This is a genomic window from Exiguobacterium sp. s21 (genome assembly GCF_018617975.1).
GTDB lineage: Bacteria > Bacillota > Bacilli > Exiguobacteriales > Exiguobacteriaceae > Exiguobacterium > Exiguobacterium mexicanum_A.
On the sequence record NZ_JACSLF010000002.1, the window covers coordinates 171489 to 228104 of the forward strand.

The following is a 56616-nucleotide window of genomic DNA, read 5'->3' on the forward strand; positions in this document are numbered from 1 at the left end:
TCCGAGAACTCGACCGGCCGATCGTGCTCGGCCATTCATTCGGCGGCTACATCACGACAAACCTCGTCCGCCGTTATCCGACCGAGTTGTCGGGATTCGGTTTGATCCACTCGACGGCAGCGGCTGACCCGGAAGAAGCAAAAGCCAAACGCAATCAAGCAATCGAACGAGTGATGGAAGAAGGGGTCCATCCGTTCATCGATACGATGATTCCCGGCGTGTTTGCGGCTGATTCCGACACTAACTTGATTGAACGCGCGAAACAAATCGGGTATGAGATGTCGAAGGAAGGGGTCATGTCTGCCCAGCTCGCGATCCGCGATCGGGCCGACGAAACGGAGACCGTGCGTGAAACGAGATTGCCCGGACTATTCCTCTATGGGGACAAGGATCCGAACATGGACGCGGATCGTGCTTTTTTAGGCGCAGAACATCACACGAAACAAACCGTCCCAAGCAGCCATATGGGGATGATGGAGGAGCCTGAATTAGAAGCGCGACTCATCAACAATTGGCTTAAGGAGGTGCGACATGTCTAAATTCAAACTTGTCGCCGTGTCAGGGAGTCTTCGGAAAGCGTCGTTCAATACGGCGTTGCTCCACTCGATTATCGAGCTCGGCCGTGACCGCTTCGATGTCGAAATCGCTTCGATTGAGATGCCGCTCTATAACGACGACTTGATTGACCCGGATGAACCCGAAGTCGTGCGCGACTTCAAACGAGCTGTGCGTGAGGCGGACGGTCTGCTCGTCGTCACCCCGGAATATAACCACAGCATCCCGGGTGTGTTGAAGAATGCAATCGATTGGCTGTCGCTCGACCCAGGCACGCCGCTCCGTGAGAAACCGGTCATGATTGCCGGGGCGTCTCCGGGCATGCTCGGGACGGCGCGATGTCAAATTCATCTCCGTCAAGTATTTGCCACAAATCGTGCTAACGTTTTACCAGGAAATGAAATCTTTATCACGCATTGTAAAGAAAAGATTGATGATACTGGATTGCATGATGAAAAGTCGCGGCAACAAATCGACCGAGTATTATTGGAGTATTATAATTGGATTGAATTTTGGAAGCGTCAAGCAAAAAATTAACTTGAAGTCGCCCTGATTGTTTGATAGAAATGAATTGTGAAAACAAACACAAAGGGAGCGACAGCAAAAATGGAAACGTATATTGAACTGTACAATGACGGCGAGTTAGAGGACCGGGCAGTCATCAATGACGGGATGACGTTCGGCCGGGTCACGATTGTGGAATTATTCTATCAGACGGGCCATATTTTCGGATACGTGAAGGCCGATGGAGAGAAACGTTTCTTCCTCGAGCCGGTCGCCGGGGACGATACGTTCATCGTCGAAGGAGATCGTTATTCGCTCCAACAGTTCATCGCCCTATTTTGATGTTCACGACGCAAGCGACTCGCTTGCGTTTTTTTGTCGTTTTCGTCACGATTGAAGGTGAGGTGATGAGGATGAAACTAGTAGCAATTGAACCAACTCCAAGTCCAAATAACTTGAAGATTATCGTGGAGCCGGCTTTCACTGGCCGAGGCGTCACGTATGACAAGGCGAGCCGTGACATGCCTCCGATCATCGAGGACATCGTCGGGTTGCGAGGGGTCAAGTCGGTCTATGCCGTCTCCGACTTCCTCGCCGTCGAACGCCATCCAAAACATGATTGGCACGACGTTATGAACGAGATTCGTCGCGCGTTCGGGGAGGATGTCCCGGAAGTCGAGGCGAACCAGATGGCGGCGGACTATGAACCGGTCCACGTATCGGTCCAGTTCGTACTCGACGTCCCGATGCAGTTGAAACTCGTCAAAGGTGATACCGAAAAACGTGTCGGTCTGTCGAAGCGGTTCGTCGACGCGGCGCTCGACGTACAAGCACAAGTGAAAAACGTCATTCAAGACCGGCGTTGGGTCGAGCAAGCTCCGCGTTACGGAGAACTCGAGGACGTGAGCGTCGTCGCGCAAGAAGAACTCGAGGCGGCTTATCCCGAAGAACGGGTCGCACGCATCGTCGCCCGTGCGTTCGGCCGGGAAGCCGACTATGAAGCGAATGCGAACCAGTTGCAATCAGACGATTGGAAAGCGCGATTGGCGTTCTTGGACGAACTCGAGATTGTCCCGTACAACATGGTGTACTTCCGCCGTGCGCTCGAGGATAAAGTGATGGCGATCCGTCGACAAGCGGTCGTCATGATCGGCATGTTCGAAGAAAACCGCGAAGAGTACGTCACGTATATCGAACAGGCGCTCGTGGACTCGTCACCGATCGTCCGTCGTACGGCCGGCGATACGGTATCGGATTGGGCGTTGCCGCAGTCGCAGCCGTCGATGATCGAGGCGCTCAAAGACAAGAGCAAGCTTGTCCGTTGGCGGGCCGCCCGGTTCTTGTTCGATTGTGGAGATGAGCAAGCGGTGCCGGCATTGAAAATTGCCGAGGACGACCGCGAGTTCGAGGTTTCTCTTCAAGCCCGTCTCGCGAAAGAGCGAATCACGAGTGGAGAGACTGCGCTTGGGACGGTGTGGCAACAAATTTCGAATCGAACGAAGTAACAATCATTCGACAAACAAATATTTAATTTTTTTTACAGTTACAGGGAAGAGAGACGAATCCTCATGCGATTCGTCTCTCTTTTCTCGTATTCAATTTGATAATTCATCCAAATGACTAACAATCGATACCAGTTATTCGACAGTTGGGTAAACGGGTCTTTTGGCCTGTCGAACGATGGGACGTTTTTTCTTGCGAATCGTTGATACACTAAACGTATCTTATACCAACAAAGGAGCCATACTCATGATGCTTTTTGCAGAAACCCCAGAACTCGTAGCCTATAAGGAAGTCGTCGATGGTATGATCACGGTCATCTTTGAATCGATTCACAGTGAGACGTTCTCGATCTCTGCACAAGTTCGTTCCGACATCGACGTCGCCGACGCGTTGTTCATGACTGGTTGGCAACAGTACGTGGAAAACGTCCAAGTTTCATAATAAAGGTGAATAATATACGTAAACCCATTACAAACGTCTGCACGAACGTTTACACTAGTGCTATAGACGTTTTTTTATTTTTCAGAGGAGAGTGGGATACGTGAAGAAGACTTGGTTATTGGCCATCGTCACGGCGATGATATTGGTTGTGGCGGCGTGCAGCAAAGAAGAAGCGAACCCGAGCGATGTGGACGACACCGCGTCGACACCGCCTGCTTTATTGACGCTCGATACGGACGTGAGCTACGATGCCGAATCGAAACAACTGTCGACGACGGTGTCGATGACAAACCCGAACGAAGAACCGGTCAAGGTAACGTTCAACTCGTCTCAACGGTTTCAAATGACGGTGATGAACGGTGATACGACCGTCTTCGATTACGGCAGTGAATATATGTTCACGGAATCGATTATCGAAGAGACGTGGGAGCCAGGCGAGAAGAAAGTGTTCGATGAAGTGTTCCCGCTCACGCTTGAAGCCGGGGACTATACAGTCGATTTCGTCGGACTGGCCCAAGTCAACGGTGCACCTGAAATGGCGGTCACGGATCAACAGACTTTGACGGTCGAAGCGGCGGAGCCACCGGCAGAAGAGGGAACGAGCGAAGAACCGGCGGAAGAGCCGACGGAAGAGCCGAGCGATCAGCCGGCCCAAACGAACGGTGCGTTCCGCGATGTCGCCATCAAACTGAACGGTAACGCGATCGACGTGTCTGGCTACACGGACGTCGAAGAGTTTGAGTGGAGTGTGTCGGACGGTCATAACCTGTATGCCCAAGGCGCGGCAGAAGTGACGAGCGGCGGCTTTACGTTCGGCGTTCTATTGGACGAAGAACCTCCGGTCGGGAAAACGCTGTTCTTGGAGATGACACCGATTGGCGGAGACGTAGCCTCGTTCCGCATCCAATAAGCGAACGACGGAAACTGAGGTTTCCGTCGTTTTTTTTCGGGAATGAAACAAGTTGACGGCACCCCCAGATTGTCAGACAATTAGTCAAACCGATATCAGTTAGGGAGGAAGTTGAGTATGCAGCAACATATTATCGAATCGACACATGTCAAACCATCGATTAACCCGGCCGAAGAAATTCGTCTTCGGACCGATTTTTTAAAGGCTTATGTTAAACGGGCAGGGGCGAAAGGGCTCGTCCTTGGCATCTCGGGTGGACAGGACTCGACGCTCGCCGGTAAACTCTGTCAGCAGGCGATGGAAGAGTTGCGTCAAGAAACGGGCGCGGAGTACACGTTCTACGCCGTCCGTCTTCCGTATGGGGAACAACATGACGAAGCGGATGCGAAGCGCGCCCTCGAATTCATCCGTCCGGACAAGACGTTCACGGTCAACGTGAAGCCGGCCGTCGACGCCTCGGCTGAAGCATTCGCACAAGCGACCGGACTTGAGCTCGGTGACTTCCATAAAGGGAACACGAAAGCACGCGAGCGGATGAAAGTTCAATACGATATCGCCGCCACGTTCGGCGCGCTCGTCGTCGGTACGGATCATGCGGCTGAATATGTGACGGGCTTTTACACGAAGCATGGCGATGGGGCTGCCGACTTGACGCCGCTCACCGGACTCAACAAACGCCAAGGCAAGGCGTTGCTCCATGAACTTGAAGCGCATGAGAGTTTAATCTATAAAGTGCCGACGGCTGACTTAGAAGATGACAAGCCGGGACTCCCGGACGAGGTCGCTCTCGGGATGACGTATGATCAGCTCGATGACTACTTAGAAGGCAAAGAGATCGACCCGGCCATCGCCGAGCGGATCGAGACGATCTTCAAGCGGTCGCGCCATAAGCATCATATGCCAGCCTCGCTCTACGACGAGTGGTGGCAGTAATCAAAAAGAACCAGCCCCCGGGTTGGTTCTTTTTTGTATGATGAGCCAAGTTCTGTATTGCCTTTGCCGGCACCCTCCGTTCATGGGGCGATGCGGATGCCTCCGCAGCGCGAATCGCGCTTTACGGGGTCATCCTTGCATCGCTCTCCCCTAGGAGTTCGGGTGCCGGCCTTGGTACTGGACAGTCAGACCGTCGCGATGGGGCACCGTGATTGCCCGCGGAAAGCATGGGCGCCGAAAGGGACGCGCGATTTAATCACACAAAAGAACCGATCCTTAGACCGGTTCTTTTGTGTGTCACGTATTAGCGCTTCGAGCGTGTCGGCACGAATTGGATGAGCAAGATGAGCGTGAACGCGATCAAGCTGAGCAGCGGGATCGTGATGAATCCAAAGTAGTTCACCCAACGAATCAAACAGTCGTTACTGCAGAACGCGTCGCCGTTCGGGATGCGTTCGAGAACGACGTGATAGAGGGCAATCGCCCAACCCGCCCCGGCCATGAGACCGACGAACAATTTGTTCACAGCACGGTTTGAGACCATGACCGTCAAATAATAGATGGCGAGCGGATACATAAATATCCGTTGGAACCAGCATAACTTGCATGGCACGTACAGCATGATTTCCGAGAAATAAAGACTGCCGAGCGTCGCGATGGTGGCGACAATAAAGGCAAAATGATGACGTTGCATCTGATTTCCTCCTGACGATTCAAAACTAATCGACAAACATGATATGATACAGTGAAGCAATAACGTATCCAGTATACAATCTTTGAAACGATAGAGAAACAGGTGACGTCATGCAAGTATCAGAAGTGGAAGTGTTGATCGTCCTCGCCGAGGAGTTGAACATGCGCAAAGCAGCGGAGCGGTTATTCGTCTCCCAGCCCGCGCTCAGTCAACGTCTCGTCACGATCGAGCACCAATGGGGTAAAAAGATATTCGTCCGTTCGACGCGCGGGCTCGCGCTCACACCAGACGGAGAAAAGATCATCGACTTCGCAAAGAAGATGTACAGCGAAGAACAGGAGCTGCGTGGGGAGTTGACGGCGCAACAAGGTGAGGTGTACGGTACATTAAAAATCGCCGTAGCGTCCATCATGGGACAGTATTGGCTGCCCCGCGTCTTGAAACGATTCATGGAGCGGTATCCGTCGGTCCGGGTCAAACTCGTCACGGGCTGGTCAAGCGAGATGATGCGCTATATGCTAGAAGAAAATTTTCATATCGGTATCATCCGGGGGAACCCTGACTGGCGCGGCGAGAAGATGAAACTGTTCTCAGATTCGCTCCACTTGGTCGATATGCGGATGACCGATTTAAAGCAACTCAAAAACAACGAGCGCTCATTCATTCAATTTAAGAGCGACTCGACGTATTATCAAGAGATTCTCGAATGGTGGCAGGAACGGTTCTCGAGCCCGCCGCTGACGACGCTCGTCGTTGATCAGATTGAGACGTGCAAACAGATGGCGCTCCATGGAATCGGCTTCGCGATTTTGCCGGAGTCGACGATCCGCGATGTCGAGGCGATCAATAAGATTCCGCTCACCTCGTCGAACGGGACACCGCTCGTCCGAGATACGTGGATGTTGTCGACCGAATCGATGCTCGAGTTGGCGCAAGTGAAGGCATTTTGGGAAATCGTGAATGAAGTGACAAAGGAGAGTGTGGAATGAGTTGGGCAATTGAAGCAAGACGGCAGTTACATTTGATTCCAGAACGAGGTTATGAAGAGTTCAAGACACAGGCGACGCTTGAGGAATTGATCCGGTCCTTGAACTCGCCACGGGTGCATATCTCACATTGGCGCACCGGCCTGTTCGTCCGCATTGATGGTCTTGTCGGTGAGAAGACGATTGGGTACCGGGCCGACATGGACGGCTTGCCGATCACAGAAGAGACAGGACTCGAGTTCGCCTCGGTCCATGAGGGGATGATGCACGCCTGTGGTCACGACGTTCACATGGCGATCGCCCTTGGGTTAATCAAACGTGCCGTCGAGGAGCCGCTCGACCACGACCTCGTCATCTTTTTCCAACCGGCAGAGGAAGGTCCGGGCGGTGCCGAGCCGATGGCCGTGTCGGAACTGTTCTATCATTTCCGTCCCGATGCGATGTTCGGCCTTCATGTGGCTCCGGAATATCCGGTCGGCACGATCGCCTCGCGCCCGGGTGTCTTGTTCGCGAGTGCGCGTGAACTGCATCTGACGATTCACGGGAAAGGTGGTCACGGGGCCTTCCCGCATGCCGGGATTGACGCCGTGATCGTCCAAGCTGCCTTAATCATGCAACTTCAAACGGTCATCTCACGGAACATCGATCCGATGGGGAGTGCTGTCATCTCGATCGGTAAGGTTGCGGCCGGCACCAAAGAGAACATCATCGCCGACACGGCGAAACTCGACGGGACGATCCGGGCGCTGTCGGATAAGGAGATGGTCGTGCTCGAAGGGCGTATCCGTCAAATCATCGCCGGAGTGGAGATGACGTATAACGTTCAAATCGACCTAGAGTTCGGCAATCGCTATCACGAGGTCGTCAATGACGAACGTTATTTGTTCCAGTTTGAAGAAGTAGTCGAAGAAGTCGGGTATTCGTACAAGACGTGTGTCCCCGCCATGACCGGCGAAGATTTTGGTTACATGTTGAAGCAAGTACCGGGCTTCATGGTCTGGCTCGGCGTGAACGATATGGGTTCAGGGCTCCATCAATCAACGTTCAATCCGGACGAGCGGGCGATCGATGTCGCCATCGAGCTGTTCGATCATTTCTTTCGAACAGCGATCATTAAATGAAGGGAGCGGACACGACGGTGTCCGCTTTTTTGTGCGAAATGTGTTGAATTGTGCGTGAACGGTTAAAAATTCGGGAAATAAATAAGACTTGTAAAGCGTCGATATTGTTAATCATGCTCAAATGTGAACATTTTGCGAACTCAAGCATTGAGACATTACAGCGCTATATAAAATCATTATGATAAGGGTATCCAAGGGAAATCATCTGTGATGTTGCGCGATAGACATTGGTTTAAAGCGCTAGAGAGAGATAGGAGGTAATCAATAGATGTTTCAAGATCCTGTCCTGATGAGCCGGGCGTTAACGGCACTCACGTTGGGTTTCCACGTGATATTTGCCACAATCGGCGTCGGGGTTCCACTTTTAATTTTATTGGCAGAGTTTCTAGGCATTAAAAAGAAAGATCCGAAATATACCTTGATGGCCCGTCGTTGGTCACGGGGCTATGTTGTCACAGTAGCGGTCGGTGTTGTGACGGGTACGGCAATCGGGCTTCAGCTGTCCTTACTTTGGCCGAACTTGATGCGGGTAGCCGGTCAAACGATCGCACTCCCATTGTTCATGGAAACGTTCGCGTTCTTCTTTGAGGCGATCTTCCTCGGAATTTATTTGTACACGTGGGATCGATTTAAAAACCCGTGGCACCATATGCTTCTCGGGATTCCGGTCGCGGTCGGTGCCTTGTTCTCAGGTTTCTTCATTACGACCGTGAACAGCTTCATGAACCAACCGGTCGGGTTTGATATCGTCGACGGACGGCTTGCCAACGTGAGCCCGCTTGAAGCGATGTTCAGCCCAGCGATGCCAACGAAAATGGCGCACGTCTTGACGTCGGCTATCTTGACGTCGGCGTTCATCCTTGCGGCGATCGCGGCCGTCCAGTTGCTCCGTCAGCGACGGAACCAGCTCGACAAGTTGTCAATCGAGTATCACAAAAAAGGACTTCGCTTGACGATGACCGTCGCACTCATCTTCGCAATCGCGACTGCTCTTGTCGGGGACTTCTCAGGGAAATACTTGGCGAAGTACCAGCCGGATAAATTGGCGGCTGCGGAGTGGCACTTTGAAACCTCCTCGGAAGCTGAGCTTATCCTAGGCGGCTGGCTCGAGGAAGACGGGGAAGGCGGTTACGAAGTACGTGGCGCTTTGAAGATTCCATACGCCTTGTCCATCTTAGCTGGCGGCGTACCGAACTACGAGGTAACAGGTCTTGATGAATTCGCGAAAGAAGACCAGCCACCGCTATTCATCCACTATCTATTTGATGCGATGGTTGGGATCGGGATGCTCCTCGCACTGATTTCGTTCTTGTTCGTCCTCGGACGCTACATCAAGCGGTTACCGCAATTCAGTAAACCGATGCTCATCGCCATCGCAGCGGGTGGTCCGCTCGCGATGATGGCCATCGAGTTCGGCTGGTTCTTCGCCGAGTTCGGTCGTCAACCTTGGGCGCTTTATGATTTGATGCGCACGAGTGAAGCGGCCACGACATCAGCGAACGTCGGTTGGATGCTTATCGCCTTTGCGATCCTGTATGCAGTTCTTGGCGTAGTCACGGTGCTCGTCTTGACTCGTCTGTTCAAGGACAACCCAGTAGGGAAAGAACTAAAACAATCGGAGCATCGCGGTGAAGCGATGTTCGCGGATGAAGTGTGATCGGAGGGTATGACATGCAGATTCAAGAACTAGGGATTGCCGTACTATGGACGTTTTTGTACGGCTATCTCATCGTCGCATCGATTGATTTCGGTGCCGGCTTCTTCGCTTTCTATAGTAAGTACACGAAGCGTGACCACATGATCAACCGTCTGATTCAGCGGTACTTGTCACCGACGTGGGAAGTGACGAACGTCTTCTTCGTCTTCTTCTTCGTTGGAATCGTCGGGTTCTTCCCGGATACGGCCTACTATTACGGGACAGCACTTCTCGTTCCGGCTTCGGTCGTCTTGATTTTGTTGGCGATTCGCGGGAGCTTCTATGCGTTCGCCAACTACGGTTCAAAAGAGAGCACGTTTTACATGTTCTTGTACGGGGCAACCGGCCTCTTGATCCCAGCCTCGATGTCGACCGTCCTCACGGTCAGTCAAGGCGGGTTCATCAATGAGACCGAGTCCGGCGTCTTCTTTGACGGCATGAAGTTGTTCACCAACTTCTACTCATGGACCGTTGTCTTCTTGGCAATCGTGTCGGTGCTCTACATCAGTGCTATGTTCCTTTTATTCTACGCGGACAAAGCGCGTGACGTTCAAGCGGTCCCGCTCGTTCGGAAGTGGGCCTTGTTCTGGAGCGTGCCGACGATTATTGCCTCGGGCCTCGTCTTCTTCGGGTTGAAGTCGCAGGCGGCTTGGCATTATGAGAGCATTTTGGCAGGCAACTGGTGGTGGTTCGCCGCAAGTTTCATCTTCTTCGTCGTAGCGGTTTCATTCGTCTACTTGAAGCGGAACTACGGCCTCGCTTTCTTGATGGTCATGGGTCAATTCTTCATGGCTTGGTTCGGATATGGTTATACGCACTTGCCATATATCCTTTATCCGTACATCGACATCAACGGAAGCGTCGTCAACGAATCGATGGCGGTCGCACTCGTCGTCGTCTTCATCCTCGGATTGCTCCTCCTCGTACCGGCGCTGTATCTCTTACTTCGCCTGTTCTTGTTCGACAATGACTATGTACGCGGAAAGCGTTCGAGTGGTAAAGCATAAGACCGGATGATTCCGGTCTTTTTTTGTATAGTTTTTTTGGAGGGAATCGGTTACACTGTACGAAGAATCGGGAACAGAAACAGCGTAGGAAAGGGATGTATGAAATTATGACAGGTGAATTTGCAGTCATCGGATTAGGTCGATTTGGCGGCTCAATCGTTCGTGAATTGTCGGCGAACGGGTATGATGTGTTGGCCATCGATGCCGATGAAGAACGCGTCAACGAATTTATGGGACTGGCGACACATGCGGTCATCGCGGATACGACAGACGAGAACGTATTGAAGAGTCTCGGCATTCGTAACTTTGAGCACGTCATCGTGGCGATCGGAGAAAACATTCAAGCCTCGATTTTGACGACGCTCATTTTGAAAGAGCTTGGCGTTCAAATCATTACCGTGAAGGCGACGAACGATTATCACGAGAAAGTGTTGCGCCGCATCGGAGCCGATAACATCGTCCACCCGGAACGCGACATGGGTGTTCGGATCGCGAACGGGTTGATGAGTCAAAGCATCCTCGACTACCTCGAACTCTCGAACGAGCACTCGATCGTTGAAATCAAAGCGTCGGATAAGTTGTCGAACAAGTCGCTCATCGACTTGGACCTCCGTGCTAAATACGGCGTCAACATCGTCGCCGTTCGCCGCGACGACGACGTCATCATCTCCCCGCAAGCCGACGAGATGATTCTGCCAGAAGATATCTTGATTATTATCGGCAAAGATACAGACTTGGACCGACTCGAACGTACCCTTCGGTCTAGATAAAAACGAGAGGCGCGCGCCTCTCGTTTTTTTTAGATGAGCTTCATTTGTTTTAAGCCGTACTCGATGCCATCCTCGAGAATCGACTTTGTGACGAAGTCCGCAACTTCTTTCGCCTCGGTCCGGGCGTTGCCCATCGCGATACCGGTCCCGACGTATTCGAGCATTGCCAAGTCGTTCAAGGCGTCGCCGAACGCATACGTGTTTTCGAGTCTGTACCCGTTCGCCTCGATGAAGTGGCGAATGCCATCGGCCTTGCTCGCCCCGCGATTGATGACGTCCACGGCGTGGGGGTGCCAACGGATGAAATCAAATTCGCCGTACGCGTCCAAGTAATGATGCTCTTCTTCTGGTGTACAGTAAAGTAACGTCTGATAGACGGCTTGTTCGATATGGAAGTTCGGTTCGTAAGTCGGGATCGGCATATCGAGTTCTCCAAGCGACTGTTCGACGACATGGTCGTTTGTTTTCGTCGCTCCGCCCCGATCTTGGCCGAGGTAGACAAGCGTGTGGTCGTTCGAGCCCGCATGCGTTGTCAGACGGTGGAGAGCATCTGTCGGTAAGGCATTTCGGTAGACGACCTCACCTTGATGGACGACGATTTGTCCGTTGTAACAGACGAAACTCTCAATCCCGACTTGTGCGGGGATGTCCGACAACATCGCCGGACCGCGACCGGTCGCGATAAACGTCTCGACGCCGTTTGCGCGGAGTTGTTCGATGGCTTTGATTGTCGAAGGTGGAATGTACGACCCTTCGTGGAGCAACGTCCCATCGATATCAAAAAAGACTACTTTCTTATCTTCCATGTGGTTTCACCATGCTTTCTCTGTCTTTATGAAGTCAGTTTTATACTAAAAAGCATAACATGAAATTGAGAAACCGCCCTCAATCTAACGTCATTAGTGAAATATTGTCACAATATAAGCTATAATGAAGAAAGAATCTTACGGAGACATAATTTTTATAGCGAGAATCACTTATGTATCACATAGATGAACATCAACTACTTGTAGTAAGGAGAGATTAAATGAAGTTTGTAAAGAACCACCAAACAGCTGTGTTTGCCTTAGGCGGACTCGGAGAAATCGGGAAGAACACGTACGTCGTTCAATTCCAAGATGAGATTATCGTCATCGATGCGGGCATCATGTTCCCGGAGGATGACTTGCTTGGAATCGATTACGTGATCCCTGATTACTCGTACTTGATTAAAAACAAAGATAAAGTCAAAGGGGTGTTCATCACCCACGGTCACGAAGACCACATCGGTGGTATCCCGTTCCTGTTGAAACAAGTGAAATTGCCGATCTACGCGACGAAGCTCGCGCTCGGCTTGATTAAAGTGAAGTTAGAGGAGCATGGATTGCTCCGCGAAGCGGAACTTCACGAAATCGATGAGGATACGATCGTTAAATTCCGTAAGACGAGCATCTCGTTCTTCCGGACGACCCACTCGATCCCGAACTCACTCGGTGTCGTCGTCAAGACACCACAAGGAAATATCGTTCATACGGGTGACTTCAAATTTGACTTCACACCGGTCGGCGAACCGGCTGACATCGCGAAGATGGCAGACATCGGGAAAGAAGGCGTGCTCTGTCTCTTGTCTGATTCGACGAACGCAGAAGTCGAAGGCTTCACGATGAGTGAAAAAGTCGTCGGCGGGACGATCAGCGAGACGTTCCGGAAAGCGGAAGGCCGCATCATCTTCGCCACGTTCGCCTCGAACATTTATCGTCTGCAACAAGTCGTCGATGCTTGTGCCGAGACAGGCCGCCATTTGGCTATCTTCGGTCGATCGATGGACAAAGTCATGACGATCGGGCAAGAGCTCGGCTTCATCAACGTGCCAAAAGGCATGATCATCGAAGCGAATCAAATGCGGAACTATGAGCCGCATGAAGTGGCAATCCTTTGTACCGGTTCGCAAGGTGAGCCGATGGCAGCGCTCAGTCGCATCGCCAACGGGACGCACCGCCAAGTATCGGTTATTCCTGGAGATACGGTCATCTTCTCGTCGTCACCGATTCCGGGGAACGCCATCTCGGTCGGGAAGACAATCGACCAATTGTATAAAGCCGGCGCGGACGTCGTCTACGGCAAGTTGACGAACATCCACACGTCGGGCCACGGTTCGCAACAAGAGCAATTACTCATGATCCGTTTGCTGAACCCGAAATTCTTTATGCCGATTCACGGCGAGTACCGCATGTTGGTGAAACACGCTGAACTCGCAGAGTCGGTCGGCATCCCGAAAGAAAACAGCTTCATCATGGATAATGGAGAAGTGCTCGCGGTCGACGCCGACTCGGCGGCCATCACGGGTAAAATCTCGGCTAACGCGGTTTATGTGGACGGGAACGGCATCGGGGACATCGGCAATATCGTCTTACGCGATCGCCGCATCCTTTCAGAAGATGGGCTCGTCGTTGTCGTTATCAGCATCGACGGCAAGACACGCAAACTCGTCTCCGGTCCAGACATCATTTCACGCGGTTTCGTCTATATGCGTGAATCTGGTAGCTTGATCCGTGATGGGGAGCGCTTGCTCAAAAAGACGGTCGAACAAGGACTGTCGAACAAGCAGATGAAGTGGTCGGAAATGAAGCAACTCGTTTCGGACACGCTCACGCCATACTTGGCACAAAAAACACGAAGACACCCAATGGTTCTTCCGATCATCATGGAAGTATGACCGAGCGGGCTGTAGGTGACTACAGCCCGTTTTTTAGAGGACTACAATATAAGGAGATGGTGCCGGATGGAACGACCAAAACGGAAGAAGGGGTGGGTGAAATGGGGGCTTGCCGCGTTTGCTTTACTTTTCCTCATCACGATGATTTACCATCAAGTCAAACCGTTGCCGGACGGCGTGTCACGCGCGTCGGAACCGGTCACGATTTCGGATGACCAAATCGATTTTTTATATGATTTGACGTATCAAGGGAAAGACACAGAAGTGAACGAGCAAGAGATTTTTCAAGACGTCGAGCGGTCAATCCGCGAGGCACGGGAATATATCGTCATGGACTTTTTCTTATTCAACCCATATTCGAATGAAGACCGGCAATATCCGGACATCACGGCTAGCCTCTCGTCGGCCTTGTTAGAACAGATGAAAGCGTATCCGGACATGAACGTCGTCTTAATCACGGATGAGATCAATACGACGTATAACGGTCATGCGTCCGATCATTTAGACGTGTTGAAAGAAGCGGGCGCCGAGATCGTCTACACGAACCTCGATGCGCTCCGTGACCCGAATATCTTATACTCGACGCTGTATCGCATCGGGTTTCAATGGTTCGGGGACAGTCAGAACGGGTGGCTCCCGAACCCGATGGCCAAGTCGGCCCCGGACATCACGATCCGGTCGTATTTACGACTCTTGAACGTGAAAGCGAATCACCGCAAAGTGATGGTGACCGAGAATGACGGCTTCGTCTTATCGGCCAACCCGCATGATGCGAGCGGGTATCATTCAAACGTCGGGGTGCGGCTCGATGGCCCGATTTTAGCGGACATCCTCGAAGGGGAGGAAGCGATCGCGACGTTCTCGAAAGGGGATGCCGAACGTTTCCCGAGCGAGGAGAAACTCGCGAATCTGCGCGACGAGCCGTCGGAAGGCCCGATGCAAATCCGCTACGTCACGGAATCCAAGATTCAGGACGCCGTCATCAAGGCGATGGAAGAAGCGGAATCAGGTGAGACGATTTGGATCGGCATGTTCTACTTGGCCGACCGAAACATCATTCAAGCCATTCATGAGGCCGCCGAGCGCGGCGTCTTCGTCAAACTGATTCTTGACCCGAATACGAACGCGTTCGGGCGCGACAAGTCAGGATTGCCGAACTTGCCGGTCGCCGCGGAATTGAACACGGTGAACCCGGAGCAAATCGAGATTCGGTGGTACGAAGTCGGCGAAGAGCAGTACCACCCGAAGATGCTGTACGTGGAAGGGGACCGTCGAGTCGTCGTCATCGGGTCGGGCAACTATACGACCCGCAACATGAACGATTACAACTTGGAGGCGGATGTCGAAGTCGTCACGACCGAGGAGACAGCGTTCATCCGCGAGGTCGACGGGTACTTCAAGCGTCTCTGGAACAACGAGCAAGGAACGTATACGCTCGCCTATGATGAGATTCAGACCGATTTGCCAATCGGAAAGTATGTGATTTATTGGATCCAGAAACTCACTTGGACGATGACCTACTGACACAAGCCCGCCTTCCTGTGAAGGTGGGCTTTGTTGTGGACGGGCTACCATCGACATGACGACGAACAAAACCCGCTCTCACAAAGAGAGCGGGTTTTCATCATTTCGTTTCGACTGGATTGAATTCGTTCGTGAACTCGTACAGGAACCTGCCCGTGTCTCGCAGCACGTCTGTCTTCCGGTGGAGCGAGAAGTGATCGTATGGGACGGTTTCCGTCTCGATGTTGTTCGTGTATTCTTCGAGTAGGAGCGAGCTGGATGGCTCAATCAAGTTGAACTCGCCGCCGCGTCCCGAGAAGGAGAACACTTGGACAGAGCGTGGCCACGTCTCCAGTTTTTCTTGGAACGCCTGCAACCCGTCAGAACTCGGGGACAAATCCCGGATGGCAGGACTGCCGGTATTGATCCCGAAATTACTGGCGGACAGACCGAAGTTGGCAAGTCGTGTTCCGGCGAACGGACTATCATACGTCACGAACTTATCGACGATGTATTCGTCTTGATTCAAGATATAGTTCGCTGCCGCCACCCCGCCCATGCTGTGACCGATCAAATACATCCGGTCGAACGAACGGTTTCGTTCCTGTTTATAGCGTTCGATCGCCGCATTCAACCACTTCGTCTGGTTGTTGAGCGATGCCTCGGCATCCTCATATTCAATCCGGACAATCGGTCGGTTCGAGCTGTAGTCATTGATGACGCAATCGGCCGCGCCTTTCACCGTCACGGTACAGAGCGCCCCATCTTTGGCCAATCCGCGCTGTTCCATATACTGCGAGAAGCGGAGGAATGTGCGGTCGGTCCCGAGCAAGCCGTGAACGGCGAACGTCGGGATGAACTCGTCCGTCTGCGCCGCTTGGCGAATCGCCTCAGATTTCCGTTCCGTCGTCAACTCTTCTCGAATCGTCACGATAATCAACGCGAGGGTCAAGACGAGGATGAAGCCGCCGAAGATGCGAGAACGAATCGACGTCTTGTCCGGATTACCGACGTTTTGACGATATTTCCGCCAAACAAAGAAAGCGACTAGGCCAAGGACGACGATGATGACGCCTGTGATAATCCACGCCTTGACGTTCGGCACGTGGGCGACGAGCGTCATATTATTTTGACGGCCACCGTACACTTGCCACTCGACATGTTTCATCGACCGAACATCGAGTCCAGTACCGTCTTCGACGAACACCCCGGTCGGCACGGTCAGATTGAACCGGATATCGGCTTGACGAACGTAACGTTCGGCCAGTTGTTTCGGGGAGCCGCTTAAATTCAGACCTGGCAAATCGACGCGGTCGAGCCGCAGGTCGAGGTTCGTGTTCATGACGTATGAGTCAAACCAAATCCCATCTTCTTTGTCGACATCAAACTTCATATCAGGTGGGACGAGGATACCGGCCGGACCGGTCTTCCACTCCTCTTTAATGTTTTGGAGGTCATCGACGTTGTCGAACGTCTTCTTGAGCACCATGCCTTCATAGTCGTCTTGACTCGAGTAGTCACGTGTCGCATATCCGTTCTCATTCGCCTGTTGTTTCCATGTATCCCAATCGAGCCGCAAATTGAGCAGCTTCATGACCGGATGGTCGCGGAAAGCATACGTCGTCTCTAACGTGACCGATTGGTCGTAGTGGACGGTCGCATCATATTCGATTCGGACACATCCCCCGATTAAAAGAAACAGAAATGGGAATACTAACAACAGTGCCTTTTTCTTCAAGCTCGTCACCTCAAATCGGCTCACCGTAGGTCTCTAACGGGTTGGTCGTGTTGATGCGGTCGTAAAAGAGCACCCCATCTAAATGGTCGAGCTCATGTTGACAGACGATGGCGCGCATACCGCGGAGCCGCAATTTAATCGGGGCGCCGTCACGGTCGAACCCTTCAATCGTGATGCGTCGGTATCGGGGCACGTTGCCTTTGACGACACGGTCGACAGATAGACAGCCTTCACCGCCATTCAAGTACGTCTGTTCGACCGAGTGGCTCGTAATCTTCGGATTGAAGATGGATAGTTTGAACGTCTCTTCTTCTTCGTGGAGCAGGACCGTGAAAAAGCGGCGATTGACGCCGAGTTGTGGTGCGGCGATGCCGACACCGCCCCGAAGTTCATACTTCTCGCTCATCTCGGGATCCTGGCTATTGACGAGGAACGTCTCCATCTCGTCGAGTAGCGCGAGGTCTTCTGCCGTCGGTGGGACCGGCACTTCGATTGAGCGGGCGCGGAGCCGCTCGTCTCCTTCACGAATCACATCTTTCATCGTTAACATGCAAAACTTCCTTTCCCATTGCGATATGACCAATTATATCATATTTATTAGTCATTTCGCTTAGATGGTACAGAAGGTGAAATGAAAATGATACAGAGGCGAAATAAGGGAAAAGATGTGTTGATGTAAGCGTTTTTATAGAGTGAGCATATTTTTTGCGTTATTATAACAACCCGTTTTATACTGACTAGGAAACGGCAGGATAAGTGTAACTTTCCTGAATCACGTTAATACAGATTGCTTTTTTGGACAGATACACTTAAGATTTGAGGTAGTGTTTGATCACAAAAAAGACAATTGTCTCATAGTTGAAAGGATGAGGTGAAACGAATGAACAACGTTCAGGTACTTCAAAACGTGGAAGAAAACTTCCAAACGTTCCGTATTCTCGACGAGAAGGGCGAGGTCGTCAACCAAGACGCAATGCCAGATGTAACGGACGAGCAACTTCAGGAGCTTATGCGCCGCATGGTTTATACACGAATCTGGGACCAACGTGCCATCTCGCTCAACCGTCAAGGACGCCTAGGTTTCTACGCGCCAGTGGCTGGTCAAGAAGCAACGATGATCGGGACGCAATATGCGCTCGACAAACAAGACTGGATTCTTCCAGGCTACCGTGATATCCCGCAACTCGTATTCCACGGACTTCCGCTTTATCAAGCGTTCTTGTTCTCACGTGGTCACGTCGCAGGTAACCGTATTCCTGAAGACGTTAACGTCTTGATGCCACAAATCATCATCGGGGCACAAATCATCCAAACTGCGGGTGTGGCGATGGGCCTCAAACGCAACGGCAACACAAACGTCGCCATTACTTACACGGGTGACGGTGGTTCATCACAAGGTGACTTCTACGAAGGATTGAACTTCGCAGGTGCATTCAAATCACCAGCCATCTTCGTCGTTCAAAACAACCGCTTCGCTATCTCGACACCTGTTGAGAAGCAAACTGCAGCTAAAACGATCGCGCAAAAAGCTGTCGCAGCGGGAATCAACGGAATTCAAGTTGACGGAATGGACGTTCTTGCTGTCCTCGCCGCAACACAACAAGCGCGTAAAGACGCACTTGATGGAACTCCGACGCTCATCGAAGCACTCACATACCGTTACGGACCACATACGCTCGCTGGGGATGACCCAACACGTTACCGTACGAAAGAACTCGATACAGAGTACCAAGAGAAAGATCCGCTCGTACGTTTCCGCCTCTTCCTCGAAGGCAAGAAGCTTTGGAACGAAGACATGGAAAACGAAGTCATCGAGCAAGCGAAAGCAGACGTGAAAGAAGCGATCAGCCTCGCCGACAAAGAACCAAAACAAAAAGTTTCGGACTTCATCAACAACATGTTCGAAACACTTCCTTCAAACTTGAAAGAGCAGCTTGAAGAATATACAGCAAAGGAGTCGAAGTAAGTTATGGCTCAAATGACAATGATCCAAGCGATTACTGATGCGATGCGCGTAGAAATGAAGCGCGACGAGAAAGTACTTCTTTTCGGAGAAGACGTTGGTAAAAACGGTGGGGTTTTCCGTGCGACGGAAGGTCTCCAAGACGAGCTCGGCGAAGACCGTGTCTTCGACACGCCGCTTGCTGAGTCTGGTATCGGTGGTCTTGCAATCGGTCTTGGTCTCACAGGCTTCCGTCCAATCATGGAAGTTCAGTTCTTCGGATTCGTTTTCGAAGTCTTCGACTCGGTTGCTGCTCAAATGGCACGTATGCGTTACCGTTCAGGCGGCGCTTACAGCCAGCCAATCACAATCCGTTCACCATTCGGTGGCGGTGTTAAAACACCAGAACTTCACGCGGACAGCCTTGAAGGCTTGATGGCTCAGACACCTGGTCTTAAAGTCGTCATCCCGTCAACGCCTTACGATGCTAAAGGTCTTTTGATCGCATCGATCCGTGACAACGACCCAGTCGTATTCCTCGAGCACATGAAACTTTACCGTTCATTCCGTGGCGAAGTTCCTGAAGGCGACTACACGATCGAGCTTGGAAAAGCAGACGTGAAGCGCGAAGGAACTGACGTTTCGATCATCACTTACGGTGCAATGGTCCACACGTCACTCAAAGCGGCAGAAGAGCTTGAGAAAGAAGACATCAACGTCGAAGTCATCGACCTTATGACAGTTAGCCCGCTTGATATCGACACAATCGTAGAATCAGTCAAAAAGACTGGTCGCGCCATCGTCGTTCAAGAAGCACAACGTCAAGCAGGTATTGCGGCAAACGTCGTAACTGAAATTCAAGAACGCGCAATTCTTCACCTCGAGGCACCAGTGCTTCGTGTAACTGCACCAGACACGGTCTTCGCTTTCGCACAAGGGGAAGACGCATGGTTACCTGACCATAAAGATGTCGTTGCAAAAGTTAAGGAAGTTATCAACTTCTGATCGTGTTCAAGTAACGATGAGGGAGAATTGTCTCCCTCGTTGTGTTTACATGATGAATTGATGGGAGGAAAAACCAGTGGCAGTATTTGAATTTAAATTACCAGACATCGGTGAAGGAATTCACGAAGGTGAAATCGTCAAGTGGTTCGTAAAAGCAGGGGACACAGTAAAAGAAGATGACATTCTTCTTGAAGTTCAAAACGACAAAGCCGTCGTTGAAATCCCTGCTCCAGTTGATGGAACAGTTAAAGACGTTAAAGTCTCTGAAGGTACAGTTGCGGTCGTCGGTGACGTCCTCATCACGTTCGATATCGAAGGTGACGCGCCAGCAGGCGAAGAGGAAGCAGCTCCTGAACAGCCAAAAGCTGAAGAGAAGACGGAAGACGTGAAAGAAGACGTAAAAGAAGACGGCCCGCGTGAAGTACAACTTCACAAATCGGAGCGCGTCATCGCTATGCCTTCAATCCGCAAGTACGCTCGTGAAAAAGGCGTCGACATCCGTGAAGTCAAAGGTTCTGGCGACAACGGCCGCATCTTGAAAGAAGACATCGATGCATTCGTAAACGGTGAAGCACCAACAGCCGAAGCTACAACAGAGAAAACAGAATCTGTTGCTCCAGCAGCAGCTGCTAAAACGGAAATCAAGCCTTACGAGTCAGCGACGCCTGAACTCGAAACGCGTGAGAAAATCCGTGGAATCCGTAAAGCGATCTCGAAAGCAATGGTCAACTCGAAGCATACAGCTCCACACGTTACACTCATGGACGAAGTCGACGTCACGAAACTCGTCGCACTCCGTAAAGAGTTCAAACAAGTGGCTGCTGACCAAGGCGTGAAACTCACGTACTTGCCATTCGTCGTTAAAGCATTGACAGCTGCAGCGAAAGCTTACCCAGCCATCAACGCATCAATCGATGATGTCAACGAAGAGATCGTCTACAAAAACTACTACAACATCGGTATCGCTGCCGATACGGACAACGGTCTCGTTGTTCCTGTCGTCAAAGAAGCGGACCGTAAGTCAATCTACGCACTCGCTACAAACATCAATGAGCTTGCCGGTAAAGCACGTGAAGGCAAACTTGCTGGGGACGACATGAAAGGCGGATCGATCACAATCACGAACATCGGTTCTGCTGGCGGACAATGGTTCACACCTGTCATCAACCACCCAGAAGTTGCGATTCTCGGTATCGGCCGTATCGCTGAAAAAGCTGTCGTTAAAGACGGTGAGATCGTCGCGGCACCAGTCCTCGCCCTCTCATTCAGCTTTGACCACCGCCTCATCGACGGTGCGACTGCTCAAAACGCACTCAACATGGTGAAACGCTTGCTTCAAGATCCAGCACTTCTAATGATGGAGGGATAAGAACATGGTAGTAGGAGAATTCGCACAAGAAACTGATTTGCTTGTCATCGGCGCCGGTCCTGGTGGATACGTCGCAGCCATTCGTGGCGCACAACTTGGCCTCAAAGTCACAATCGTCGAAAAAGGTAACTTTGGTGGCGTTTGCTTGAACGTCGGTTGCATCCCATCAAAAGCGTTGATCACGGCTGGTCACAACTTCCAGCACGCAAAAGGTCACTCGTCAATGGGTATCACGTCTGACAACGTATCAGTCGACTTCACAAAAGTCCAAGACTGGAAACAGTCGGTCGTCAACAAATTGACTGGCGGCGTCAAAGGCCTTTTGAAAGGTAACAAGATTGACATCGTTCAAGGTGAGGCTTTCTTCGCATCTGAAGACACAGTTCGTGTTATCACAGAAGACAGCTCGACTCCTTACAAGTTCAAAAAAGCGATCATCGCGACTGGTTCGACACCAATCGAGATCCCATCGTTCAAATGGTCAAAACGCGTCCTTTCTTCAACTGGCGCATTGGCTCTTCCTGAAGTACCGAAGAAACTTGTCGTCATCGGCGGCGGTTACATCGGTATGGAGCTTGGCACAGCGTACGCGAACTTCGATACAGAAGTCGTTGTCGTTGAAGGCGCAAGCGACATCTTGTCTGGCTTCGAGCCGCAAATGACGCAAATCGTCAAGAAGAAACTCAAACAAAAAGGTAACGTCACGATTCACACGAACGCTCTTGCAAAAGGCGTCGAGGAAACAGAAGACGGCGTAACAGTTAAGTTTGAAGTGAACGGTGAAGAGCAGTCTGTTGAAGCGGACTACGTCCTCGTCACAGTCGGCCGTCGTCCAAACACTGGCGACATCGGTCTCGAAAACGCGGAAGTTAAAGTCAGCGACCGCGGCATCATCGAAATCGACGACCAGTGCAAGACGTCGAACGAAAACATCTACGCAATCGGCGACATCGTACCAGGACCACCGCTCGCGCACAAAGCTTCTTACGAAGCGAAAATTGCGGCGGAGGCAGCTGCCGGTAAGCCAGCATACCTCGACTACTCAGCAATCCCAGCGGTCGTCTTCACTGACCCTGAACTTGCAACAGTCGGTTACACAGAGCCACTCGCAAAAGAAGAAGGACTTGAGATCACTGTATCGAAATTCCCATTCGCAGCGAACGGCCGTGCCCTCGCTCTCGACGAGCCAGACGGCTTCATGAAGCTCATCACGCGTAAAGAGGACGGTCTCTTAATCGGTGCTCAAATCGCGGGTACAGGCGCTTCAGATATGATTGCCGAGCTTGGTCTCGCCATCGAAGCAGGCATGACTGCAGAAGATATCGCGCTTACAATCCACGCTCACCCATCACTCGGTGAGATGGCAATGGAAGCGGCAGAAATCGCAATGGGTATGCCAATCCACGTCGTTAAATAAGTCAAAAGCTCTCTCGCTTACTCGCGAGAGAGCTTTTTCACGTAATGAACGGTCCGTTCGACTTCTCGAAAGCCGATCCGTTCATGGAATTGTTGGCTGCCGACGTTTTCGATTTCCGTATCCGAAGCGAGCTCGTCGCATCCGTTCGACCGGGCGAACGCGGAGGGCGCTTCGACGAGGCGTGTCGCCACGTCCTGCTGCCGCGCGGCTTCGACGACGTAAATCCCTTCTATAAACGCGGTCGGGGAGGTGGAGGTGCCAGGGACATAGTCATGACGGAAGCTGAGCTGACAAAATCCGACCGGTTCATCCGTTTCCGCGATAAAATAGTGCATCTTGCCGGAGCGGATCCCGAGCCGGACCTCAGGGGTCAGTTCAGCAACGGGGGCGTCTGGCCATAGTTGTCGCATGAGAGCTACCAGGACAAGGCAATCTTGTTCATTCGCTTTTCGAATCTTCATCAGTCGTCCTCCTTATGTTTCGTACGTTCAGTATAAAGGAAAATAAAGAATGAAGTGAGAAAGGAGGGAATGATGATGGCGTTCGATGAAGAATTGTTATACACCGTCTCTGAGACGAGCCGCGTCCGATTCACGGGCATCGAGACAGAGACGTCACGTTATGATTTCGGTTTTGTGTACACACATCAATTTATGGGGAAAGTGCTCGTCGTCTGCATGCAGACCGGACAGTCTGCCCTTCTTGACGTCCATGCGCTCGAAGAACCGAGACAGCTCTATCCGATGCTCGGCATCGCCTTGCGAGACACCGGACACGTCGCCGAGTTTTTACGCCTTTGTCTAACTGAAAATGAGACTGAATCCAACCAAACTGAAAATTCACCCCTTGAAAAAATGTAAGCGTTTTCTTATAATGGAACGTAGGGGAAGCAATTCGATCATCATAAGCCACCTTTTCTTCTGATTACACAAAGCGAGCCGGTCCATTGGACCGGCTCGCTTTCGTCTTAGCGGATAGCTTTTGTTTGTTGGATGACTTTAATCATTTGGAGCGACTCGTCTTCTAGACCTTGGACCGGTAGACCGGCCTCGATGTTGGCCATAATATATTCGAGCGTCGATGTCGTGATGAGCTCTCCCGGAATAATGATTGGGATTCCTGGTGGATATACCATGATGAACTCGGCTGAGATGCGTCCGACGGCGTTCTCGAGTGGAATCGTCTCCGTTTCCTCGTAGAAGGCGTCACGCGGGCTGAGCGCGAGTGGCGGAATCTCAGGGAGCATGATTGACAATGAATCGTTTCCAGACTGGTCGTAGACCGATACGACGTCACGCATCCCGTCAATCAACGCTTGAATCGTCGACTCGTCGTCGGCGCTCGTCACGATGAACAAGACGTTCAACAGATCTGACATCTCGACTTCGATGCGGTGCGTCTCGCGCAAGTACTTCTCGACTTCAAAGCCGGTGATCCCGAGCTCGCGGACCGAGACGAGGATTTTCGTCTCGTCGAGCGCGTACGTCGACTCTGAATGAAGTTCGGCGTGACCGTAGACCGACAAGTGCGGCATGTTGTCGATGGCCGTACGAGCCGTACGTGCGAGCGTGAGGGCACGTTCGTTCATCGACTCTCCTTTCGTCGCCAATTGGCGACGGGCCGCATCGAGCGACGCGAGGAGAAGATAAGACGTCGATGTCGTCGTGATCATCGAGAGCATCGCGTGAATCCGTTCTGGTGAGACGAGTCCGCGGCGGACGTTCAAAATGGAACTCCCGGTCATCGAGCCGCCGAGTTTGTGCACACTCGTTGCCGCGACGTCCGCGCCGGCCTGCATCGCCGAGAGCGGGAGTTCGTCGTGGAACGGCAAGTGGACACCGTGTGCCTCATCGACGAGGACAGGTACGTCTTGGGCATGGGCGACGGAGACGATCCGTTCTAAATCACCAGCGATCCCGAAGTAAGTCGGGTTGATGACGAGGACGGCTTTCGTGTCAGGGTGCATCTCGAGGGCGCGTTCGACGGCACTTGCCGTGATTCCGTGGGCGATTCCGTATGTCTCATCATATTCAGGGTGAATGAAGACAGGGTGGGCCCCGGTCAAGACGAGCGCGGACATAACAGATTTATGGACGTTGCGCGGCACAATGATCTTCTCGTTCGGTCCGACGACGCCCATGATCATTGCCATGATGGCACTTGATGTCCCTTGAACTGAGAAGAACGTCTCGTCGGCATGGAACGCTTCGGCTGCGAGGCGCTCGGCCTCGGCAATCGCCGCTTTCGGATGATGAAGGTCATCGAGCGGGGCGATGTTGATCAGGTCGATCTTCAAAGCGTTCTCGCCGATGAAGTCGCGGAACTCAGGGTCCATTCCTTTCCCGCCTTTATGGCCTGGGATGTGGAATGCGATCGGATTCGTGTCCACGTGCGTGAGCAACGTGTCAAAGAGCGGTGTCTCGAGCTGTGTAGCACCTTTAAGTTTCAATAGTAAGTCCTCCTTGATAGCAGTGTGTATATGGGTTGTCGGTTTAGGTTCAATCTCATGTCATTTTAGACGTTTCGTTTTAAAAAACAATGCAACAAAAAAACTATAGTGATTTCTATCCCAACTTGCAATAGTTTTTTTTGTTGATACAATGGTTGTCGAGGTGAAGAATATGCAAATCAACTATCCGATTAATCCGGACTGGACGACTGATGAGCTCATAGAAGTCGTCGAGTTCTATAATCAAGTCGCCCTTGCCAATGAAGGCGGTGTCGACCGCGAAACGTTTTTGGATGCGTATCGGTCGTTCAAACAAATCGTGACATCGAAATCAGAAGAAAAACAACTGAGCGCCGTGCACGACGAACAGACCGGATACTCTACCTATCGTACGGTCCAAGCGGCCCTAAAATCAAATGCAAAGATTATAAAATTGTAACTGCTGGAAAGCATGGGAGAACAGAACAGTTTTCTCATGCTTTTTTGTTATTTGTCTTTTAAATAGGGTACATATTATTAACAGTTATTTCAGGTTTAGCGTCAGTTGAAATGGGAATATACTCACTAAGATAAAAAATTCAAAATAGTCAGACAATTATCTTTCCTTTTTGAATCTCATCTGATATACTCAATTCAACTCACTAAACCGTAACTTGTAGCCCAACTAAAGGAGTGTGGCATCTCATGAAACAAGTGATCGAGGCATTCAAAAGAAAAGACGCAGAAAAACGGATTCCGGTGCTGCGCTTAGAGATTGATTATGAATTGGCAACTCTCTTCGATGCGATGGCGTCACAAGACGATGCCACTGTCCAGGCTAGCAAGCATCGGTTAGAGAAATATCGCCAAGAACTTTTGCGTCTCGAAGCCTGACCCACAACCACTCATTCAACCAGTATTCCATGCGGATACTGGTTTTTGTTTGGTACAATACATAGTAGAGGTGATAAACATGTTGGAATGGTTCGCTATTGACTTGATTAAACAAGCAGGGGAATATATTCGGCAAAAAATCGATGAGAGCTATCGCATCGAACGAAAGACAGGTAAAGGGGATTTGGTCACAGAAATCGATCGAGCCGTCGAACAGTTGATTGTCGACCGTATCCGTGAAACGTACCCCGAGCATCACATTATCGGGGAAGAAGGGATCTCGACAGGGCCGGACGACTTGTCCGGAACGGTCTGGTTTGTCGATCCGATCGATGGGACGTTGAACTTCATCCATCAGAAGCGCATGTTCGCCATCTCAGTGGCCGTCATGATCGATGGGGTCGTCGAATACGGCTTCGTCTATGATGTGATGGCGGATGAGCTGTTCGTGGCGCGTCGCGGCGTTGGGACGACGCTGAACGGTCGTAAGCTTCCGGCCATCCAAGAACATCATGTCCGTGACGCCTTCCTGAGTATGAACGCGACTTGGGTCACGCCGAATCAGCAAATCGCTCCGGAAGTACTCGCTCCAATCGTGCGCGACTCGGTCGGCACGCGGGCCCATGGCGCCGCGTCGCTCGAACTCGCGTGGCTCGCCGCGGGTCGGGTCGATGGGTACATCACGATGCGGAATATGCCGTGGGATTATGCGGCTGGAAAACTGCTCGTCGAGGAAGTCGGAGGCAGAGTCGTCTCAATTTACGGGGAGCCGGTCCGTTATGACGGGAAGACGTCGGTCCTTGCCGGTAGCGAGACGTTCGTCAAAGATGTCGTCAAACACTATGTCATCGCCAAAGGGGCGGCGCCGGAAGTGAGACCTGATCTTCAGATTGAGATCAACGGCTCCTACGACCGTGTCCGGGACTTGCTCGTCTTGGCCAATCCGAACGAGGCGATGGTGCGTGAACAGTATGAAGCGGGGGAGACATATGAAGCGACGCTCGGCGGAGAACGCGTCGGAGCGTACATGTTGGTGCGGCGCAGTGAAACGCTGCTCGAGCTCGTCAATATCGCCGTCAAGCCGGAGCGGCAAAACCAGACGATCGGACAACGGCTGCTCCAAGACGCAATTCGTCGGGCCGAGCAAAGCGGTGCGAAGCAGATGCTCGTCTGTACGGGCAACTCGAGCATCGTCCAGTTGCGATTTTATCAACAAGCTGGCTTCCGCTTCGACTCGGTCGAGCGCGACTACTTCCCGAATCATGGTTATCCGCCAATCGAAGAGGACGGGCTCGCCTTGCGTGACCGCATCTGTCTGACACGCGACTTATAAGCGTGTCAGACAGAAGAACAAGCTCATAAACAAGGCCCGGGCGCTTCGCCCGGGCCTTCTGTTATGGACGTCGGTCAGAGAGGACGCGACGGCGTAAGTTGATACCGAAGAACGTGGCGATGCCGCTCAAGGCGAGACTGCCGATGATGATGGCGGCACTTCCTTCGGCCACCCCAATTCCGATGCCGACGAAACCGGCGACGACCGCGGTCGCGATTAAAACGAACATGAGTTGCATGGAGATTCCCCCTTTTTTCTCTAGTCTTCTTTATTGTAGTCAAAAATGATGCGTTTGGAAACGTTAACAGTTGATAACACTCGACAAAGGTGGTAGGACGTGTGCTATACTCTTAAAGTTGAATAAAAGATGAAACTTTTTTAAATAAGAGAGGACTAACTACATGAATGTAAGAACTAACCTTCGGAACGTAGCCATCATCGCCCACGTTGACCACGGTAAAACAACGCTTGTCGATGAATTATTGAAACAGTCTGGTACTTTCCGGACAAACGAAATGGTCGCAGAACGCGCCATGGACTCGAACGACATCGAACGTGAGCGCGGAATCACGATTCTCGCGAAAAACACGGCAATCGATTATAAAGATACACGCATCAACATCGTTGATACACCAGGTCACGCCGACTTCGGTGGTGAAGTTGAGCGGATCATGCGTATGGTTGACGGCGTTATCCTCGTCGTCGATGCACGTGAAGGCTGCATGCCACAAACGCGTTTCGTATTGAAGAAAGCACTCGACCAAGGTCTCCGTCCAATCGTTGTCGTTAACAAAATCGACAAGCCGATGGTACGCCCACTCGACGTTGTCGATGAAGTTGTCGATTTGTTGATCGACCTTGGAGCAGATGAAGATCAACTTGAATTCCCTGTCGTCTATACGTCTGCTGTCAGCGGTTCAAGTTCGTTCGATCCTGATCCAGAGAAGCAAGAAGATACAATCACATACGTGCTCGACACGATTCTTGAGAACACACCGGCACCAATCGATAACTCGGATGAGCCGCTTCAGTTCCAAGTCACGATGCTCGACTATGACAACTACCTTGGCCGGATCGGTGTCGGTCGCGTCTTCCGTGGGAAAATCAAAGTTGGCGAGTCAGTCTCACTTTGCAAAACAGACGGATCAATCAAACAATTGCGCGTCACTAAATTGTTCGGTTACTTCGGCCTCAAACGTGTTGAAATCGAAGAAGCCAAAGCTGGTGACTTGATCGCCATCGCCGGGATGGAAGATATCAACGTCGGTGAGACGGTCACGCCAGTCGGTAAAGAAGAGCCACTTCCGCTCCTTCGCATCGATGAGCCAACACTTCAAATGCGTTTCATGACGAACAACTCTCCATTCGCAGGGCGCGAAGGCGATTTCGTGACGGCACGTAAAATCGAAGAGCGTTTGATGAAACAACTTGAGACGGACGTTTCACTCCGTGTCGAGAACACAGATTCTCCTGACCAATGGATCGTATCAGGACGTGGTGAGCTTCACCTCGGGATCTTGATCGAGAACATGCGTCGTGAGGGCTACGAACTTCAAGTTTCGAAACCACAAGTTATCATCCGTGAAGACGAAGATGGTACGAAGATCGAACCGTTCGAGCGCGTTATCGTTGACGTCCCAGAAGAGTACACGGGTTCAGTCATGGAATCAATCGGTCTCCGTAAAGGTGAACTTGCCAACATGAACACGAACGACAACGGTCAAACACGTATGGAATTCATCGTTCCTTCACGTGGCCTCATCGGATATCGTAACGAGTTCTTGTCAGCGACACGCGGATACGGAATCTTGAACCACACGTTCGAAGAGTACCGTCCGTTCATCTCTGCTGACATCGGCGGCCGCCGCAGCGGTGTAATGGTTTGTATCGAACCTGGTAAGTCGACGGCTTACTCGATCGGTGCCCTTGAAGACCGTGGAACGATCTTCATCGAGCCAGGTACAGATGTATACGAGGGCATGATCATCGGTGAATGTAACCGTGACGTCGACCTCGCCATCAACGCCGTCAAAGGGAAACAGTTGACGAACATGCGTGCTTCATCAAAAGACTCGACACAAGTCTTGAAACGTCCACGCGTCTTCTCACTCGAAGAATCGCTCACGTTCTTGAACGATGACGAGTACTGTGAAATCACGCCGGAGTCGATCCGTCTCCGTAAAAAAGTCTTGAACAAGAACGAGCGCGAGAAAGCTGACAAGCGTCGTAAACTTGGTAAAGAATAAGTCGGAAAAAAGGGAGCGCCTAGGCGTTCCCTTTTGTTTTGGATAGTGTAGAATGGTTGTGTAGGAAATAAAGGGGGATTATCAGCTTGAAAGCTTCTCAAACGATGGACATCACACAAATCGATGTGCCGTGGATTGCCTCGCTACTTGGCGTCGGCAGTGACGCGAACGACTTCTCGGTCGGGTTCAACGCGTTAATCATCACGGTCATCTTATTGACAATACTCGTGTTTAAATTAGGTTTTGCGAAACAATTGACGTGGTGGAAGTCACTCGTCGTCTATATGTTGCTCGCACTCGGTGCAGGCACGATGGCGCTCGTCTTCTTCACATGGCCGATTCCAGAAGTTCTCCTTGTCATGGCTGTCGTCTTGGCAATCTACCGGGGTCGCCTCTGGTGGAACCGTCGACAAGGCATCGAATCACATTAAAAAATGGACGTAACGCCCTCGGGCGATACGTCCATTTTTGATTACCATCTCCGTTTTTGCCGGAACGATGGATATAGGTGGAATTGGCCGGTCGCGACACGTTCCGCGGTTCGCGCGGTGATGCGTTCTTGACACGTCTGGCACATATACGTTTTAGCAGGTTTATTACGAAGTCGTTTCGCTTCGAACGACCACGAATCAATCGTATCGATTTTGTCACAAAGAGAGCACTTTACGCGCATGGTCTCACCTTCCTCTTCGTTAATTATAGCATGATTTCAGGAGAGAAAAGCAGGGAAAGAGGTTTGTAAGGGCGAATCCATTTCGTATACCCGTTCGGGAGGAGGGGAGTATATGGCGAGCAAAGCCGCGTTCGAACTCTCAAAGGCACAACAAGGTACGTTGAATGATATGCCATTGACATTTTTAATCACATTTGACGAACCGAAACGGTGGCCGATCACCCATGCGATCAGCTGGGTGCAAGCGCCGAATGAAGTAACGATACGTTTCGCCTTGACGAAAAATTCGCATGTGATCACGTTGCTCTCGCAGGAGAAGACAGCGAGTCTCATCTTTCTTGAAGGAGGACTTGCCTACAGCATCGCCCTGTCACACGTACACGAGTTCGAGCCGAGCGTGAAGCCGACGTTACACCTTCGCTTTTTTGAAGGGCACGTTGAAGAAGTCCGTAACGTCTCCTTTTACGGGGCGACATATGGACAACCGGGCATCGTCAAGACGTACGATGTCGAAGCAGCAGAAAAGCTGGACCGTGAAGTCAAGGAGAGTTTGAATTCTTGATCACCATCCTATTTTCGAGGGGCGGCAAAGTCTATGAAAAAAACGTATGTGCTCGATACGAACGTACTCTTACACGATCCACTATCCTTGTTCCAATTCGATGAGCACGATGTCGTCATCCCCGCCATCGTATTAGAAGAGCTTGACGGCAAAAAACGCAATATGGACGAGGTCGGACGTAACGCCCGTGAGACGGCGCGTGTACTCGACCAACTCCGCACGACCGGGAAACTACATGACGGGGTGCCGCTCGAGAATGGCGGTCACTTGTTCGTCGAGATCGGCCATGAACATACCGTCGATTTCCCGTTCGACGTCATGACGAACGATAACCGCATTTTGACCGTGGCGCTCGGCCTGGTGAAACAATACGAGCACGACCGGACCCGTAAAGTCGTCGTCGTCTCGAAAGATATACTTGTCCGCGTCAAGGCGGACGCGATCGGTATTGAAGCCGAAGACTATTTGACCGACCATATCGTCGATACGACGAACCTATATGCCGGCTACCGGGAGATCGAGGTCGATCAAGCCGTCATCGATGAATTTTACAAAGTCCGACAGCTACCGCTGTCTGCGTTGACGAAAAATCAACTGTACCCGAATTCATTCGTCGTTTTAAAAAGCAACGTCTCGAAAGCGAGCGCAGTCGCGGTCGTCGATGCGCTGCAACCGATCCTTCGTCCGCTCTCCCTAGACGTCGAACACGTCTGGGGCATCCATCCGCGCAACGTCCAACAGCGGATGGCACTCGACTTGTTGCTTCGCGACGATATCCCGTTCGTGACGTTGCTCGGGAAAGCCGGAACCGGGAAGACACTTCTCGCGCTTGCGGCCGGGTTGTCGCTCGTGGAAGACGAGCGTCGTTTCAATAAGCTCGTCGTCGCCCGTCCGGTCGTCCCAATGGGGAACGATATCGGCTACTTGCCGGGGGAGATGGAAGAAAAACTGCGGCCTTGGATGCAACCGATTTACGATAACTTAGAGTTTTTGTTTAATGCCAATTCGAAAGACGAGCTCGGGAACATCTTGGCCGGCATCAAATCGATTCAGCTCGAGGCGCTCACGTATATCCGTGGCCGCAGCATGCCGGACCAGTTCATCATCATCGATGAGGCCCAGAACTTGACGAAACACGAAATCAAGACGATCCTGACCCGCGTCGGGGAGAATTCGAAAATCGTCCTCGTCGGCGACCCGTATCAAATCGATCACCCTTATTTGGATGAATATTCGAACGGTCTCACGTACGCCGTCGAACGGTTCAAAGGGCAAAACGTATTCGGCCACGTCCAACTCATCAAAGGGGAGCGCTCGTCGCTCGCCCGGTTGGCAGCCGATTTACTATAATGAAAAACGCCGAGCGGCTGCTCGGCGTTTATTTCGTATTCGGATGAAGTGCCACTTGCACGTTCGATTTTTCGAGCAAGGCGTTCGTCAACATAATCAAACCGGTCACGATGAAGAGGGCGGAGAACCCGAAATGCGCGACGACTTGAGACCCGAACAACGGTCCGAGCAGGTTACCCATGAACTGGGCCGACTGATTATAAGAGAAGATGCGCCCGGCCGCTCGGCTCGGCGTGTGTTGTCGCAAAAGCGACTGCACGGACGGCATGAGCGCCGCGGTGGCGAAACCGAGGCCGAATCGCAACACGACGAGTTGCGTCGTCGACGTCACGAACGCCTGTGGAATCAAGAAGGCACTATAGACGATGAGCGCCCAAAACAAGATGCGTTCAGCCCCGTACCGGTCCGATAGCCGCCCGAGCCGCTGTGCGGAAATGAGCGCGGCCACGCCCGGTGCCGAGGCGACGATGCCTGCAATAAAGGCGAGCGATGTCGTATACGGGTTCAATTCCCGGACATACAGTGTCAGTAACGGACCGACCGACTGCGTCGAGAAAGTGATTAAAAAAGTCGTTAAAAAGAGACTTAAGATCAGTTGCGGATGGCGGAGCGAGGCGATGATCGATTTGGTCGAGTCTAGCCGTTCGCGCGCCACCGGGACGAAGTCCTCTTTGACGAACACGAGTGTGATGATGAACGTGATAATTAGAGCACTGCCGGTCAAGAGAAAAACGGGTCGAAGCCCAATCCAGTCGGCGAGGAGTCCTCCAATCAATGGACCGAGGAGTCCGCCGGTGATGCCACCGGTCGACAAGGTACCGAGCGCCCAGCCACTTTTCTCTTTTGGGGTTTGTGAAGCGACGAGAGTGATCCCCGCCGAGATGAATCCGGAGACGGCGCCCATGAGGAGCCGAAGTCCGACGAGTTGATACACGTCTTGGACGAAACTGATGAGCGTCATCACGACGGCCATGCCGAGACTTGCCCGAATGAGCATCAGCTTGCGGCCTTTTTGGTCGGCGAGCCTTCCCCAGAGCGGGGAGACGATGGCGGCCACGAGGAACGTGGCCCCGAAAGCGACGGCTGACCAGGTGACGACGTGATCGGGATTCGTGACCCCGAGCTCTTCGATAAATAAGGGGAGGAACGGTAAGACGAGGCTCATCGAGGCCGCCGTCAAAAAGCTACCGATCCAAACGATGATTAAGTTTTTCTTCCATAAAGGATACGTAAGCGTCACGACCTTTCAAACATGAAGTTTTTCCATAACCTATATGTTACACTTTGTGAAGTAAAAAGTCCAAAAAAATGAGAAGGCGCTATGGCCTTCTCGATCAAGCTTCTGTTCGCACTGCGATATGGTGGACGCCGCGCAAAACTTGCTGATGATGCAAGACGTATACCGGGCCGTCCGTGAGCACTTTCCCGTCCTTCGAGAACTGTAGATAGACGGTGCGCGCCTCATTGATTGGTAGCGTGAGCACCGATTCCCCATAAAAGCTGACGTGTGTCGCCGTAGTAATTGGTTCAGCGTTTTGCAGGAACGGAGCGAACGGCATCGCGAACGAGTCGCGAAGCGCCGCGTCTTTATCGGCCCGAGTCATCGGTTTATTGTGGTCGACACGTGTCCCTTGTGTCAAGCCGTCGTCCCATGCCTTCCCCATCTTGGCATAATACGCTTCATTATCATTCTCAACCGCGCGGTCGAGTTCCTCGATGTTCCGCTTGCGGTCGTCGAAAATCCATACGGTCGGGTCGATCGTCAACGCGTGACGAACCGCTCCGTCTAGTGGAAAAATCATTGATACGCCCCCTTTATTCACGATACACTGTACATTATACAGCTCTTCCGGGGAAAAAGGGAAACTGCGAGAAACTCGTAGTGAATCCAGACTGTTCATTGAATTATGATGAAATATAATGTACAGTTGAGTTATGACAAACAGTCTGTCATTGTACGGAGGAGGGGTCGTAGTGGCGACAAATTTGGCTGCAGTCCAACGGGAGCAAGCGCTTCAACTATTAGAGGCAGACGCTGAAAAAATCCGTTGTTTGATTGAAGTGCAGTTAGAAAACCTAAAAATGCCGAAGTGCCCGCTTTATGAAGAGGTGCTTGATACACATATGTTCGGTCTATCACGCCAAATTGATTTTGCGGTCCGTCTTGGACTCATTTCAGACATTGAAGGTAAAGGACTGCTCGATTCATTGGAACAAAAGCTGTCCGCCCTCGCGGAAGCTTCAGATTTATGAACCTTATACTCAAACTGTGCAAGCGGCGCTGTTTGAGTATTTTTTTATAATGGGTCAAGGATTGTTGTACATAAGGAAGTGAAAACATGAAAACTCGGTTTCGGTACTTTGATTTCTCACTGTTCATTGCGGTGCTCATGCTTGTCGGAATCAGCTCGATCATGATTTACAGTGCGAGCGTATGGAATCGCGGGGATTACGCGAACAGCGGTTTGTTCTATCGGCAACTCTTCTACGCCGGACTCGGGATTGTCGTCTACTTGATTGCGACGATGTTCCGCTATGAGAACTTTAGAAAACCAAATATTTTGTACGGTCTCTACCTCGTGTCGGTCGTCCTCTTGTTCGTCACGTGGGCGATGCCACCACTCAACGGGGCACGAGCGTGGCTCATCATCGGCGGATTCACGGTGCAACCGGTCGAGATTGCCAAGTTCGTGTTGATTTTATTGCTCGCGAACTATTATCACCAACTGTGGAACAATGAACTGAAAGGGTTGCCGGGACGACTCGGGCGAGCTGCGATCACGAAAAAAAGATTACGGGCCCAAGCCGGTGCCTTCTTCGTGATTCCCGTCATCTATTTCTTTCTCCCGTATGCGATCGCCATCAACGGGCAACCGGATATGGGAGGGCTGTTCGTCCTTGGCGCCATCATGTTCCTCATGTGGCTCGCCGTTGGGGCGCCGCTCCGAATCATCATCCCATCGGTGATCGCTGGGATCGGGGCCGTCTATTTGATGTTCACGACAATCTTCTCGGAAAACCAGCGCAGTCGGATTGAGGTCGTCTTCAATCCGTTCATGGATCCTGAAGGCTATGGCCATCAATTGCTCATGTCGATCATCTCGATTGTACATGGTGGGTTGACCGGTGTCGGTCTCGGCAACAGTTATCAGAAGTATGGGTATCTGCCCGAACCGGAGACGGACTACATCATGTCCATCATCGCGGAAGAGCTCGGTTTTGTCGGTGTCGTCGTCGTCCTCGTCCTGCTCTTTTTCATCGCGTTCCGCGCCGTCAATATCGCTAACCATAGCGATAGTCACTTCGCGATGTTCGTCTCATTCGGCATCGCTGCCCAAATCATGGTCCAAACCGGGATCAATATCGGGGCGATGTCGGGCTGGTTCCCGGGGACGGGGGTCACGCTTCCGCTCGTCAGTTACGGCGGGACGTCACTCATCATGACGATGGGCATTCTCGGAGTGCTCAGCAGCATCTCGATGCGAAACCGGCACCGGGAAGCGACAAGACGGGCTGAGATTCGTGAGAAGTCAGCCGAAAACGTGCAAGGTTCATCGTTACATGTTGTCAGGTAAGAAGGTTCGAACTACTTAAATGGGGGGATTTATGTTGAAACCAATTAGCAAATTACTTGTTGCCAACCGTGGAGAGATCGCCATTCGTGTATTTAGGGCAGCCACCGAACTAGGAATGCGCACAGTCGCCGTTTATTCACAAGAAGACAGCGGCTCGTTACACCGCTTTAAAGCGGACGAGGCATATTTGATCGGTCTCGATAAAAAGCCGATTGACGCCTATCTCGATATCGAGGACGTGATTCGAATCGCGAAACAGTCGGGGGCTGACGCGATTCACCCAGGATACGGTTTCTTATCTGAGAACATCGAGCTCGCACGTCGTTGCCGCGAAGAAGGTATCATCTTCGTCGGTCCGAATGAATCGCATCTTCATGCGTTCGGGGATAAAGTTCGGGCCCGTCAAAGTGCGATCGCGGCCGGACTCCCGGTCATTCCAGGTTCAAACGGACCGCTCACATCATACGAAGACGCGCTCGAGTTTGCGAACGAGCACGGGTTCCCACTCATGGTCAAAGCGGCGATGGGCGGAGGCGGCCGCGGGATGCGTGTCATCCGTACGGAAGCCGAGATGAAAGATTTGATTGAACGTGCCAAGTCAGAGGCGAAGCAAGCGTTCGGTTCAGACGAAGTGTACATAGAAAAATTAGTGGAGCGTCCGAAACACATCGAGGTTCAGATTCTCGGGGACGATCACGGTAACATCATTCATTTGTTCGAACGTGACTGTTCGGTCCAACGTCGACATCAAAAAGTCGTCGAGGTCGCACCGTGTGTGACGTTGTCTGAGGAATCGCGCCAAGCGATTTGTGACGCGGCGGTTAAGCTCATGCGTCACGTCGGCTACATCAACGCCGGGACGGTCGAGTTCCTCGTCACGGAAGACGAGTCGTTCTACTTCATCGAGGTCAACCCGCGCATCCAAGTCGAGCACACGATCACAGAGATGGTGACCGGCTTCGATATCGTGCAGACCCAGCTCATGATCGCGCAAGGCGAGTCGCTCCACGGCGACGTCATCCATATGCCGAAACAAGAAGACATCAAATTGCTCGGTTACGCGATCCAGTCACGTGTCACGTCAGAAGACCCGGGCAACAACTTTATGCCGGACACGGGCAAAATTATGGCGTACCGCTCTCCGGGCGGCTTCGGGGTCCGACTCGACGGCGGGAACGCTTACGTCGGAGCCGAGATCTCGCCGTATTATGACTCGCTTCTCGTGAAGCTGTCGACACACGGCATGACGTTCGAACAGGCGGCTTCGAAAATGGTCCGTAACTTGAACGAGTTCCGGATTCGCGGCATCAAGACGAACATTCCGTTCTTGATTAACGTGATGAAGCACCAGAACTTCATCAGCGGTGACTACAACACGTCGTTCATCGACGAGACGCCAGAATTGTTCGTCTTCCCGAAACGGAAAGACCGCGGAACGAAGTTGCTCAACTATATCGGCGACGTCACCGTGAATGGATTCCCGGGTGTCGGATTGAAAGATAAGCCGATTAGCCGCTCGGTCCGGATTCCGCAAGACCTTCCGGCTGAAGCCAAACCAGGTACGAAACAGATTTTGACGGAGCTCGGTCCGGACGGCCTTGCCGATTGGATCAAACGTCAACCTGAACTGTTGTTGACGGATACGACGATGCGAGACGCGCACCAGTCGCTTCTTGCGACGCGGATGCGGACACAAGACATCGTCAATATCGCCGAACCGACGAGTAAACTCATGCCAGAGTTATTCTCGGTCGAGGCATGGGGCGGGGCCACGTTCGACGTCGCCTATCGTTTCCTCTCGGAAGACCCATGGGTTCGCCTCATGCGGCTCCGCGAGAAAATGCCGAACGTCTTGATTCAAATGTTGCTTCGCGGCGCCAACGCGGTCGGGTATAAAAACTATGCCGACAACGTCATCGAACAGTTCGTCCATGAGGCGGCCTATGCGGGTGTCGACGTGTTCCGGATCTTCGACAGCTTGAACAACCTCGAGTCGATTCAACTTGCGATCGACGCGACCTTACCGACAGGAAAAGTCGCGGAAGCGGCCGTTTGTTATACAGGCGACCTGTACGATGGCAACCGTCCGAAGTACCACTTGCCGTACTATGTCGATTTGGCGAAGAAACTCGAAGCGAGCGGGGCCCACATCCTTGCCATCAAGGACATGGCCGGTCTGCTCAAGCCAGAGTCGGCATACGCGCTCGTCTCAGCCTTGAAAGATGCCGTCGATTTGCCGATCCACTTGCACACGCATGACGCTTCCGGCAACGGAATCTTCACGTATGCCCGGGCGACGGATGCGGGCGTCGACATCGTCGACGTGGCTGCGAGCTCGATGTCAGGCATGACGTCACAACCTTCAGGCGGCAGCTTGATTTATGCGCTCGATCACCATGAACGTCAACCGAAAATCGATGCGAAGCATTACGAGGTCATCAGCGACTACTGGCAAGACGTGCGTCATAACTATGAGCCGTTCGAAAGCGACATGCGTGCTTCGAACCCATCGGTTTATGAGCATGAGATGCCGGGCGGTCAGTATTCAAACTTGCAACAACAAGCGAAAGCGGTCGGGTTAGGCGACCGTTGGAGCGAAGTGAAGGCGATGTACGCCCGCGTCAACATGTTGTTCGGCGATATCGTCAAAGTGACGCCGTCGTCAAAAGTTGTCGGGGACATGGCACTGTTCATGGTCCAACATAACTTGAACGAACAAGATGTGGTCGAGCGGGGTCACCAACTCGACTTCCCAGACTCGGTCGTCGAAATGATGCGCGGTGAGCTCGGAACGCCTCCAGGCGGATTCCCGACAGACGTGCAACAAGCCATCTTGAAAGGCGAAAAACCGCTCGACGTACGTCCGGGTAAACTGATCGAACCGTATGATTTCAAGGCGGCGCAGACGAAGTTGTTCGAGAAGCTCGAGCGCCCGGTGACGGACTTCGAACTGCTCTCGAACGCGTTGTATCCGAAAGTGTTCGAGGATTACGTCACCCATTCGACGACGTATGGCGATGTATCCGTCCTCGACACGTTAACGTTCTTCTACGGCTTGAACGTCGGAGAGACGATTCAAGTCGAGATCGAGACCGGGAAGACGCTCATCATCAAACTCGTTCAAATCAGTGCGGCGAACGAGGACGGTATCCGTCTTGTCTCGTATGAGATGAACGGGGTACCGCGTGAAATCGAAATCAAAGACGTGAACGTGAAGTCGGCGACGACGAGCCGACCGAAAGTTGATCGGACGAACCCGAAACAAGTCGGTGCTTCGATGCCGGGATCGGTGTTGAAAGTGCTCGTCGAACCTGGTAGCCGTGTCCATCGCGGGGAACAGCTCCTCGTCACGGAAGCGATGAAGATGGAGACGACGGTCCAAGCCGCGCAAGACGGAGAAGTCAAAGCGGTCCATATTAAAGAAGGCGACACAATCCAAAGTGACGACTTATTGATTGAGTTTGTATAATGGAAAGAAGCATAGCGCGGCTATGCTTCTTTTTTAGATAGGAGTGGGAGAGATGAGACGAGTCTGTTGGTTTCGATCGGATTTTCGATTGACTGATAATCATATGTTACACCGGGTATTGAAAGACGCTGCTTCAGGCGATGAATTGGAGTTCGTCTTTTGGCTCAATCCGAACTATTGCGAGCCGTTCGAGACCCGGCACGATTACTTTTTCGCGACGATGCGACAATTTATGGGTGAGCTCAAGGAGAACGGCCTCGGCCTGCGTGTCATCGTCGCCGACACGGCCGAAGCGTTCGTCGAAGCGCTCGGTCAGTTTGACACGCTGTACTTCAACGCCGAGTATGTTGAACCGTTCAAGCAGCGCGACGATGCCGTCATCGAGGCGCTCGGGCAAGACGTCAAAGTCATCCGTCTGCTCGATCGGCATTTGTTTGCCCCGAACGCGTTCACGAAAAAAGACGGCGACCCGTACAAAGTGTATACGCCGTTCAAAAAGGCGGCCTACGCCGAAACGCCGCCCGCACCGTATGATGTCGATGTGACAGCGCTGAAGCAACTCGTCGCGACCGAACATGTCGTGCCTGCTGAGTTACGGCGTCAGTTCGACCGGTGCGAGCGTTCGTGGAAAGCGCTCGGAGAAGCGGCCGCGAAACGACGCTTGCATGACTTTGTCGCCAACCGGATCGACGCCTACGATGAGGACCGCGATATCCCGGCGATCGCCGGCACGAGCCGGCTCTCTCCATATCTACGGACCGGGGTGTTGTCGATCCGCACCGTGGCGGAAGCGGTGCTGTCGGCGCCGAAATCGAGCGGACGCGACACGTATTACGATGAGCTGTTATGGCGCGAATTTTATTATATGATCATGGTTCAATTCCCGGGACTGAAAGACCGTCCGTTCAACGACAAGTATAAGCGCCTCGACTGGGAAGACGATGCCGAGAACTTTCAGGCGTGGTGTGATGGGAAGACGGGTTACCCAATCGTCGACGCGGCGATGCGGCAACTGAACGAGACAGGTTGGATGCACAACCGGCTTCGGATGATCGTTGCCTCGTTCTTATCGAAACATTTATTGATCGACTGGCGAAAAGGGGAACGCTATTTCGAACAAAAACTGATTGACTACGAGGCGGCCTCGAATATTGGCGGCTGGCAATGGGCCGCCTCGGTCGGGACGGATGCGGTTCCGTACTTCCGCATCTTCAATCCGACGACGCAATCCGAGAAGTTTGATACCGAAGGGACGTTCATTCGGAAGTATGTGCCTGAACTCGCCGACCTCGACAAAAAGTCGATTCACTTTCCCGACCTCAGCGAGCGGAACGGATACATCGACCCAATCGTTGACCATAAGGAAGCGCGGGCCCGAGCGCTCGAACGGTTCAAGGATGCACAGTAAATAGGCATAGAAAAAAGGAGCGATGAACGTCGCTCCTTTTCGTATGTTCGATTAAACTGATTTTTGTCGAGCGGACGCGGTCGTCTGCTTCTGACTCCGATACGCATGATATGCCAAGTACGAGACAATCCCGAAATAGCAGGTAATCAAGAACGCGTGGAGGAGCGGTACGTATGTGGCATGTCCCCCAAGGACAATCCACGCCCCCGTGCCGACTTGGAGTAAGATGAAGAACAAGGACGCCCACATCCCGGTCTCGACGAGTCGATTCGTCTCCCGTCGCGCCAAGTACAACACGTACAGCGTATAGAAGACGAGCAGTCCCGCCATGATCCGGTGTCCCATTTGGACGTACGACTCGAACGTCCAGACGTCTTGGCTACATACCGGCCAGCCCACGCACGCATACGTCGCGCCGAGGTGACGGACATAAGCACCCGTGTAGACGACGACCATCGTATAGATCGTCAAGCCGTAAAGGTGAATCTTCAATCGTTCGGAGACGGCCCGATGTACGCGTTCTCCTTCGAACAAGAGAATCGTCAAAATGAGAAGCGACGCGAACGAGACGAGCGAGATGCCGAAGTGGAGCGCGAGAATCGCGTCCGACTGTTGCCAGATGACCGCACCGGCGCCGATGATGGACTGGATGAGCATAAAGATGAACGCGAGGAACGCGAACACTTTGACGTCATAGCGGTTCTTGACGACCGCGAACGTCCAAACCGTCAATGCGATGATGAGGAGTCCTTCGATGCCGGAGACGACACGGTGACTGTACTCAATCATCGTCTCGACGCTCGGATTCGTCGGAATCAGTTTCCCGTGGCAGAGCGGCCAGTCTGTACCGCACCCGTCGCCGGAGTCGGTCTTCGTCACGGTTCCACCCATGATGAGAACGAGCATCATCCCGAGCGTGACGAGTGCTGAAAATAGTGCGAGTTTTTTATGCATTCGTTTCCACCTGCTTTTGAGAAAAATCACTAGAATTATGCCTTGTCAGTTTATATTTTTTTCGTCATACTTATTATACGGCTTTACGTCGTAAAAACGAAACGGAAAAGCTTGCAATCGCTATCAAAATCGTTATTCTAGTATTAGCGTAGCGTTTTTACTGTGACAATTATCACACGTCTGTCACAAAAAACTAGCTATTTTACAAGCATAAACGACGTATTCTCTTTGAAAATATGGTATCTTTGTTATGAGTTAAGTGAACTTTGTTCATATTGTGTTTTTTCTGTGAAAAGAATACGAGGATTTCGTGATTAGTAGGGGGGTCAGTATGACAAAAGTCAACCCAGGGACAATGGCAGAAGTAGAATATACAGAATCCGCTTCGTTCCGCGACTATGTTGCTCTGGCAAAAATGGGAATCGTCCGCGCCAATCTTTTGTTGGTGTTCGCCGGTTTCTTTGTAGCAGCAACATATCAGAGTGATACGCCAGTACTTTATTTGTTTGAAGTTTGGCCACAACTCTTATTAACGATGTTAGGAAGCGCGCTCGTCATCTCCGGGAGTTGTTACCTAAACAACTTCGTGGACCGTGATATCGATTACTTGATGGGACGTACAGACAACCGACCAAGTGTCACCGGGAAAATTTCGGGAGAACGGATTTTGCTCCTTGGATTAACGCAACTCGCGATCGGGACATTGCTCTTATTGATCGTGTCGTATGTGGCAGCAGTCTTCGGTTTAATCGGGGCATTTTTTTATGTCGTCATTTATACGATGTGGCTTAAACGAACGCACACGTTGAACACGGTCGTCGGCAGCATCTCCGGAGCGGTACCGCCGCTCATCGGTTGGGCAGCCATCGATCCCGCGCTTCATATCGATGCGTGGCTCATGTTCCTCGTCATGTTCTTGTGGCAACCGCCACACTTCCTCGCGCTCGCCATGCGGCGTGTCGAGGAGTATCGAGCGGCCGGCATTCCGATGCTACCGGTCGTCAACGGCTTTGCGATCACCAAGCGACAAATCATTTGGTGGATCGCGACACTCATTCCAGCGTCGCTCTTGTTCTTGCATTACGGTTTGATCTACGTGATCGTCGCGGCCGGTCTTGGGGGCTACTGGTTATATCTCGGCTTGAAAGGTTTCAAGGCCGAAGATGAGATCAAGTGGGCAAACAAAATGTTCTTTTATTCATTGATTTATTTAGTCGTGTGGATTGTCACGCTGGTATTGACGGCACTTTGATAGTCGCACTCACTATATAGAAACCATTGCACATCATTTTGGGAGAAAGTGGGGATTGTTGTGAAATCATTTAAGAAGCTTCTGTTTGGCATCGTCCCGATGATGATGTTCGCACTACTGTTATCAGGGTGCGGCGTAGAGGGATTGTCTGCATTGAAGCCGATGGGAGAAGGAGCTGAGATTCAGCTTCGCATCATTCTCATCAGTTTGGCAATCATGCTCTTTGTACTTGTCATCGTAACGATTATTTACGTGTACGTGCTCATGAAATTCCGTCGGAAAGATGAATCGATTCCGAAGCAAGTCGAAGGAAGCAGCACGCTTGAGATGATTTGGACAGTCGTTCCAATCATTTTATTGATCATTCTCGCTGTTCCGACGATCACGACGACAGTCGAGCTCGCGAAAGCGAAAGAAGCGAAAAAAGAAGAAGAAATCAATGTCACGGCCAACCTTTACTGGTGGGAATTTGAATATCCGAACGCAGGCGTGGTCACGGGTCAAGAACTCGTCATCCCAGTCGGTAAGCGTGTCGGCATCAACTTGACATCGAAAGACGTCATTCACTCGTTCTGGGTACCGGCCTTGTCAGGTAAGACGGATACGAACCCAGGCCTTGATAACGAAATGTGGTTGCATGCAAATGAACCAGGTACGTTCTACGGGAAATGTGCCGAGCTTTGCGGACCTTCACACGCACTCATGGACTTCAAAGTCATCGCACTCGAGCAAGAAGAGTACGACCAATGGCTCGAAGACATGAAAGCACAGCAGGACGCAAACACAGAAAACCTCGTTGCAGATAACCAAAACTTGACGACAGGCGAAGCCGTGTACGTCGAGAGCTGCTTGAGCTGTCACGGTGGCGGGAAAGTCGCGCCGAGCTTGACGAACTTTGGTGATCGCGAATGGTTGGCGGGCTACCTCGAAAACAACGAAGAGAAGTTGAAAGAATGGATTCGCGACCCACAAGAATTGAAACAAGGCGCGCTCATGCCTGGCTTCGGTGAAGGCCAAATCAGTGATGAAGAGTTAGATGCACTCGTTGACTTCTTGTACGATCAGAAGATTGACTAACGGGAAAAGGGGGATTTCACGTGGCACAGACCACTGCTATGCAGCAACCGCGTAAATACAATGGCATCATGGATTGGGTTACGACGGTTGACCACAAAAAAATCGGTATTTTGTATTTGTTCTCAGGAATCTTCTTCCTCCTTCTCGGTGGAATTGAAGCTTTACTTATTCGTTGGCAACTCGTTCGTCCGATGAACGACTTCGTCAGCGGCGAAACGTTCAACCAATTGATCACGATGCACGGGACGACGATGATCTTCCTAGCGGCCATGCCGATGCTATTCGGATTTATGAACGCCGTCGTTCCGCTACAAATCGGGGCACGCGACGTCGCGTTCCCGTTCATTAACTCACTTGGTTTCTGGTTGTTCTTCTTCGGTGGTGTCATGCTGAACCTTAGCTGGTTCTTCGGCGCTGCACCGAACGCAGGGTGGACGGCGTACGCGCCGCTCTCGACACAACCTGAAGCATCAGGGGTCGACTTCTACGCCCTAGGTCTTCAAATCTCAGGTTTCGGTTCACTCATGGCCGGGATTAACTTCCTCGTCACGATTTTGAACATGCGTGCACCAGGCATGAAACTCATGCGGATGCCGCTCTTCACGTGGACGACGTTCGTCGCTTCGGCGTTGATCGTCTTCGCGTTCCCGCCGCTCACAGTCGGCTTGTTCATGTTGATGTTCGAGCGCTTGTTCGGTGCCGTCTACTTTGATCCGGCAGCCGGCGGTAACGTCGTCATCTGGGAACACCTTTTCTGGATCTTCGGACACCCGGAAGTATACATCTTGATACTCCCTGCGTTCGGTATTTTCTCGGAAATCATTCCGACATTCGCTCGTAAACGTCTGTTCGGTTACACAACGATGGTCTTCGCAACGATGCTCATCGGTTTCCTCGGATTCATGGTTTGGGTCCACCACATGTTCACGGTCGGTCTCGGACCGGTCGCCAACTCAATCTTCGCTGTCGCGACAATGGCCATCGCCGTTCCGACAGGGGTCAAGATCTTCAACTGGTTGTTCACGCTATGGGGCGGACAAATCAAGTTCAACGTCGCGATGCTCTACTCGGTCGCATTCATTCCATCGTTCCTCGTCGGGGGGATGACAGGGGTCATGCTTTCGGTCGCACCGGCCGACTATCAGTATCACGATAGTTACTTTGTTGTCGCTCACTTCCACTACGTTATCGTAGGTGGGGTTGTCTATGGTCTATTCGCAGGACTTTACTACTGGTTCCCGCTCATGTTCGGCAAAGCGCTCTCTGAGAAGCTTGGCTACTGGCAGTTCTGGTTGTTCTTCATCGGGTTCCACTTGACGTTCTTCCCGCAACACTTCCTCGGATTGTTCGGGATGCCACGCCGCGTCTTCACATACCTTCCTAACCAAGGGTTTGAGACGATGAACTTACTGTCGACGATCGGTGCCTTCTTCATGGGTGTATCGACAATCATCTTGCTCGTCGCTGTTGTCAAGGCATTCTTGTCGAAGCAACGCGTCAAGCCAGACCACTGGGAAGATGGACGTACACTTGAGTGGACGCTTCCTGTACCGACACCAGAGTACAACTTTGCACAAACACCGCTCGTCAAAGGTCTCGATACGTTCTGGCTCGAGAAAATGGCGGGCAACAAACGGGTCTCTGTTGCTGAACCAGTAGCAGACATCCACATGCCGAACAACTCGTTGATTCCATTCTTCATGTCACTCGGTCTTTTCATCGCCGGACTTGGAGCGATCTTCCAAATGGATAACGCGGTTGTCGGTTGGTCACTCATCGTGATCGGATTACTCATCACATTCGTGTCGATGTTCCTCCGTTCATGGATCGACGACCATGGCTTCTATATTCCAAAATCACAGATTGAAGCGGATTTGAAAGCGATTCGTGAGAAAGGAGACCAATAAATGGCACATGCAGTCGAAAAACACCCGGTGACCGGTATTCCGGCCAATCCAGAGAAAGCCACGCTGGAAGGGAAAAATAAATATGTGGCCTTCTGGTTCTTCCTCGGTGGAGAGACTGTTCTCTTTGCCTCGCTATTCGGAACGTACGTCGGTCTACTGAACTCTGGTGCGCCAGAGGAACTTCGTTCGTACAATATCTTTGAGATGGGGCTCGTCTTCTTAATGACGATGCTCCTCCTCACAAGTTCGCTCACAAGTGTTCTCGCCATGATGAACATGAAAGCGAACAATCCAGGCCGCATGAAGTTTTGGTTGGTCGTCACGCTTCTCCTCGGGGCTGGATTCCTTGGAGCAGAGATTTATGAGTTCATCCACTACTACCACATCGGTCACACGTTCACATCGAGCGCGTTCGGATCTGCGTTCTATACGCTCGTCGGATTCCACGGCGCACACGTCACGTTCGGTCTCCTTTGGATCACGACGCTGTTGATTCGCAACTGGAACCGTCCAATCGATGTGTACAACGCACCGAAGTTCTACGTGTCGAGCCTGTACTGGCACTTCATCGACGTCGTATGGGTTTTCATCTTCTCAATCGTCTACCTCTTAGGGATGGTGAGCTAATATGGAAAAACAACCAATGAACGAAACGCACAAACAGTTAGAGCTTGAAGTAAAAGCCGAATCAAGACGCGAGTATCAACTTCAGTTGATTAGCTTCGCGATGATGATTTTGCTCACATTCGTCGCGTTCGGTGCCGTATACGCTGAACTCATGCCGGTGTGGGCGGCAGGTGGCTTCTTGATCATCCTCGCCATCATCCAAGTGTTCTTGCAGCTTTATATCTTCATGCATATGAACAACCGTGGCAACACGTGGATCGTCGGAATGATGTGGCTCGGCATCTTTGTCGCCATCATCACGGTCGCGGCCCTTCGCTTGCTCATTTGGTAAATGTGACAAAGGATTGAACATCTGTGGAAACATAGATGATTCAGTCCTTTTTGCTTTACTTCAAAAATAAAGGAATAGTAATCTTGAAGTGAACGGTTTCATCGGTTTGGGAGAGAAAGAAAAGGGGTGAAGGGATGCTCTGGAATACATCAGAGCTACTCAAACAGTTCGATTGGACGACGCTTTGGAGTCCATGGTTCGGATTGTTGATGGTAGGGTTGTACGTCCTCTATGCGGTCGTCACAGAGAGCATGGCGAAGCGAGGGTACGAGTCGACCACGTTGCTACAAAAGTTCAGCATGTTATCCGCTATTTTATTGTATTACATCGGTTTCGGTAGCCCGGTCGATGTGCTCGCGCATATCATCTTCTCGGTGCATATGTTACAGATGGTGCTCGTCTATGTGCTCGCACCGGCGCTCGTCGTGTACGGGATGCCATATTGGGTGTTTGAAAAATTATTTAGCTATAAGGTGATTGGGCCGACGCTCAAATTTATGACAAAACCTTTGATCGCACTCGTTTTGTTCAATGCATTATTCACGTTCTACCATATGCCATTCATTTTTGACTACGTGTTGACGAACTATGGTGTGCACCGCATCTTCCACGGCGCTCTCCTCGTCTTCAGTTTGACGATGTGGTATCCGGTCATTGCACCATTCCTCTCGGAAGAAGAGGAAGGCATGTCTGATTTGAAGCGGATGGTATACATCATCGCGAACGGGGTGTTGTTGACACCGGCGTGTGCGTTCATCATCTTCAGCCAAGGCATTTTGTATGACGCCTATACAGACGCAGAAACGTTTGCGACCGTGCTCGGCTACTGTATGCCGAACGGGGACGTATCCGGCCTTGATTTGAACGCGCTCATGGGCGCGACGAACAGCGCCCTTGAAGACCAACGCTTCGGTGGGGTATTGATGAAGCTCGGTCAAGAAGTTGTCTACGGTTTCTTCTTCGGCTGGACGTTCTTCGGCTGGGTGCGCCGGACAAAATCGCTTGCGCTCGATGAAGGCATGTCGTTCACACCGCAAGAACCAAAAGAGAAAAAATGAACTAAGTCAAAGGGGAAACTACGATGAATTATCTTGCCTTGATCAGTGTGACATTCATTGTCATCAGTGCTATTTTAGTCGCAATCGGCTGGACGATCATCGCGCGTGATCGTCGCAACGTCGACAAACATAAAAAAGTCATGACGGCTGCCGCGATTGCCGCGACAACATTCTTCATTCTTTACGTTTCGCGTACGATTTTTGTCGGCAATACCGCTTTCGGCGGACCTGATTCAGTGAAGCCATACTATTTGGCGTTCATGATCTTCCATATCTTACTCGCGACGACAGGCGGAGTCCTCGGCTTGATCACGCTTTACCTCGGCTATAAAAACAAAGTCGAGAAACACCGGAAAATCGGACCGAAAGCTTCGGTCGTCTGGTTCTTCACGGCGATCACAGGGGTGACGGTATACGTCCTCCTCTACGTCGCCTATGACCCAGGTGAGACGACGAACGTCTTCCGTGCCATTATCGGTGGGTGAATCGAGAGAGGGGGAAGAGGATGAAACGGAATAGCTATATGACGGTCGGTTTGACGGTCGCCATTTTGGTGGCAATCGGCGTGGCCTCGTACTTCTTATTCTTTAAAGAAGAGGACTTGCCCGTCATCCAAGAGCCGACCCCGTTCACGTTGACGAACGCGCTCGACGGTCAGTCGTACAATTCGGACAACGGTAAAGTTAAAATCGTCACGTTCTTTTACACGAACTGCCCGGACATCTGTCCGCTCACGTTGCGCGACTTCATGAAGCTCGAGCAAGAGCTGAAAGCGAACGATCTATACGGGACGGACGTTGAGCTCGTCGCCATCACGGTCGACCCGGAAGTCGATACGGTCCCCGTCTTAGAGAACTACGGGGCGGCGTTCCAAGCCGAACCGACGGGCTGGAAGATGTTGACCGGAGACAAAGCCGATATCGACCGTATCACGCGTCAGCTTCAGTTCTACTATTCGAAAGCGAACAGTGGCCTCGTCACGCATGCGACGACGATGTATATCATCGATCGCAAGCATGACGTGCGCGCGGTCGCCCAAATGGCGACGGCAGGAGAAAAACCTGTCGACATCGAAACCATTATGGAGGACGTGTTAGTACTCGCGGCAGAAAAGGAGTGAAGAAGATGAATGATACGATGGCTGTCATCGGAAATGATTATTCCTACGGAGATGTGACGATTGCCGAACGGGCGATCGAGGATTTGATCGCTTGCAGTGCGATCGAATTCGGATTGCGTGAAGTGAAAGTCGTGTCTCTGTCGAAAGAGCAATACGATTATCAAATCATCGCACCCGTCTCGCTCGTCGAGGCTGAACGCTTGTATCGGTATGTGCGCGATCAGTTCGACTTGTTGCTCGGACAGGTCGATGTGACGCTTAATGTGATCGGAGTATAAAAAATGGAGAACCCCAGCCGGGTTCTCCATTTTTTTGAGCGCACAAAAGAAAAACCCCTTCGCTTATGCAAGGGGTTTTACTTCGAGTGTCTCAGCGAGTGCGGCAAGACGACGCTCGCAATCACGGACGATTTCTTCTGGGAACTCTTCGTCGTACTCGACGCCGTGCGGGTAGTAATGTTTTCCGAGAATCGGTGTCAACATTTTAACGACCGCATGACGGTCCTCGATTTGTCCTTCAATCGCATATACCGGTAAGCGAAGGTAGAACGTCTCGCCTGTCGATTGTTTCTCGTATTTCATGTCATACGTTGCACGCTCATAGTCCCAAGCGCCTTCACGGATGAAATGATGATGATCCATGATCGTCTCGAGCAAACCGAAGCGGATCTCTTTTCCCTCGATGTGGAACTGCTCAAATTTCATCATAATCCCCCTTTTCCCTAATAAACCTCATATGTCATCATATCATATTCGAAAACGTTCTTGGAATAACGTGTGTTCAAATTGTGAAAAAAAGATGAACGCCTCAAGCCTGGGTGTCGAGGTAGTGGGCAATCTTGTCTGTAAGCCTCACACCGAGCGGCAGGAGCCCTTCCGAACCGAAGAAGACGTTGAACTCTAAAATGTAAAATTCACCGTCTGCGACGATGACGTCGAAGGCAGCGTGATTGATGTGAAGCGTCTTGGCGATATCGAGCACTTCCGCGACGACGTCTTCCGGGATGTCGTCATACGAGAAGTGGGCACCTTGGGCGACGTTGTTCAAGAACGCTTCGCTGACGCGCCAGTACGAACCGACGACTTCTTCACCGATGACGATGATCCGTAAGTCGCGGTCATTCGGGATATATTGCTGGACGTAGAACGTCTCGTGCTTGTCGACGTATTCGAGCCAGTCCTGTTCATGCTTGATGAGCCAGACGCCTTGTCCCATCGACGACTTGGCCGTCTTGGCGACGAACGGGTACTCGAACTCTTCCAAGACACGCTCAATCGTGTAAGGGTTTTTCCCGTAGATGAGCGTCTTCGGGATGCGGTGCGGGAACGTCGCCTTGAAGGCGCGCGTCATCTCAATCTTATCGTGCCCGAGGTGATACGTGGCCGGCGACGGGAAAATCGGTTTATTCAGTCCGTAGATGATCGAGTTGACCATCCAATATTCAGGGAACAAGACGAGGTCGGCTGCTCTTACTTTATCGAGCTGGTCGTAATAATATTCAGGTTTCGCATAGTCGGTCTTGATGCCGGCCGAACGAATCATGTTAAATGAGACTTTTTTCATAGCGAGGTGCACGGATGCACCTGTTCACTTCCTTTCTGGTTGGACGCTTGACAGTCACGTTCAATTATAAAGCCGATTGCTTACAGAGGGAATCAAATGTGTTAAAATCATGGCAGAAAGGGTGAAAGCCATGATTATTACTGAACAGACGATCGCCCTGCTCGATCAAACGGAATCGTTAGCCGATTTGATTGAAGCGAGCGAGTCGTTCCAAACATATATCGCCACGAAACAAGCGCGAGCCCAATCGGAGGAAGCGCGCCTCGTGGAACGTGAGTTCTTGCGGATGAAAGAAGATTACGAGTACGTACAGCGGTTCGGGAAACATCACCCGGACCACGATCGCATTAAAAAAGAGATGCATCTCGTCAAACGGCGTCTCGATGTCCAGCCAGAAGTGGCCGCATTTAAAAAAGCGGAACGCAGTTTAGATAAACTGCTCGGGGAAGTGAGTGAGCTGTTGGCCTTCTCGGTTTCTCCAAAAATCAAAGTCCCGACCGGAAACCCGTTCTTCGACGAAGGCGGATGTTCAGGCGGAGGAAGTTGTGGAGGCGGAAGCTGTGGATGTGCCATCTGAGACGTTTGAGTTGAATGGTCGAATCGGGTTCGTCGTCTACGTCCAATCATTGAAGCAAGTGAAGGCGTTGCGTCGCTATGCGAACCTGTATTACGTGTCAAAGCGGGAGAAGTACGCCTTCTTGTATACCGACCTCGATGGACATGAGGCGATTCTCGAACAAGTGAGCGCGTTGCCGTTCGTCGAAGCGGTCGTCCGCAGTGAGCGGCCGTTCGTCGCGGAGACGTACGAATCGAAGCAGAAATAACACAAAAGATGAAGGCGGCACCGCCTTCATCTTTTGTGGTGAAGGAGAACGGAGATGCGAGTGATTTCAGGAGAACGAAAAGGGACCCGACTCAAGGCGGTCCCGGGGTCGGCGACACGACCGACGACAGATAAAGTGAAAGAATCATTATTCAACATCATCGGCCCTTATTTCGCCGGGGGAGCTGCGCTTGACCTATACGCCGGGAGCGGTGGGTTAGGGATTGAGGCGTTGTCACGGGGATGTGACCATGCCGTGTTCGTCGACAAGCAACGAAAGGCGATCCAGACGGTCACAGACAATTTGAAGACGACACACTATGAGTCCAAAGCGACGGTGTTGCAACAAGACGCCCGGTCGGTCCTCGACCAACTCGTTTTAAAAGGACAGCCGTTTAAATTGATTTTCATGGATCCCCCATATCATGCGGAAGAACATGTGCCGTTTTTACACATCATTGAGTCGAACCGACTATTGACGGACAACGGGGTCGTCGTCTGCGAACATGGCAGCGATGTGACGTTACCGGATCAGGTCGGGCAGTTGGAAAAAATCAAGGTGCAGCGCTACTCGGACGTGATCACGATCAGCTTCTATGAGTATGCGGCGACCGAGGAGTGAGAACATGTCAAAACGTATCGCGATTTGCCCGGGGAGCTTTGACCCGATTACGAACGGTCATTTAGATATCATCGAGCGGGCAGCAGCCATCTTCGACGAAGTCATCGTCGCCGTGCTCGAAAATTCGAGCAAGGCACCATTGTTTAATGTAGAAGAGCGTTTGTCGCTCATCCGTGAAGTGACGACCCATTTGCCGAACGTTACCGCCGACGCGTTTGGGGGATTGCTCGTCGAATATGCAGCGAAGCGTGAGGCGGCAACGATTGTCCGTGGGCTGCGGGCCGTCTCTGATTTTGAATATGAACTTCAAATCGCATCCATCAATAAAAAGTTGAATGAGAACGTGGAGACGCTCTTTATGATGACAAACAGCCAATATTCGTTCCTAAGCTCGTCAATCGTGAAAGAAGTCGCCAAATACGGGGCGTCCGTCGCTGAACTCGTCCCTGAACAAGTCGAGTACGCCTTGCGTCAAAAGTATAAAGTGAGCCAAGGGCAATGAAGTCGCTCAAAATCGGCTTCGGGTTGCTCCTGGCCGTCTTGATTTTCTTGTTTGTGCCGCTCCCGTATTACATCACCTACCCGGGGGAAGCAACGACGATTGAAGAATTCATGACGGTCGAAGGCGGGGACAAAGAACCCGGCGAGCTACAGATGGTGACCATCTCGCAACGTCGGGCGACTCCGCTTTGGCTCGTCGGCAGTTGGTTCACGCCGTTCACCGATGCCAGCCCGGCCAGTCGATACTTGTATGAGGGAGAAGGGGAAGCAGACTACGAGCGAAGACAAGAACTGTTGATGGCATCGTCCCAGCAGGCGGCGATTCAATACGCCTATGAGTTGGCGGACGCCGACGTGACGGTTTCGTTCGAAGGGATGTATGTCTCCGCCCCAATCAGCGGGTCGCTCGCGGCGAACGTCTTGAAACCGGGTGACGTGATCACCGCCATCGACGGCCAGTCGTTCGCGTCGCGTCTCGACTTCATCGAACGTGTCGCTTCGTTCGAAGCCGGCGATGAAGTGTCCGTCACGCTCGAACGGGATGAACGGGAGCTTGAGGTCGATACGCTTATCCAGCCGCTCGACCGGACCGGCGACCGGGTCGGTCTCGGGATTTATGAACCGTTACCGATTCAAGACGTGCGCACAGTCCCGGAAGTCTCGTTCGAACTGACGAACGTCGGAGGACCTTCGGCCGGTCTTATGTTCACGCTTGAAATCTTTGATCAGTTGACACCGGGTGATTTGACAGGTGGGGCTGTGATCGCCGGTACCGGCACGGTCGATGAGACCGGGACCGTGGGACCAATCGGCGGGGCGTGGCAAAAAATCGTCGCCGCCGATCGGGCCGGTGCGTCGGTTTTCTTCGTGCCGGACGGATCAAATTACGATGAGGCGATGGAATCGCTCGACCGCCTAGACAGTGACATCAAAGTCGTTCCGGTCAAGACGGTCGAGGAGGCCATCGATTATTTGGAGTCAATGAATTGAGGGGTTTGTACGTGTTCGACGAGTGACCGATTTCCGAGAGGAAGGCGATACGCCTCGGTCACTCGAGCTTCGAACGCAAGGTCAGGATGGTACTTGCTCATGAGCGGTACGTCTTTTTTTATGCCTTTCAACACGATTCGTCCAATCGCGTTGAACGCGAGCGGGCGGACGTAAGGCACCTCATCGAAACGCTCTGGCAGCTCATCGCGGCGCCAATGGACGAGCACAGAGACGAGAGCACGTTGAATGGCGGTCCGAGTGTAGCGTCTCGTCAACAGTCGAGCGAGCGCCTGCTCGAACGTCGGCTCGAGACCGGCTTGAATCAAACGCGGTGATAACGAACTGTCGATGCCGACAAGTTGGTCGAGCACGTCTTTCGGGGTGGTCCGTAACTTGTACTGCAAGACGGGCCAATAGAGTGACCAGTGTGCCATCGACACGTCCGCAAACAGTGCTCTCGTGGCGTCAGGGACGGCCCGGACCATACCTGTCTCCAAGTAGTGGCCGCGCACCCCCGTGGCCGACATGACGTCTGAGACGCTTGGGTCATGGTATCCCGCACCGAGGCGACGAATCGTATGGAGCTCGATCGTCGTCGCCGCTTTCGCGTAGTGATAGGCGAGGATATTGTTCGGAAGCGTCAAGTCGAAATCGGGATAGAGCGCACCGAACGCCTCACTCGACGCTTTGGCCGAGGATCGTCCTTGGTCAAGCGCTTCTTTTAGTGCCGTCTGATAAGCTGGCGTCGCCTCGATGTTTGCGGCCGCGGCCCGTTTCACGGCTGTGATGTCTCCGCTCTCGCTTCCGAACGACAGCGTTTGGCACTGCATGCGTTCGGCGATGGCGACGGCGGCGCTTGCGAACCGGTCGGCACGTTGTACCCCGTAACGGGTCGGCAGTTCCACGACGAGGTCAATCGCGCCCGTCTGGACGGCCGTTTTCGCGCGGCTCCATTTGTCGAACGCCGCCGGTTCCCCGCGTTGGGTGAACTGGGCGCTCATGACGGCGATGACGGCATCGGCGCCCGTTTCGATCCGTGCTCGTTCAGCTTGATGGAGATGCCCGTTATGGAACGGGTTGTACTCAGCGATGATGGCCGTTTTTCGCATAAAATTACTCCTTTGCATTGTCGATTGGATTGGTGTAAGATGGATAAGTACGCTTTGGCAAAGCGCCGTCGTCAACTGATTTTAGTGTAAAGAAAAAACATTGACAAAACAAGTTGGCCTATCTATAATTCATATTGTTGCAATTGAGGTGATTCGGATGAAGTGGTCTATTGCACAGCTACTTAAGCTACGAAACCAGGGTGACAGTTTTGCCATCGATGAGATGGTCGAACTACCAGAGCTTACTCAGCTCCATCCGGATATCCGTTCGATTCGCCCGGTGCATGTGCACGGGGATGCGTCGTTCACATCTAATCAAGTTACATTCAATTTGAAGGTTCAAGGTGACCTGACGTTGCCAGATGCGCGTACGTTGGACGATGTCATCTATGAATTTGATATTGAATCGCTCGAGCCTTTCTTTTTGGAGAATGGGCGTTATACGGAGCAATTCGATGATGTCAATTTGCCAGAAGGAAATACGATTGATCTGCGACCAATCGTAAGAGAGCTCATCATGTTAGACGTCCCGATGCAAGTTTTCGGGAACGAAACAGACAAAACTCAGGTTGAAGGGGAAGGCTGGTCCGTCATTGACGAGCAGCCGGACGACCAACCAAAAATTGACCCGCGCCTCGCGGGCCTCGCCGACTTGTTCTCTAAAAAAGAGGACGAGAACGGCTAACTTTTCAAGGAGGTGGACAACGATGGCAGTACCATTCCGTAGAACGTCGAAAACTCGCAAACGTCTTCGTCGTACTCACTTCAAACTCAACGTACCTGGTATGAACGAGTGCCCGAACTGTGGCGAAATGAAGCTTTCTCACCGTGTATGCAAATCTTGCGGACACTACAACGGTAAAGAAGTAACAAGCAAATAATGCGAAAAGAAGCGGTCTCCTCGGAGATCGCTTCTTTTTTCTTTTTGGGTCGTGGAAACAGATTGTGGTAAACTTTTGAGTGCAGACTAGACGTGGAGGGATGGCAATGAAGCCGATTAAACGAATTGGGATTATCGGGAACGGCGCCGTCGGCATGCTGATGGCTTCGCTGTTCGAACCGGATTATACGGTGACGCTCTATGGCCGTGTCGACGAGGCGACGACCGTGACGATCGAACGAATCGGCGTCACGAACGGGACGGCTCATGTAAGCCTTTGTTCGGTGACGTCACTCGTCGAGTCGGAGCAGGACGTTTTTTTTGTGACGACGAAAGCACATCAGGTCGAGGCGGCGACGGAACGATTATCAGGGGATGTGCCCGTCTTCATCTGTTCGAACGGGATCGCCCATCTCGACTACGCACGGAAACGAGGGTTTCATCTCGGCGTGGTCGAACATGGCGTGAGCCGCGACGGCGCCCGGCTCCAGCATACCGGGCTCGGGCGCATCCGGATTGGCAGCCTCGGCTCGCTCGAAGAGATGTCGTTCAACGCATCTCCACTCGATGTCGTCTGGGAAGCAGACATCGAGCAAGTCGTCACCGAGAAGCTATTCGCGAACGCGATCATCAATCCGATCACAGCGCTCTGTCGTGTCGAAAATGGTGCGGTCGCTTCGCCGCCTTGCCGTGACATCGCCGATGCCGTCTATACGGAATTGTCCACATTGTTTGATCTTCACGTGCCGTATACATATATCGAGACCATCATTGAAAAAACGGCCCATAACCGGTCTTCCATGTTACGTGACATCGAAGCAGGGCGCCAGACCGAGGTCGACGCCATCTTGACACCGCTGTTGAAACGGGCCGACGAGCGAGGCATCACATTGACCGTCATTCCCGTCCTACAAAAATTAATTTTAGGAGCGAGCGTATCGTGCTAGTGTATATCGTTTCATTTCCACTCGTCATTTGGTTTATGGTGTATATGATACTTAGAAAAATTATGCCGAAATCGGTTAATACGTTCAAACTCGTCTGTGATGCCGGCGTGGTCCTATGGTTCTATGCG

The 56616-nt window shown here is 51.9% G+C and carries 62 protein-coding genes (2 of these 62 running past the window's edge); 48 read left to right on the forward strand and 14 right to left on the reverse strand.

All coding sequences use genetic code 11. The annotated features are described in order from the left end of the window. The 7 genes from KNP06_RS03370 to nadE all read left to right on the forward strand — a co-directional run. A protein-coding gene (locus KNP06_RS03370; RefSeq protein WP_214710535.1) for an alpha/beta fold hydrolase crosses the window boundary here: on the forward strand, window positions 1-539 show its 3' portion. Its footprint begins 175 nt before the window's first position; only the last 539 of its 714 coding nucleotides appear in the window; its start codon lies beyond the left edge, outside the window; the stop codon is at window positions 537-539. Then, window positions 532-1092, forward strand: a complete 561-nt coding sequence (locus KNP06_RS03375; RefSeq protein WP_214710536.1) for an NADPH-dependent FMN reductase — start codon at window positions 532-534, stop codon at window positions 1090-1092. The genes KNP06_RS03370 and KNP06_RS03375 overlap by 8 nt, the downstream gene beginning before the upstream one ends. 69 nt (window positions 1093-1161) lie before the next feature. Continuing rightward, entirely contained in the window at window positions 1162-1401 is a 240-nt protein-coding gene (locus tag KNP06_RS03380) for a hypothetical protein (RefSeq protein WP_214710644.1), read from the forward strand. Window positions 1402-1472: 71 nt separating this feature from the next. Continuing rightward, on the forward strand, window positions 1473-2564 hold the full coding sequence (locus tag KNP06_RS03385) for a virulence factor (RefSeq protein ID WP_214709546.1): 1092 nt from the start codon (window positions 1473-1475) through the stop codon (window positions 2562-2564). A gap of 244 nt (window positions 2565-2808) precedes the next feature. Then, window positions 2809-3003, forward strand: coding sequence for a hypothetical protein (locus tag KNP06_RS03390; protein ID WP_021066980.1), 195 nt, complete (start codon window positions 2809-2811; stop codon window positions 3001-3003). Between the two features lie 100 nt (window positions 3004-3103). Further along, window positions 3104-3913 carry a BsuPI-related putative proteinase inhibitor gene (locus KNP06_RS03395; protein ID WP_308162223.1) on the forward strand — a complete coding sequence of 270 codons (810 nt, stop codon included), beginning with the start codon at window positions 3104-3106 and terminating at the stop codon, window positions 3911-3913. Window positions 3914-4030: 117 nt separating this feature from the next. After that, complete coding sequence (gene nadE / locus KNP06_RS03400; protein ID WP_034776993.1) at window positions 4031-4846, forward strand: ammonia-dependent NAD(+) synthetase; 816 nt, start codon at window positions 4031-4033, stop codon at window positions 4844-4846. A 304-nt stretch (window positions 4847-5150) separates the two neighbouring features. On the opposite strand, the gene KNP06_RS03405 is transcribed toward nadE, so the two are convergent. Continuing rightward, window positions 5151-5540 carry a disulfide bond formation protein B gene (locus tag KNP06_RS03405; protein WP_034776995.1) on the reverse strand — a complete coding sequence of 130 codons (390 nt, stop codon included), beginning with the start codon at window positions 5538-5540 and terminating at the stop codon, window positions 5151-5153. 110 nt (window positions 5541-5650) lie between these two features. Here KNP06_RS03405 and KNP06_RS03410 point away from each other — a divergent pair, with 110 nt between their 5' ends. From KNP06_RS03410 to KNP06_RS03430, 5 genes are all read left to right on the forward strand, one after another. Beyond that, window positions 5651-6529, forward strand: coding sequence for a transcriptional regulator CcpC (locus tag KNP06_RS03410; protein ID WP_214710537.1), 879 nt, complete (start codon window positions 5651-5653; stop codon window positions 6527-6529). Beyond that, window positions 6526-7647, forward strand: coding sequence for an N-acetyldiaminopimelate deacetylase (locus KNP06_RS03415; RefSeq protein ID WP_214710538.1), 1122 nt, complete (start codon window positions 6526-6528; stop codon window positions 7645-7647). Before KNP06_RS03410 ends, KNP06_RS03415 begins: the two co-directional genes overlap by 4 nt. Window positions 7648-7915: 268 nt before the next feature. Next, window positions 7916-9304 (forward strand): cytochrome ubiquinol oxidase subunit I, encoded by a 1389-nt coding sequence (locus KNP06_RS03420; protein WP_034777000.1) that lies wholly within the window; start codon window positions 7916-7918, stop codon window positions 9302-9304. Between the two features lie 14 nt (window positions 9305-9318). After that, window positions 9319-10350, forward strand: a complete 1032-nt coding sequence (locus KNP06_RS03425; RefSeq protein WP_034777001.1) for a cytochrome d ubiquinol oxidase subunit II — start codon at window positions 9319-9321, stop codon at window positions 10348-10350. 107 nt (window positions 10351-10457) lie between these two features. Next, the gene (locus tag KNP06_RS03430) at window positions 10458-11120 is read left to right on the forward strand and encodes a potassium channel family protein (protein ID WP_034779811.1); all 663 of its coding nucleotides are present in this window, start codon (window positions 10458-10460) and stop codon (window positions 11118-11120) included. Between the two features lie 29 nt (window positions 11121-11149). On the opposite strand, the gene KNP06_RS03435 is transcribed toward KNP06_RS03430, so the two are convergent. Next, window positions 11150-11926, reverse strand: coding sequence for a Cof-type HAD-IIB family hydrolase (locus KNP06_RS03435; RefSeq protein WP_214710539.1), 777 nt, complete (start codon window positions 11924-11926; stop codon window positions 11150-11152). Between the two features lie 221 nt (window positions 11927-12147). On the opposite strand from KNP06_RS03435, the gene rnjA reads away from it, so the two are divergent. Both rnjA and KNP06_RS03445 read left to right on the forward strand, forming a co-directional pair. After that, complete coding sequence (rnjA, locus tag KNP06_RS03440) at window positions 12148-13815, forward strand: ribonuclease J1 (RefSeq protein ID WP_034777003.1); 1668 nt, start codon at window positions 12148-12150, stop codon at window positions 13813-13815. Between the two features lie 66 nt (window positions 13816-13881). Further along, window positions 13882-15339: a phospholipase D family protein gene (locus KNP06_RS03445; protein ID WP_214710540.1), complete on the forward strand. Its 1458-nt coding sequence runs from the start codon at window positions 13882-13884 to the stop codon at window positions 15337-15339. A 100-nt stretch (window positions 15340-15439) separates the two neighbouring features. Here KNP06_RS03445 and KNP06_RS03450 read toward each other — a convergent pair whose 3' ends face one another. Beyond that, the gene (locus tag KNP06_RS03450) at window positions 15440-17065 is read right to left on the reverse strand and encodes an alpha/beta hydrolase (RefSeq protein ID WP_214710637.1); all 1626 of its coding nucleotides are present in this window, start codon (window positions 17063-17065) and stop codon (window positions 15440-15442) included. Window position 17066: 1 nt separating this feature from the next. Beyond that, window positions 17067-17606, reverse strand: a complete 540-nt coding sequence (gene def, locus KNP06_RS03455) for a peptide deformylase (protein ID WP_214710541.1) — start codon at window positions 17604-17606, stop codon at window positions 17067-17069. A gap of 330 nt (window positions 17607-17936) precedes the next feature. Between def and pdhA the strand changes: the two genes are divergently transcribed. The 4 genes from pdhA to lpdA all read left to right on the forward strand — a co-directional run bounded on the left by pdhA (window position 17937) and on the right by lpdA (window position 22789). Next, complete coding sequence (gene pdhA / locus KNP06_RS03460) at window positions 17937-19022, forward strand: pyruvate dehydrogenase (acetyl-transferring) E1 component subunit alpha (RefSeq protein WP_214710542.1); 1086 nt, start codon at window positions 17937-17939, stop codon at window positions 19020-19022. Window positions 19023-19025: 3 nt separating this feature from the next. Continuing rightward, entirely contained in the window at window positions 19026-20003 is a 978-nt protein-coding gene (locus KNP06_RS03465) for an alpha-ketoacid dehydrogenase subunit beta (RefSeq protein ID WP_214710543.1), read from the forward strand. Between the two features lie 76 nt (window positions 20004-20079). Continuing rightward, window positions 20080-21372 (forward strand): dihydrolipoamide acetyltransferase family protein, encoded by a 1293-nt coding sequence (locus KNP06_RS03470; protein ID WP_214710544.1) that lies wholly within the window; start codon window positions 20080-20082, stop codon window positions 21370-21372. Between the two features lie 4 nt (window positions 21373-21376). After that, window positions 21377-22789, forward strand: coding sequence for a dihydrolipoyl dehydrogenase (gene lpdA / locus KNP06_RS03475; RefSeq protein WP_214710545.1), 1413 nt, complete (start codon window positions 21377-21379; stop codon window positions 22787-22789). A 17-nt stretch (window positions 22790-22806) separates the two neighbouring features. Here lpdA and aac(6') read toward each other — a convergent pair whose 3' ends face one another. After that, the gene (gene aac(6'), locus KNP06_RS03480; RefSeq protein WP_214787920.1) at window positions 22807-23250 is read right to left on the reverse strand and encodes an aminoglycoside 6'-N-acetyltransferase; all 444 of its coding nucleotides are present in this window, start codon (window positions 23248-23250) and stop codon (window positions 22807-22809) included. Between the two features lie 75 nt (window positions 23251-23325). On the opposite strand from aac(6'), the gene KNP06_RS03485 reads away from it, so the two are divergent. Further along, window positions 23326-23649 (forward strand): DUF3055 domain-containing protein, encoded by a 324-nt coding sequence (locus KNP06_RS03485; RefSeq protein ID WP_052090094.1) that lies wholly within the window; start codon window positions 23326-23328, stop codon window positions 23647-23649. Between the two features lie 107 nt (window positions 23650-23756). Here the strand turns inward: KNP06_RS03485 and KNP06_RS03490 are convergent, their stop codons facing one another. Continuing rightward, a complete protein-coding gene (locus KNP06_RS03490) occupies window positions 23757-25238 on the reverse strand; it encodes an aminotransferase class I/II-fold pyridoxal phosphate-dependent enzyme (RefSeq protein ID WP_214710547.1) in 1482 nt (493 codons plus the stop codon). 172 nt (window positions 25239-25410) lie between these two features. Between KNP06_RS03490 and KNP06_RS03495 the strand changes: the two genes are divergently transcribed. The 3 genes from KNP06_RS03495 (at window position 25411) to KNP06_RS03505 (ending at window position 27444) form a co-directional block, all read left to right on the forward strand. After that, on the forward strand, window positions 25411-25677 hold the full coding sequence (locus KNP06_RS03495) for a UPF0223 family protein (RefSeq protein WP_034777021.1): 267 nt from the start codon (window positions 25411-25413) through the stop codon (window positions 25675-25677). A gap of 245 nt (window positions 25678-25922) precedes the next feature. Beyond that, window positions 25923-26111, forward strand: a complete 189-nt coding sequence (locus KNP06_RS03500) for a hypothetical protein (protein ID WP_015881266.1) — start codon at window positions 25923-25925, stop codon at window positions 26109-26111. Between the two features lie 79 nt (window positions 26112-26190). Continuing rightward, the gene (locus KNP06_RS03505) at window positions 26191-27444 is read left to right on the forward strand and encodes an inositol monophosphatase family protein (RefSeq protein WP_214710548.1); all 1254 of its coding nucleotides are present in this window, start codon (window positions 26191-26193) and stop codon (window positions 27442-27444) included. 61 nt (window positions 27445-27505) lie between these two features. Here KNP06_RS03505 and KNP06_RS03510 read toward each other — a convergent pair whose 3' ends face one another. Then, window positions 27506-27682, reverse strand: a complete 177-nt coding sequence (locus KNP06_RS03510; RefSeq protein WP_034777025.1) for a hypothetical protein — start codon at window positions 27680-27682, stop codon at window positions 27506-27508. Window positions 27683-27845: 163 nt separating this feature from the next. Here KNP06_RS03510 and typA point away from each other — a divergent pair, with 163 nt between their 5' ends. Both typA and KNP06_RS03520 read left to right on the forward strand, forming a co-directional pair. After that, on the forward strand, window positions 27846-29690 hold the full coding sequence (gene typA, locus KNP06_RS03515; RefSeq protein WP_214710549.1) for a translational GTPase TypA: 1845 nt from the start codon (window positions 27846-27848) through the stop codon (window positions 29688-29690). A gap of 86 nt (window positions 29691-29776) precedes the next feature. Beyond that, window positions 29777-30121, forward strand: coding sequence for a YlaH-like family protein (locus tag KNP06_RS03520; RefSeq protein WP_235045181.1), 345 nt, complete (start codon window positions 29777-29779; stop codon window positions 30119-30121). A 41-nt stretch (window positions 30122-30162) separates the two neighbouring features. Here KNP06_RS03520 and KNP06_RS03525 read toward each other — a convergent pair whose 3' ends face one another. Further along, a complete protein-coding gene (locus tag KNP06_RS03525) occupies window positions 30163-30363 on the reverse strand; it encodes a YlaI family protein (RefSeq protein ID WP_128122984.1) in 201 nt (66 codons plus the stop codon). A gap of 112 nt (window positions 30364-30475) precedes the next feature. Between KNP06_RS03525 and KNP06_RS03530 the strand changes: the two genes are divergently transcribed. Together KNP06_RS03530 and KNP06_RS03535 are read left to right on the forward strand one after the other, a co-directional pair. Then, a complete protein-coding gene (locus KNP06_RS03530; RefSeq protein ID WP_214710550.1) occupies window positions 30476-30925 on the forward strand; it encodes a PNPOx family protein in 450 nt (149 codons plus the stop codon). 33 nt (window positions 30926-30958) lie between these two features. After that, on the forward strand, window positions 30959-32275 hold the full coding sequence (locus KNP06_RS03535; protein WP_214710551.1) for a PhoH family protein: 1317 nt from the start codon (window positions 30959-30961) through the stop codon (window positions 32273-32275). Window positions 32276-32303: 28 nt separating this feature from the next. On the opposite strand, the gene KNP06_RS03540 is transcribed toward KNP06_RS03535, so the two are convergent. After that, window positions 32304-33515: a multidrug efflux MFS transporter gene (locus KNP06_RS03540; protein WP_308162228.1), complete on the reverse strand. Its 1212-nt coding sequence runs from the start codon at window positions 33513-33515 to the stop codon at window positions 32304-32306. Between the two features lie 94 nt (window positions 33516-33609). Further along, window positions 33610-34077, reverse strand: a complete 468-nt coding sequence (locus KNP06_RS03545; RefSeq protein ID WP_214710552.1) for a hypothetical protein — start codon at window positions 34075-34077, stop codon at window positions 33610-33612. A gap of 172 nt (window positions 34078-34249) precedes the next feature. Between KNP06_RS03545 and KNP06_RS03550 the strand changes: the two genes are divergently transcribed. From KNP06_RS03550 to KNP06_RS03565, 4 genes are all read left to right on the forward strand, one after another. After that, entirely contained in the window at window positions 34250-34528 is a 279-nt protein-coding gene (locus tag KNP06_RS03550; protein WP_021067011.1) for an Fpa/YlaN family protein, read from the forward strand. An 86-nt stretch (window positions 34529-34614) separates the two neighbouring features. Beyond that, window positions 34615-35850, forward strand: a complete 1236-nt coding sequence (locus tag KNP06_RS03555) for an FtsW/RodA/SpoVE family cell cycle protein (RefSeq protein ID WP_214710553.1) — start codon at window positions 34615-34617, stop codon at window positions 35848-35850. A 31-nt stretch (window positions 35851-35881) separates the two neighbouring features. Further along, window positions 35882-39319, forward strand: a complete 3438-nt coding sequence (locus KNP06_RS03560) for a pyruvate carboxylase (protein ID WP_138859662.1) — start codon at window positions 35882-35884, stop codon at window positions 39317-39319. 52 nt (window positions 39320-39371) lie between these two features. After that, window positions 39372-40727 carry a cryptochrome/photolyase family protein gene (locus KNP06_RS03565; RefSeq protein WP_214710554.1) on the forward strand — a complete coding sequence of 452 codons (1356 nt, stop codon included), beginning with the start codon at window positions 39372-39374 and terminating at the stop codon, window positions 40725-40727. A gap of 51 nt (window positions 40728-40778) precedes the next feature. Here KNP06_RS03565 and KNP06_RS03570 read toward each other — a convergent pair whose 3' ends face one another. Beyond that, the gene (locus KNP06_RS03570) at window positions 40779-41681 is read right to left on the reverse strand and encodes a COX15/CtaA family protein (protein WP_128122990.1); all 903 of its coding nucleotides are present in this window, start codon (window positions 41679-41681) and stop codon (window positions 40779-40781) included. 331 nt (window positions 41682-42012) lie between these two features. Between KNP06_RS03570 and cyoE the strand changes: the two genes are divergently transcribed. From cyoE to KNP06_RS03615, 9 genes are all read left to right on the forward strand, one after another. Further along, window positions 42013-42933 carry a heme o synthase gene (cyoE, locus tag KNP06_RS03575; protein WP_034777042.1) on the forward strand — a complete coding sequence of 307 codons (921 nt, stop codon included), beginning with the start codon at window positions 42013-42015 and terminating at the stop codon, window positions 42931-42933. A 60-nt stretch (window positions 42934-42993) separates the two neighbouring features. Continuing rightward, on the forward strand, window positions 42994-44010 hold the full coding sequence (coxB, locus tag KNP06_RS03580) for a cytochrome c oxidase subunit II (protein ID WP_214791563.1): 1017 nt from the start codon (window positions 42994-42996) through the stop codon (window positions 44008-44010). 38 nt (window positions 44011-44048) lie between these two features. Continuing rightward, on the forward strand, window positions 44049-45917 hold the full coding sequence (ctaD, locus tag KNP06_RS03585; RefSeq protein ID WP_034777043.1) for a cytochrome c oxidase subunit I: 1869 nt from the start codon (window positions 44049-44051) through the stop codon (window positions 45915-45917). Continuing rightward, complete coding sequence (locus KNP06_RS03590) at window positions 45918-46544, forward strand: cytochrome (ubi)quinol oxidase subunit III (protein WP_034777044.1); 627 nt, start codon at window positions 45918-45920, stop codon at window positions 46542-46544. Between the two features lies 1 nt (window position 46545). Then, window positions 46546-46875 carry a cytochrome C oxidase subunit IV family protein gene (locus KNP06_RS03595; protein ID WP_034777045.1) on the forward strand — a complete coding sequence of 110 codons (330 nt, stop codon included), beginning with the start codon at window positions 46546-46548 and terminating at the stop codon, window positions 46873-46875. A 134-nt stretch (window positions 46876-47009) separates the two neighbouring features. Beyond that, complete coding sequence (locus tag KNP06_RS03600; protein WP_214710555.1) at window positions 47010-47933, forward strand: cytochrome c oxidase assembly protein; 924 nt, start codon at window positions 47010-47012, stop codon at window positions 47931-47933. Between the two features lie 23 nt (window positions 47934-47956). After that, window positions 47957-48418: a DUF420 domain-containing protein gene (locus KNP06_RS03605; RefSeq protein WP_034777049.1), complete on the forward strand. Its 462-nt coding sequence runs from the start codon at window positions 47957-47959 to the stop codon at window positions 48416-48418. A 20-nt stretch (window positions 48419-48438) separates the two neighbouring features. Continuing rightward, window positions 48439-49053, forward strand: coding sequence for an SCO family protein (locus KNP06_RS03610; RefSeq protein ID WP_034777051.1), 615 nt, complete (start codon window positions 48439-48441; stop codon window positions 49051-49053). Window positions 49054-49058: 5 nt separating this feature from the next. Next, a complete protein-coding gene (locus KNP06_RS03615) occupies window positions 49059-49331 on the forward strand; it encodes a hypothetical protein (protein ID WP_128122992.1) in 273 nt (90 codons plus the stop codon). Window positions 49332-49394: 63 nt separating this feature from the next. Here KNP06_RS03615 and KNP06_RS03620 read toward each other — a convergent pair whose 3' ends face one another. Together KNP06_RS03620 and KNP06_RS03625 are read right to left on the reverse strand one after the other, a co-directional pair. After that, window positions 49395-49757, reverse strand: coding sequence for a YugN family protein (locus KNP06_RS03620; protein WP_021067026.1), 363 nt, complete (start codon window positions 49755-49757; stop codon window positions 49395-49397). A gap of 103 nt (window positions 49758-49860) precedes the next feature. Continuing rightward, window positions 49861-50616, reverse strand: coding sequence for an ATP-grasp domain-containing protein (locus KNP06_RS03625; RefSeq protein ID WP_128122771.1), 756 nt, complete (start codon window positions 50614-50616; stop codon window positions 49861-49863). Window positions 50617-50746: 130 nt separating this feature from the next. On the opposite strand from KNP06_RS03625, the gene KNP06_RS03630 reads away from it, so the two are divergent. Genes KNP06_RS03630 through KNP06_RS03650 form a run of 5 tightly spaced genes read left to right on the forward strand, consistent with a single transcriptional unit; the run spans window position 50747 to window position 53552 of the window. Next, window positions 50747-51193, forward strand: a complete 447-nt coding sequence (locus KNP06_RS03630) for a YlbF/YmcA family competence regulator (RefSeq protein WP_034777059.1) — start codon at window positions 50747-50749, stop codon at window positions 51191-51193. Further along, window positions 51177-51440, forward strand: a complete 264-nt coding sequence (locus KNP06_RS03635) for a DUF2129 domain-containing protein (RefSeq protein ID WP_021067029.1) — start codon at window positions 51177-51179, stop codon at window positions 51438-51440. Before KNP06_RS03630 ends, KNP06_RS03635 begins: the two co-directional genes overlap by 17 nt. A 54-nt stretch (window positions 51441-51494) precedes the next feature. After that, window positions 51495-52061: a 16S rRNA (guanine(966)-N(2))-methyltransferase RsmD gene (gene rsmD, locus KNP06_RS03640; protein ID WP_214710556.1), complete on the forward strand. Its 567-nt coding sequence runs from the start codon at window positions 51495-51497 to the stop codon at window positions 52059-52061. Between the two features lie 4 nt (window positions 52062-52065). Beyond that, a complete protein-coding gene (coaD, locus tag KNP06_RS03645; protein WP_128122770.1) occupies window positions 52066-52563 on the forward strand; it encodes a pantetheine-phosphate adenylyltransferase in 498 nt (165 codons plus the stop codon). Beyond that, window positions 52560-53552, forward strand: a complete 993-nt coding sequence (locus KNP06_RS03650) for a SepM family pheromone-processing serine protease (protein ID WP_138859658.1) — start codon at window positions 52560-52562, stop codon at window positions 53550-53552. Before coaD ends, KNP06_RS03650 begins: the two co-directional genes overlap by 4 nt. On the opposite strand, the gene KNP06_RS03655 is transcribed toward KNP06_RS03650, so the two are convergent. Continuing rightward, a complete protein-coding gene (locus KNP06_RS03655; RefSeq protein WP_214710557.1) occupies window positions 53531-54661 on the reverse strand; it encodes a tRNA(Met) cytidine acetate ligase in 1131 nt (376 codons plus the stop codon). The two genes, KNP06_RS03650 and KNP06_RS03655, sit on opposite strands and share 22 nt — an antisense overlap. 157 nt (window positions 54662-54818) lie before the next feature. On the opposite strand from KNP06_RS03655, the gene KNP06_RS03660 reads away from it, so the two are divergent. The 4 genes from KNP06_RS03660 to KNP06_RS03675 form a co-directional block, all read left to right on the forward strand. Next, window positions 54819-55346 carry a YceD family protein gene (locus KNP06_RS03660; RefSeq protein ID WP_034777064.1) on the forward strand — a complete coding sequence of 176 codons (528 nt, stop codon included), beginning with the start codon at window positions 54819-54821 and terminating at the stop codon, window positions 55344-55346. 22 nt (window positions 55347-55368) lie between these two features. Further along, complete coding sequence (gene rpmF / locus KNP06_RS03665; RefSeq protein WP_015881300.1) at window positions 55369-55542, forward strand: 50S ribosomal protein L32; 174 nt, start codon at window positions 55369-55371, stop codon at window positions 55540-55542. 106 nt (window positions 55543-55648) lie between these two features. Further along, window positions 55649-56488 (forward strand): 2-dehydropantoate 2-reductase, encoded by an 840-nt coding sequence (locus KNP06_RS03670; protein ID WP_214710558.1) that lies wholly within the window; start codon window positions 55649-55651, stop codon window positions 56486-56488. Further along, on the forward strand, window positions 56482-56616 hold the start of the coding sequence (locus KNP06_RS03675) for a DUF3397 domain-containing protein (protein ID WP_214710559.1). The gene runs 225 nt beyond the window's last position; only the first 135 of its 360 coding nucleotides appear in the window; its start codon is at window positions 56482-56484; its stop codon lies off the right edge, out of view. The genes KNP06_RS03670 and KNP06_RS03675 overlap by 7 nt, the downstream gene beginning before the upstream one ends.

What these genes read in the sequence shown, in the direction of transcription:
- KNP06_RS03600 (WP_214710555.1), top strand. Translation starts at nt 47,010, where the DNA reads ATGCTCTGGAATACATCAGAGCTACTCAAACAGTTCGATTGGACGACG.
- KNP06_RS03435 (WP_214710539.1), bottom strand. Translation starts at nt 11,926, where the DNA reads ATGGAAGATAAGAAAGTAGTCTTTTTTGATATCGATGGGACGTTGCTC.
- KNP06_RS03420 (WP_034777000.1), top strand. Translation starts at nt 7,916, where the DNA reads ATGTTTCAAGATCCTGTCCTGATGAGCCGGGCGTTAACGGCACTCACG.
- KNP06_RS03655 (WP_214710557.1), bottom strand. Translation starts at nt 54,661, where the DNA reads ATGCGAAAAACGGCCATCATCGCTGAGTACAACCCGTTCCATAACGGG.
- KNP06_RS03445 (WP_214710540.1), top strand. Translation starts at nt 13,882, where the DNA reads ATGGAACGACCAAAACGGAAGAAGGGGTGGGTGAAATGGGGGCTTGCC.
- KNP06_RS03625 (WP_128122771.1), bottom strand. Translation starts at nt 50,616, where the DNA reads ATGAAAAAAGTCTCATTTAACATGATTCGTTCGGCCGGCATCAAGACC.
- KNP06_RS03525 (WP_128122984.1), bottom strand. Translation starts at nt 30,363, where the DNA reads ATGCGCGTAAAGTGCTCTCTTTGTGACAAAATCGATACGATTGATTCG.
- rnjA (WP_034777003.1), top strand. Translation starts at nt 12,148, where the DNA reads ATGAAGTTTGTAAAGAACCACCAAACAGCTGTGTTTGCCTTAGGCGGA.
- KNP06_RS03570 (WP_128122990.1), bottom strand. Translation starts at nt 41,681, where the DNA reads ATGCATAAAAAACTCGCACTATTTTCAGCACTCGTCACGCTCGGGATG.
- cyoE (WP_034777042.1), top strand. Translation starts at nt 42,013, where the DNA reads ATGACAAAAGTCAACCCAGGGACAATGGCAGAAGTAGAATATACAGAA.
- KNP06_RS03650 (WP_138859658.1), top strand. Translation starts at nt 52,560, where the DNA reads ATGAAGTCGCTCAAAATCGGCTTCGGGTTGCTCCTGGCCGTCTTGATT.
- KNP06_RS03415 (WP_214710538.1), top strand. Translation starts at nt 6,526, where the DNA reads ATGAGTTGGGCAATTGAAGCAAGACGGCAGTTACATTTGATTCCAGAA.
- KNP06_RS03425 (WP_034777001.1), top strand. Translation starts at nt 9,319, where the DNA reads ATGCAGATTCAAGAACTAGGGATTGCCGTACTATGGACGTTTTTGTAC.
- KNP06_RS03630 (WP_034777059.1), top strand. Translation starts at nt 50,747, where the DNA reads ATGATTATTACTGAACAGACGATCGCCCTGCTCGATCAAACGGAATCG.
- KNP06_RS03505 (WP_214710548.1), top strand. Translation starts at nt 26,191, where the DNA reads ATGTTGGAATGGTTCGCTATTGACTTGATTAAACAAGCAGGGGAATAT.
- rsmD (WP_214710556.1), top strand. Translation starts at nt 51,495, where the DNA reads ATGCGAGTGATTTCAGGAGAACGAAAAGGGACCCGACTCAAGGCGGTC.
- KNP06_RS03615 (WP_128122992.1), top strand. Translation starts at nt 49,059, where the DNA reads ATGAATGATACGATGGCTGTCATCGGAAATGATTATTCCTACGGAGAT.
- ctaD (WP_034777043.1), top strand. Translation starts at nt 44,049, where the DNA reads ATGCAGCAACCGCGTAAATACAATGGCATCATGGATTGGGTTACGACG.
- KNP06_RS03495 (WP_034777021.1), top strand. Translation starts at nt 25,411, where the DNA reads ATGCAAATCAACTATCCGATTAATCCGGACTGGACGACTGATGAGCTC.
- KNP06_RS03590 (WP_034777044.1), top strand. Translation starts at nt 45,918, where the DNA reads ATGGCACATGCAGTCGAAAAACACCCGGTGACCGGTATTCCGGCCAAT.
- KNP06_RS03485 (WP_052090094.1), top strand. Translation starts at nt 23,326, where the DNA reads ATGGCGTTCGATGAAGAATTGTTATACACCGTCTCTGAGACGAGCCGC.
- KNP06_RS03605 (WP_034777049.1), top strand. Translation starts at nt 47,957, where the DNA reads ATGAATTATCTTGCCTTGATCAGTGTGACATTCATTGTCATCAGTGCT.
- coaD (WP_128122770.1), top strand. Translation starts at nt 52,066, where the DNA reads ATGTCAAAACGTATCGCGATTTGCCCGGGGAGCTTTGACCCGATTACG.
- KNP06_RS03430 (WP_034779811.1), top strand. Translation starts at nt 10,458, where the DNA reads ATGACAGGTGAATTTGCAGTCATCGGATTAGGTCGATTTGGCGGCTCA.
- KNP06_RS03500 (WP_015881266.1), top strand. Translation starts at nt 25,923, where the DNA reads ATGAAACAAGTGATCGAGGCATTCAAAAGAAAAGACGCAGAAAAACGG.
- lpdA (WP_214710545.1), top strand. Translation starts at nt 21,377, where the DNA reads ATGGTAGTAGGAGAATTCGCACAAGAAACTGATTTGCTTGTCATCGGC.
- KNP06_RS03535 (WP_214710551.1), top strand. Translation starts at nt 30,959, where the DNA reads ATGAAAAAAACGTATGTGCTCGATACGAACGTACTCTTACACGATCCA.
- KNP06_RS03565 (WP_214710554.1), top strand. Translation starts at nt 39,372, where the DNA reads ATGAGACGAGTCTGTTGGTTTCGATCGGATTTTCGATTGACTGATAAT.
- pdhA (WP_214710542.1), top strand. Translation starts at nt 17,937, where the DNA reads ATGAACAACGTTCAGGTACTTCAAAACGTGGAAGAAAACTTCCAAACG.
- KNP06_RS03670 (WP_214710558.1), top strand. Translation starts at nt 55,649, where the DNA reads ATGAAGCCGATTAAACGAATTGGGATTATCGGGAACGGCGCCGTCGGC.
- typA (WP_214710549.1), top strand. Translation starts at nt 27,846, where the DNA reads ATGAATGTAAGAACTAACCTTCGGAACGTAGCCATCATCGCCCACGTT.
- KNP06_RS03465 (WP_214710543.1), top strand. Translation starts at nt 19,026, where the DNA reads ATGGCTCAAATGACAATGATCCAAGCGATTACTGATGCGATGCGCGTA.
- KNP06_RS03555 (WP_214710553.1), top strand. Translation starts at nt 34,615, where the DNA reads ATGAAAACTCGGTTTCGGTACTTTGATTTCTCACTGTTCATTGCGGTG.
- KNP06_RS03620 (WP_021067026.1), bottom strand. Translation starts at nt 49,757, where the DNA reads ATGAAATTTGAGCAGTTCCACATCGAGGGAAAAGAGATCCGCTTCGGT.
- KNP06_RS03510 (WP_034777025.1), bottom strand. Translation starts at nt 27,682, where the DNA reads ATGCAACTCATGTTCGTTTTAATCGCGACCGCGGTCGTCGCCGGTTTC.
- KNP06_RS03405 (WP_034776995.1), bottom strand. Translation starts at nt 5,540, where the DNA reads ATGCAACGTCATCATTTTGCCTTTATTGTCGCCACCATCGCGACGCTC.
- KNP06_RS03610 (WP_034777051.1), top strand. Translation starts at nt 48,439, where the DNA reads ATGAAACGGAATAGCTATATGACGGTCGGTTTGACGGTCGCCATTTTG.
- rpmF (WP_015881300.1), top strand. Translation starts at nt 55,369, where the DNA reads ATGGCAGTACCATTCCGTAGAACGTCGAAAACTCGCAAACGTCTTCGT.
- KNP06_RS03595 (WP_034777045.1), top strand. Translation starts at nt 46,546, where the DNA reads ATGGAAAAACAACCAATGAACGAAACGCACAAACAGTTAGAGCTTGAA.
- KNP06_RS03545 (WP_214710552.1), bottom strand. Translation starts at nt 34,077, where the DNA reads ATGATTTTTCCACTAGACGGAGCGGTTCGTCACGCGTTGACGATCGAC.
- KNP06_RS03380 (WP_214710644.1), top strand. Translation starts at nt 1,162, where the DNA reads ATGGAAACGTATATTGAACTGTACAATGACGGCGAGTTAGAGGACCGG.
- KNP06_RS03660 (WP_034777064.1), top strand. Translation starts at nt 54,819, where the DNA reads ATGAAGTGGTCTATTGCACAGCTACTTAAGCTACGAAACCAGGGTGAC.
- nadE (WP_034776993.1), top strand. Translation starts at nt 4,031, where the DNA reads ATGCAGCAACATATTATCGAATCGACACATGTCAAACCATCGATTAAC.
- KNP06_RS03530 (WP_214710550.1), top strand. Translation starts at nt 30,476, where the DNA reads ATGGCGAGCAAAGCCGCGTTCGAACTCTCAAAGGCACAACAAGGTACG.
- KNP06_RS03390 (WP_021066980.1), top strand. Translation starts at nt 2,809, where the DNA reads ATGATGCTTTTTGCAGAAACCCCAGAACTCGTAGCCTATAAGGAAGTC.
- KNP06_RS03410 (WP_214710537.1), top strand. Translation starts at nt 5,651, where the DNA reads ATGCAAGTATCAGAAGTGGAAGTGTTGATCGTCCTCGCCGAGGAGTTG.
- KNP06_RS03560 (WP_138859662.1), top strand. Translation starts at nt 35,882, where the DNA reads ATGTTGAAACCAATTAGCAAATTACTTGTTGCCAACCGTGGAGAGATC.
- KNP06_RS03375 (WP_214710536.1), top strand. Translation starts at nt 532, where the DNA reads ATGTCTAAATTCAAACTTGTCGCCGTGTCAGGGAGTCTTCGGAAAGCG.
- def (WP_214710541.1), bottom strand. Translation starts at nt 17,606, where the DNA reads ATGTTAACGATGAAAGATGTGATTCGTGAAGGAGACGAGCGGCTCCGC.
- KNP06_RS03385 (WP_214709546.1), top strand. Translation starts at nt 1,473, where the DNA reads ATGAAACTAGTAGCAATTGAACCAACTCCAAGTCCAAATAACTTGAAG.